A 55,405-nucleotide genomic window follows, 5' to 3' on the forward strand; every position below is an offset into this window, starting at 1 on the left:
AGCGCTTCGATCGCTTTTCAAATCCAGCCATCCGGCTGCGGCTCGCTTGGGTCCACATCCCAAGCTTGAATCACGCCAGAGCCGCCGCATCAACACATTCTCAAACGGTCTCTAAGCGCGATGCGATGTGATGGCGAACCGGTCAGACCGGAGCAGGGACAACCCAACGGACGCTCAAGGCATTATAGCCTGTTGAATGAGGTGGGACCCAGCTCGCGGACTCCATCAGGGCCAGCAGTCCTTCAACGGCTGCGCCAACAGGCCGAACAGAGAGCTGCACCCGACCCTACGTCACATCGTCGAATTACACTTGCAACGCGGGAGCCATCCACAGAGAGAGTCCGGAGTTGGGAAGCGCGAGGGGACGCTGAGTGTCCATGATTGGGTCTCGTCCACCTTCGCAGGGAAGGGCGGCAATCGACCAGAATAGGTCGTTCGCTGATCGGACCTCGAACAGCAGCTTCCGCCGGAACTTGCCATCGCTCGGCGCGGGCCCCTCTGTCAGGGACCGCCCAAATCCCCGTCGTTCTCGAGTACGGCGCGAGATCCCGATCGCGGACGTCACATAACCACCTAGCGGGCGGCATGGCTGGCGGGAATATGTCTCGTCGCTAGGTCAAGGAGGGGCTTGATTGGGTCGCGTCCGAGATCAGTGCTATCACTCAGTGTTGAAGGCGATTAACTTCCCCGGCGCGGCCGAGGTCGGCCGGAGGTAAGCGGAAGGCCGGTCAAAGAGCCCAACCAAAAGTTCTCCAATCGTCATTGCCCCCATATGATCAGCTCTCGAAGAGTCCACCTTTAGCTTAGACCCGAACCGATAATCTCTAATATGCTATATCAGTGGCTTTACGTCGATTGCCGATCGGAGAACCACGGTGACATTGGGTCAGAAGCTTCATACCATCAATGTCAAAGGTAGGACGGACCACGCCCTTTAGCTGTCATGTAGGCCGACGCCAACAGCCTTGCATATATCGATTTTTGATCAGGAAATAATACATGCCTGTCAGATTGGACAAAAAAGTTGACCCCGATTCAAATCGCGGCATTTCAACAATGTTTGATGGTCTAGACGTTTCTTCTATTCCAATAGCGGCCTATAAACTATCAAGTGTAACGTCGGCTATAGACGGAACCGCTTTCCAAATTAAAGGAATTGAACTAAAAAATGCCGCGGTAATTATATCTGGCTCGCATCGATTGCTGTACGTTCGTCCATTTTACAAGGGGTATCGACAAGCAGCGGCAACAATTTTTCCGGAAGGGGCCAATTTGCTTTCTAGTGGTCGATTGGATATTGACCATGTGCTAGGAAAGGCAATGTGCGATGAGGTTGGCTATGAATATGTGCTTGCTATCAGGATACACCGACGGGCTAATCGATCGCACGGTCATTTGGAAAAGCGGTGTAACATCAAGCCAGGCTTGGCCCCAAGCGTATGTTATGCAGATAGACGAATGACCGACAAGATAATTGGGCGCCCCGCCAAGCTAATGTATAACGACAAAACAAACATTTATGATCCATCAATTCGGGAACGTCATGGCCTTACGATAAAGCAGCGTGGCAAGTTTATTTTTGCCTTTGGTTTCCAAGATTTTAGACAATTGCCATCGTCGCTATTGAGAGTGAGTCAACCGCTTTAGATATCATAGGAGACAAACTGAAAATTGAGTTAAGAGGTTTCCAGCGATTGTTGACTCGTCGGGGAGTGCGAAGAGCACGGGACCGGCTGTACCGAAACCGCTCGGTGCGAGCATGGCAGAAGAGGTCAGAGTTACACAGGCGACTGCACCGACGCGGAGTGGGCAGTTATCGCCCGGTTGCGGGCCCCAACGACGAAGGTAGGGCGTCCGCGCCTACACCGCGCACGGGATCTGTGGAACGCGCTTCAGTGTCTTGCAAGGACTGGGTGCCAATGGGCGCAGTTGCCCCAGGACTTTCCACCGTTCACAGCGGTACAGTATCATGCTGGATCAAGTTTTCACAGGGAGCTCACGAGCCGTCCAGAGGGATCGCCCGGGGTGGGCGAACGTCCGCTCGTGGCAAGAGCTGCCCTTCGGCAAGCTACTTCGGAATGACGGCTTCGTCCCACCTTTTGTCATTCCACGGCTGCGCGTCGAGGCGTCGAGCGACATTAACGGACGTCTGAAGTTGGGAAGCGCGCAACGACGGCTGGATGTCGTGTTCTGGGTCCTCGTTTACCAGCTCGAGCACAGGTTACGGAGTATCAGCATATCGAGTGGCCCCCCTTAGCTGCCACTCCGCTACCCGCCCAGTCGCAGTCGTCCCATTCAAGCTTGCACGTTCGAGGCGTTTCGGCTGGGATCATGGCAGTTTAGCGGGAGGAAGAAAGTGGAAGCTGACGCAGATCGAATTCGAGCGCTTGCGCTAGACACTTTCATTGCTCCCGCCCGAGCTGAAGGGCTAAGTTCGGTGACGATTGTCGCTCGTGATGTGCATGACCGCCTCGGCCTCACTGCTGCGCATGCGAATGTTTGCCAGGCACTCGGCGGACGGAAATTTCAGGAGCTGGCCAGCGTGGCAGCGCCCGTGATGAAAGGTCCGGTGGCGAGCAGTACGACAACGTTCACTTATGAGCTCGGCGGTTCGGCCATGTCTGACGGCGAGCTCCTCCGTCTGTTCGATAGCTGCGAATATTTCAGGACACGGCGTGTCAACTGGACAGATGAACAAGCATCGAGCTTTTGCGCGATGGCTCGCGCAGTCCATGATCTAGGCTTCGACTGGTACCGCACTGGTATCCCGCAAATTCGCTTTGGCCGGAAGGACAGCAACGCGCATCGCGCACTAGCAACACTCGCGAGCTTTGATGCAGCCCCGGCGCGTATCCGTTTCACACATTCGTCAGGTGAGCTCGGCCTGCAAGGCGCGTTTGAGTGTAACCAAGCGGGCGAGGCAGCTTTCCTAAAATTGCTGGATGAGAAGCGTGATGCGATCTCTAATTGGCTACCTCCAATTCCACCGCGGGCAGGCCTTTGGCCTCGGTATGACGATGAGACTGATGTCGACGCGTCCGAACAGCTTAATGTGAACGGCGCCTCGACGGTAGAAAGCGGCCGGCGATATTGGATAGAGAAGACCTTAGTTTCCGGGCGAGCGGATCGGATGGACGGCGACCACGCCTTGGGTCAGGCGCTTTGGTCGCCACAAACTTCTAAGGACGGCCGGCAGATCTATGGAGCGATGGCGCAGGTTCGGGAGGGCGATATCGTGTTCCACCTCACCGACAACAAAGCGATCACGGACGTATCAGTGGTTGCGGCCGCGGCCGACGACAGCTTCACCGGGGTCGCGAATACCGAATGGGCCGACCAGCCCGGCTACCGCATTCAGTTGCGAGATCACAAGAAACTTGATCCGCCATTGCCGCGGTCAGAATTTCTATCGACTGAACCGTTCACTTCGGAGTTGAAGGAGCTCGTCGAGAGTGGGGCGAGGGGGCTCTTCTTCAATCGTAAGCTTGAGCTCAATCAAGGGACCTACCTAACCGAGGCAACGCCCAGTTTGCTGTCGATCCTCAATCGCGCGTACCAAACCTTTGTTGGCAAAAATCTGCCGTACGTTGACCATCAGCTCGTTGATGAAAGAACGAGCCAGCCGCCGCGCTATATGCTCGATGATGCGCTCGACACGCTGTTTCTGGAACGCAGTCAAGCTGAAGACATCATGCTGCTCTGGAGGGCGAAGAAGAACATCATCCTGCAGGGGCCGCCAGGCGTCGGGAAGTCGTACGCAGCGCAGCGGCTAGCGTTTGCGTTGATGGGGGTCAAAGATCGGGACCGGCTCCGGTTTGTGCAGTTCCACCAGTCATACGCGTATGAGGATTTCGTCGAGGGATTTCGGCCGACCGAGACTGGCTTTGCGCTCAAGCCAGGAAAGTTTGTCGAATTTTGCCGGCAGGCTGAGGGCGACCCCGAGCGAACCTATGTATTTGTCATTGACGAGATCAACCGCGGCAATCTGAGCAAGATTCTCGGCGAGCTTATGCTGCTGATCGAGCCCGACAAACGCGACGCCGATTGGGCCATGCCGCTCGCCTCGGGACGGGCACCATTTTATGTGCCCAGCAACGTCTATTTGCTGGGGCTGATGAATACCGCCGATCGCTCGCTGGCGGTGGTCGATTACGCCCTACGCCGGCGCTTTGGCTTCGTTGACGTACGGGCCAATCTTGCATCACCGAAATTTCGTCAGCAACTCGCCAATGCGGGCGTATCCGACGGACTGATCACGATCCTCGTCGAGAGGATAGGCGTATTGAACGCCGAGATCATTGGCGATGTCGCGAACCTGGGTCCGGGCTTCGCGATCGGGCACAGCTTCTTCTGTGCCGGTCCGAATGCTGGCGAGGAAGAAGCGAACTGGTACGTGCGCATCATTCGCACAGAAATCGCACCACTACTGCGCGAGTATTGGTTTGACGCACCCGCCAAGGCCGACCAATGGGCCGAACAGCTGCTGAAACTGCCCTGAGCGCGCGCCTGTGATACCCATTGAAAACATTTATTACCTGTTCTGCTATGCGTGGAACCGGTTTGAGGAAGCGCAGTCGATTTCGATTGGCGGAAGTAGTAGCCCCGACTTGCCGAACCTTCTCGGCCGCGTACTGTTACACGGCACCCGAATGCTGCTTCGACGCGGGCTGGATCGAAACTACCAAGACGTCTCCGACGAAATCACGACGGTTCGCGGGCGTATTGAATTGGGCGCCTCGCTACGTCTTCAAGCGCGCAGCGTTCGCCGGCTGGTCTGCGAGTTCGACGAGCTTAGCCACGACCTGCTCCACAATCAGATTATCAAGGCTTCGCTGCGGCGGCTCTCGCGCGCGCAAACGATGAATTCAGCGCTGGCCGTTGATCTCGCGCGCACGGCGCAGCGTATGCCGGAGGTGTCGGACATTTGGCTCGAGCGCACTGCCTTTGCGCGCGTCCAGCTGCACCGCAACAATGCCTACTACGATCTGCTTCTCAGGGTAGCTGAGCTCGCGTTCGACTGCTTGTTGCCCGACAATCAAGGTCGCGGCTTCGCCTTTAACGATGTCCTGCGTGACGAGCAGAAGATGGCTTACGTTTTTCAGGATTTCGTGCGTAATTTTTATCGGGCCGAGCAGTCAGACTTCGCCGTCTTGCCGCTATCCATCCAGTGGGACGGTAAGCCGACGTCAGTTACGGGTGCAGGCAGGATACCGAGCATGGTCACAGATGTTTATCTGAAGAGCGCAAAGCGGCGGCTGATCATCGACACAAAATACTATGCCAACGCGCTGCAACGCAGTCAGTACGGTGATGAAAGCTTCCAGTCAGGCAACTTGTACCAGCTGTTCGCCTATCTCAAGAATGCCGCCGCTGATCCGCTGTTTGCGGGCTGTGAGGGGATGCTGCTTTACCCATTTAACGGTACGTCACTGCGTGAAACCTACAGCATCCAAGGTCACCCAATCACGATCGCCACGATCAATTTGGCACAGCCTTGGCCGGCTATCGCGGAGGATCTGCTAGCGCTGATTGACGTCGCACCGACCTAGGAAAACAGACGTTACGGGCTTGCCCGGATGCCAACGTCGGTTTGCCGAGGTTGGCCAGGTTGGCCGGTCGCTAACCATCTGCGCCCGTCCGTCAAAGGCACTAGACAAGCGGTCGCTCGTCGTCACAGTCTCGAAATGACCGACGCACCACTTTTCCCATGCCTGTTTCGGCGATTAGATGTAGTTTGCACCGTCCGACTCAAGATTTGGGCAAATTGGGGGGGGCATCATGAGAATTCTTTTCTTCGGGCTTACGGTTGCGGCCATTGCTTTGACTGGTCCGGCGGCCGCCAAGGTCAAAATTCTCGGCAACACCTACTCGGACCGCGAGGTCTGTGGTGGCGCGATGAAGAATTGCGGCCTTAGTAATGGCGGTAATCCGGTTACGATCGTCAGCGGCTCGCCAAAGATCATTCCGCTACGTGTTGGGGGAATTCCGGATTACGATTACGTTCTCGGCAAGGTTTACCAGCGTAGCATGAGCCTTGCCGGAAATTACTGCGGCAATGTGATCGAGAACGACCTCGCGACCTACGCACAGGCCAGCAACCTGGAGTTTTATAAGGTTCTTCGCGATGATCCGATTTCGCTAATGACCAAGGTCCGCAAGGTCAGAAACCTCAACGCGAACATCGATTTCGTCGCTCTGGCATCGCTGGCCGGCGTGCCCGCCAACAAGATGTCAGGAGTTGAGGCGGCGATGAAGGCGGCCTATGCGAAATCTCGTTCACGGACGATCGATCTGAAGGGGCGTTTTATCTTCGTCGAGATCAATCAAACATTGCTGGCGCGGCTGTCCGCCGCCACAGTGCCTACTTCGCTCCAACCCTGCGCTGCCTGGCTGAATGCCAATCCAAAAAACGGGATTTATGATTCCCTCACCGGCTTTGTATTGACCCAGGCTTCCGCCAGTTCCGCTCTAACTGAGGGACTGAGCGTCGAGCTCAAGGCGAAACTTAGTTCAGTGCTCACGGATACCGAGATTGTGGCTTTGACAGCATCCATGGTCAACGAAATCGAGAAACGGGTCGAGCAAACCTTTCACCCTAACGTAACCATTCTCACGCTCGGAAGGACTACCGCCTGACGCGCGGCCGAACGCGCTCTTCTAATATAACCCCTTGGGCTCGACAGGCTAGGCCAAGGGGCGAGGTGCCGGTAGGCACAACGCTCCATTTCGGTAACGTATTCTATGCCCTAGCTGTCCGCGCCCACTACCTTGTCGAGGAGGCGCTGCCCCCGCGCGGTCGGCATCGCTCGCTCGCCCCGCCAGCCGATCGTCACTGCTAGGCCGAGACCCGTCAAGGCTCAGTGCTGCCTGCGATGCCCAAAGCGGTATAGAGCTGCGGTCACGCGCTTCGTCACCAGCGCGAGGCATTTTCCACAGGGTGCTAGCCTGCTACCTTAACGGCATGGCGCCTCCGGTTACCACCCAGAGCGATAAAGGCAGACGCCCATGAGCCGCAAGAAGCCACCCGATCGGATCGACCTGCCGCGCAAGGAGAGCGTGAAGCGCAACCTCTCGCCGGAACTGCCGAGTGCGGCAGCGCGCACGCACCTTGCCGGACGGGCCTGGTATAGGGGCTATGGCAAGCACAAACGCAATCCGTACATCTGGGACCTCGATCCCTGGCACGGCGTCAGTGCCGACCGGACCTTCTGCGAGGATGCCGGGTTCGAGCTTGCCGACAAGCCGCGGATCGCCCGACTGATCGAGCGCGGGATCGAAGCCGGATTATTCGGTGATCTCATTGACCAGGGCGACCCGACGATGCTCTGGACCATCGACGAAAATGGCTGGATCTACGAGCTGCGCCTGACGACCGCGAGCCAGGCAGAATATCACGGTTATCCAATGCGTCCGTCAAATGTGTTCGGCCAGAAGGTAATTGCGCGCTACCGTGCTTGGCTCGAGACGCTGCCGTCGTCCCGCGACAGGGCAGAACCCCAGCTCCGCCGTGCATTGCACGCCGCCAGCTCCCGCTATAGGTGAGGACCCATCATGTCGTTCGATATCCATCTCGACTTCCCGCCAAAAGGCTTGGAGAATGATGACTGCGTCGCGAACGTCCGGATCGCCGCGCATGGGCATCTGCTGACCCAGATACTCGAAATGCGGTACCATCGCTACCGTGACAGTTTCCGCGCGTCGGTCGTCAGCCTTGCCTTCTGGTTCGCCGACAATTGGTGGCGGCTGCGCTATGAGCCGCTTGGCGCCCCGTCCCTCGCCACGATCGATTGGCGCCTGCGCCACGAGATGAGCTCGGGCTCGGCTGACGAGCTGTGGCCGTCAATCATGATCTATGGCGGAGGTCCACGCGTCATGCTTGCCTCGACGCTCGGTACGCCTAGGGACGAGCCGGGGATTCGCTATCTGCCTTGGCAGCCGCTTAGTATGCTGGGTAAGGAATATGAGGACGGCGTCGATGCGCTGTTCGAGCAGGTGCTTGGGAACTGCGCGCGTTATGTCGATGCGGAAGCGTTCAAGGTTTTGATCGGACAACTTGATATCGAGCGTAAGGACGAGGCGCTTGCCGGCTGGCGGCGGCTGGAAGCCTGTCTTGGCTTCGACCCCGACAAGGCACCCGATCGCGTCGTCGAAGCGATGACCGCCTATGAGGAGCAGCTCGGCGCAGAATCGGTCGAGGAAGCGGCGATTGCCGCGCCCGGTCAGAGTGCGCCGGCGACGCTCCAAACCGTGCTCGCCGCAGCGGGCGCGTCGAACATCGAAATCGATCTATCGCTGATCGCGAAGACTGCCGCTGAGATCGATGATCCTTATGGTCAAACGCCGTGGCGGGCAGCCGAAGACGCGGCGATGGCGCTGCGCGACGCGCTAGCGCTTCCCGATATCATCAAGAATGACACGCTTGGCGGCCTTCTCCAAACCCGCTGGAGCGATCTCAAGGCCGCGACCGCGACGGCGCGCGACCTCCCCTATGCCGTCCGCGTCCCCTCGACCCACGATCGATCGCACGTAGCACTCAAGATGGTGCCGCAGGTCGATCGCCGTTTCGAGCTTGCCCGGATCATAGGCGACAGCTTGTGGACCCGCGGCGGCGGGCTTGGCGTGGTGAGCCGGGCGCGCTCGGATCGCCAGAAATATCAGCGGGCGTTTGCCCAGGCGCTGCTTTGCCCGATGCGCAGCCTCGCCAAGATGATCGATCTCGACAATCCGACCGAAGCGCAGATCGATCATGCCGCCAGGCGCCACAACGTCCGCGACAAAGTGATCGAGACAATCCTCGTCAATCGCGGCATCTTGGTACGCGATGACTATAACGACCAGCTCGAAGCCGCATGATTTGCTAGTTCGCCAAGGCTAGCAGCCGCGCGAGGACCTCGCTCAACGAAGCCGACCGAGTCCCGAGACCGACATGCACGTCTTCTTGCAGGACGTAGCCATCATTTCGCAAAGCATCACGATAGGGCGTTACAGAGCAGCGGGCCGTCCGTGCGCAGCCTGGCCAGTTTCGCGGCCGAGCGGACCCAGAAGGCGACATTCAGCGCAGCTGTCGCAACCTCGCAACCTCCAACTTCAGGCATCCGTTGATTTCGCCGAAACGCAACGTCATGCCTCGGGCGAAGCGGCAATTGCATGATAGAAATTGAGACGAAGCCGTTCGCGCGCCTGACGACGAGAGTGTGCTTTCGGTATGTTGGCCATCCGGGGAGAGTTTCCATGTTCAGCACCTCTCGGCGCCGAATCGTTCAAATGAGAGCTTCCCGTCCTCGAACTACAACACCGTCGATCTCCGCCCATTCGGACGGCGTAACTACCATCGCCGAAAGCGGCAGATTGAATTGTTCTATGAAATCCTTCGCGAGACGATCGCGCCATTTCCGGATCGTGTGCCACCCATTCTCCCCGGCAGCGGCTTTCGTCACCAACACGATATCGATGTCGCGAGGAGCCGCAATGGCATTGATAGCCGAGCCAAAAAGGAACGCTGCCTGGAGATTGGCTGTTTCCTCCGGCATCGCGGCTCGCAACCAGGCGGTCATCGCGTGAATGTGACACCTTTACGCTTCATGTAAGCGAATAAGCCGGCAAAGGGCAAAACGCTTATCCCTCGAACTCTCGCATGACCCTTGCCCTCAACGGTAGCATCGCACCAGTTCGAGCTATAGGCCACGATCGTGGCACCCAGCGCGGCAGCCTTCTCAACGACATCCGCGCTGACACGATATTCGTCCGGCTCTGGGCAATATATGCGCTCTTCCCGCCCATTTGGCAGAATGACGCTCAGGATCGGATCGCCGCTATCAGTGCGCGCATCACTCTGGGCAAGTTCGCGTCGTAGCCAACTCGTGCTCAAATCTGTTCTCCGGTAAGTTGGTAGTAAATTTCGAGTACGGCAGAGCGCTGGGCGACAATGTGACTGCGGATGTCTCCGGGGAAAAGGAAGCTTCGATACAGATCGGTTTCTACTCGTTGAAACGTTTCATACATAGCCACGTGAACTAGCAGGCGATGATAAGAGTCGAGAGAATCTGATTCTCCGAGCAGATGCGTCTTGGTGCGAAGAATTGCCTCGATGCCAATGTTATTGGCGAGGATCTTTTTCTTAGTCTGCTTCCATACTAAGCCAGCTGCATTACGAAAAACTTCGTCCTCGGGAAAGCTCGGCGGCCCTGTCTTTTCAAAGATCTCCTTGTTAATGTCCATGAGGGCTAGCAGGGGATTATAAAAGTCGTTCAACGAAGCTGCATAGCGTTCGATTTGGCGCTGGCGCAGTAGTGCGTTAAAGGATCGAGATGATTGGAGATAGACGACACCAACCGTGATGCCGTTTGTGATGATCAGGGCGAGTGCCGCGCCGGCTACCGGCCAAATGCCCTGTTCGTACCAAGCCTTATGTTCCTTCGGAGCAAGGATGAGAGCGTCGTTTGCTCGGATTGTAATGACGTGATCTGTTTTCGACACAGCCGCAATGGCCGCAAAAGGCGCAATGGCTGCCAAGATTGCCGTCGCAATGGAAACGATGAATCGTAAGCGCAGAATTCTGTCAAAGCGGCATGTGATCATGGAGCCTTGATAGAGCGACTCTAAAGATTGCGCCCTCTATTTTCAGCAGATGGCTGTGCCATCCAGCGTATTCTGGTCCTGAAAGAAATTGGCTTAATTGTGGCAATTGGCGCCTACTGTCGGTACTGGACATTCGGTCGCTCGTTAAGGAGGGCTCGGGGGTGGCTTCGCGGCAACTCACCTCTTCGTAACGTGGTCGGTTTCTCACCGGCGAAGCTACCTGCCAGATGGGCCGAGGCAACGTTCAGTTTGAGCGCACTGCCGCCGACCGTCGGCCCGGCGATTCCTTTCACGGCTTACCGGAAAAGAATGTCATGGTAGCCAGTCTTGGCCGCTCGCAGGGAAGGCGTGGCAATCACCTGTCGGCCCGCAAGGACGTCGTAGCGATCCAGATGCGGGTGACCGTAGCTGTTCCCAGCGCCATAGGAGAAGACGACTTCGCAAGGTCCCCCCGGCGTCACCGGCCAGTGACGCAGCATCGACCGCGTGCCATGCGTCCAATGGTATTTCGAGCCGTGATGGAAGGCGACAAGCCCGGTCAGCGTCATCCCTGCGCGATACAGGTTCTGGAATAACGGCACCTGCTCGAACGGCGCGTCTCCTGGAAGCAAAATCACCTGCCCGCGGTCACCCGAACGCCGCAGCAAAGCGACGGCCACGCCCGTCTTGTTGCAGTTCTCGTGGACGGAGGGCGACGGCGATGACGGTGCAATCTTCTGCCAGAGCACGGCGTCGCCGTTCGCTGCGAGAAATTCGAATACGGTGCCGACCATCGCCTCGGGAATGCAACGCACCTTATCGAGATCGGCCGCGAAGCGCACCGCGCGGGGTGACGTCACCTGCCGGGGCACAAGCCAATCCGAGGATTTCGCGGCATCTCCCTTCGGACCGCTCGACCAATGGTCTTCGTCCCAGTGCGTCACCATGACGAGCGCGCCCTTGGGTACGGGTAACATCCGGTCGACTTCGACGCTGCTCTTGCCCTCGAAGGGATTGCCTTGCCTTCCGCCATAGTCGAGCTGCAGGATGGTCCGGCCGGTAGCATCGATGATCGCAATCGCATCGCCCTGCCCGACATCGTAGATGCGGGCACCGCTGATCTCCTTTGCTCGCGCAACGGCGGGCGGTGCCTTGATATTGGCGACATCGGCACCGCCGATGCGCGCGCGTTTGAGTGCCGCAGTCACCGGCTGATCTTCACATATTGCCGGTCGTCGCGGTTGGTGGAGGTGCGGCCGGAATATGTTGCGCGGAGCCGATCGCGCTCCGGCTCGGCAAGCTCCTCCTCGTTCGCCTCCCGCTCTTCGGACCAAACGACGGCGACGCTGGCATCCTCGGGCCCGTCGCTATCGTCGGGAGGCGGCGCGCCCGAGGAACCCTCAGGACCCTCGTCAAAATCCGCGTCGGGGACATGCGCCAGGGAGAAGATGTCGCGCAGCGGCTCTTCCTCTTGCGGCGACAACGCCCGAAGGCCGAAGAGCTGGCCAGACTCGAAACCGGGTTCAGCCGGGCGCCCCGCATCGGGCTCCCCCATGAATATCGGCTCCCGTGCACCCTCGGCTTCGCCTGGTGTCACTTCGAGTTGAAACCAATGGTGGAGCCGCATTGTCCGTTCGCGACGGTTCCGCGCGACCGGATCGTCGCCTGCCCAGAACAGGTCGACGATGGGGATAGGAAAGCGCTTGAAGGCGTCGCGGAGCGCGGCGCGCCGCTGCTGGCGCGCGCCGTCCGACAGAAGCCCGTCACTGGCGAGCCCAACGATTTCCTTCATCTCGTCAAACAAGGATGCGCGGATGCCGCTGAAGCGCGCCCGCACGAACTTGCGCCCGAGGATCGCGGGGCGAGGCACTAGCGTGCCGAGCCCGGGCGCCTCGACCGCCGTGTCCGGATACATCGTTGCCATCTCCTCGAGATAGGCCAGGTAGGTGATAGCCTCAGGCGGCGCTCGGGTTGGCATGACATACCTGATACCAGGACGGGGAGACGGTGCGCCAGTGGTTCTAGATCCCGGTGTTCGTGCCGTGGAAAATCATATCGCACGCGGCGTCATGTCCATCGGTCTCGTCATCAGAACCGTCTGGCAAATCGAAAATCCCTTCTGGCGATCTTCAAATTTATGAAGTTCCAAGTACTGCGCGTTCGCGGCCAGGCGTGTCTCGTGCCAGGCGTCGCCCGAAGGCGAAACCGGGCAACCTACTGAACTCCGTATATCCGCCGGTATCCGTCCTGCTGGTACGGCGACGTGAACTCGTGGCATTTTCGCTCAAATGGCACAAGTAGCCTTTGCGTAATATCGCCCGCATTGGTGCCCTTCTGCAAGGCCATAGACCTTCACCCTTCGACGCGGCAATCTGTGGCCGCCAATTGTATCAGAAATGATGGACGCGTTGGATCGATTATCAAAGTGGCGTATCCGTAGATTCGATACGGTGACGGCCGCTGGCCCTAAAACGACCGCTCACCAGCCTGCTTATTTTGATCAGTCTTGATTTTATGGGTGTGGTCGGACCGGGTGCGTTGGGAAACCTGGGTGGATAGCGGCGGGTCCGCTTACAGGCGGCGATGGACATAAGCAGACCTCCGTTCATATGGAGGAGCAATAGGCTTTAACGCTTTAACGCCTACGGGCGGTGGAAAACGGATTGGCGGCTTGCAGGTACTTGCTGCGCGCTTCTTGCACGTTCATGGGCTAGGAGATGTCCAACTTCCAGCTTGGCGAAAGATATCTATCCGCTTTAAGGCGCCGATCTGCTCTTCGTTTATCAGGTTGTGCGATCTGACTGACCAACTCAGCCGCGGACCTTGGTGTCGAGTGCGCCTACAGTTAACTATGCGACCTGTAAGATTGCAGAGTATGGCGCCTTATATATTCCAAGTGTCAGCGTTTGATGGTGGTAGCAGAACGTCTCGAATTCGAAGCTGTGAGCATCGCCGTTGTCGTCTACCAAGATGACTTCGGCCGCTCCGAGGGTGCCGCCGCGCTGGCTTCCACAATAGCGAACGATCTCACCGAACACCTCAGTCTCGACTGTCGTCGAGAAATGCTCTGCAAAAAGTGCTGATTGAACAAAATGCTTGCATGGATTCTGCGGATCGAAGTCGGCTTGACGCTTGGACCGATGCGGATGGCCTGTGATGAGTCCGACCATCGGCGCATCCTCGCCCCAATACTCAATGCAACGCCAAAACGTCGTTGCTCTCGTGTTGCCATAGCGCTTGCAAAGCGCCTCCAGGCTTTTGAATGACGGCAACAGGGAACGACACTCTACGCGGAAACGATCACGCAAAAAGATCAGACGGCCGGCAGCGTAATTTGCTTCGGCCTCTAGTTCGTCATGACACACGGGAAGCAGGGAAAATTCGTTATCCCCCAGCATCGCTCCTTCGTGCCATGGGATCAGGCTGTGTCCGATCTCGTGAGCTTCGTTCCACCGGTGCTTGAGTTTGGGTTGATCCTCGTCGAGCAGAATGCGTCGACGGTCAGGCAAGTAGAGTGCGCGGAGGTCGAACTTGCGAACTGCTCTCAGCAGCAGCATTGGGTTGGCGATCACCTGCTTTCCAGCAACGCGGAGTTTGGCGATGGTTTCCTGAAGAACACCCTCGTCGCGTCCCGAGAAATAGCTGAAGTCGAGTTTGAGCGATTCCCGGACGACAAGAAGGGTAAGCGGCGGCTCGGGGTTGCCGAGCCGTTCGATAACGCGTGCCACTCTGGCATCGACGTCAGCCGCGATTCGCGGCTTCAAGATTACGTTTTTCGGCATGACGGCCCCCGTGCTCAGTCGCTTCGCTCGCTAAGAACCGCGATGAGGCCATCGAGCGCTTCCTGTTCATCCCTTGAAAGGCGCTCGATCGACTCCGACCGCGCCGCATACCGAACAGCCTCATCAAGATAGCGTACGTCCTTTGGCCGCGTGAGGCCTGACAATCCCATAAGCTTTTGCTGGGAGACGCCGAAGACCATCGCTAGCTGGTAGACGGTTCGGGTGTTCGGAACGTGATGCGGATCGCGCTCGATGCTCAAGACCTCGCCGACCTCAAGATCGATTTTTTGCGCGAGCGCCTCGATCGTTAGGCCACTTCTGCGTCGCGCGAGGCTGACAAATCGACCGAGCGCGAGGCGCGACTCATCGCCTGGGTCTTGCAACGCCGGTTGCGTCCCATCCGAGCCCTGCTCGTCGAACGTGGGGTCAAGCGCCAGCGTTCCCGCGCCGACTTCAAAGTCGATCTCCTGCTCCGCCATTGCGATGCACCACTCCGGTGTAAACTCAACTTCCATGACGTTTGCCGATCTTCAGAAAGCGTGTCGCGATCTCTGGTGTCATCTCAAAATAACGCAAACGCTCGTAGTTCGGGTCGGCGCCAAGATCGACCATGCCACATACGTTTGCGTAGAAGTCGTTGGATTGCGGCAGCGAATGAAGTCCGATGCGGCCCTTGAAGCCCTGCTGGATACTACATTGAACTGCCGTTCCGATAAGGATAGTTCCCGATCCCGCAAAACGCGGCGTGCCGCCGGTCAACGTCTTACGGTTCCAGGGTGCCGCTTCGAGAAAGTCAACGTAGGCGAGATGCCTGCCCTCCTCGCCAGCAGCTTTCGCACGGCGCGCATAGTCCAGGATCATCATCGCTTGGGTCATGCCTGCGTGCACGATAGCGAACGAGGCGCTGCCGAGCCTTTGCGTCAGCGCCGCCTGCTTTGCCCGCCAGTCCCACTTGCGGCTCTGCGGCCAGAGCTGCCGATGAACGCCCGCTTGCCGGAGTAGGTTGATCTGCTTCTGCAACTCAGGTTGCCATACTGCTTCCCAATCGGCGAGATTAGTCTCGGTGATCGGGCTCCACAGCTCGGCGTCGACCGGCTTTCGCAGGCTTCCGTCAATCAGCTTTATTGGCGAAATCCGCTTTGGACCCGACGGGGTCATAGCATCATGATCTCCGCCTTATGCTTTTTCGCCTCGTCCTCGAAAAACAGGGTGTCGCCGCGCTCGAGGCGCTCTTCGACGCGTTGATAAAGCCGCAGCGCCTGCCGAAGCAGCCCTGTCTTGCTGAGGTCCTTCTTGGCGCTGAGCGCCTCTAGTGCTTCCATCTCCTCGTCCGAGAGATTCAGCGTCATCGTCCGCTTGGTCATCATCATAACTCCTGCCCGCGTACTAGCCAGCTCTGTACCCGTGTCAACCAAAATCATTTAAGAAGCAGCCCTTGCATAGCCACCAAGCAGCCATTAAATGGCTATTATCGCGATCAGGCGTGCAGAAGGATGACGACATGACTACCAGTTCTCTTCGGGCAGAGCCGACCGCCGCCCAGTCACCGAGCGGACCCTACGAGATCGAGATCGCCGAAGCCGATCTCGCCTTTCGAAAGATCAGACTACGCAGTGCCAACCCGACAGGACGCGAAATCCTTGCCAGCGGAGGTTTCGAAGCTGGTGGAGATGTTGCGCTTTTTGCGATCCTGACAGACGGAAACTTCGAGGATATCCGTCTCGACGAGGCTTTCGAAATTCATCGAGCTGGTGTGGAACGCTTCGTTGCGTTTCAGTCCGACCGCAGCTTCCGGCTCATGATTTCCGGCGCACAAATTGACTGGGGCAAGCCGACGATCAGCGGGAAGGTCCTTGCCCAGCTTGCGGTAGCAAGCGGGACGCAGGGCGTCTTCTTGGCGATCGCGGACGGCGACGACCGCATAGTCAATCCTAGCGAGCTCGTCGATTTGACCAAGGCGGGCGTCGAGCGGTTCTACGTCGCCGACGTTGACGTGACGACGCTTATCAAGGTCAACGGACGCGGGCGCTCGGTGCCCGGCATCGAAGTGACCTTCGAGCAGATCGTCCAGATCGCCTTCCCGAACGACACGACTCCAAACGCGGTGTTCTCGATGACGTATCGCCATGCCGCGTCCCAGCCTCACGCCGGTGACCTTGCGGTCGGCGGCGTGGTTCATGTCAAGGAAGGGACTGTCTTCAATGTCACGCGCACTGTTCAGTCGTAATCCGGACCTTCAGCGTCTTCGTGACGACGGATATTTCGTCGAAATCCGCGGGGGCCTGTTAGTCATGAGGGAGGTCCCTTACGTCGATGCGAGCCGAGCCCTGCGGCGCGGGACGCTCTTGTCCTCGCTAACGCTGGCAGGTGACCGAACGCAGACGCCCGATAATCATGTCGCCTACTTCGATGGTGAATTTCCCTGCCAAGCCGATGGGACCGCCATCACCCAGATCGCGCACGGCTCGGGTCAATTCGACTTCGGCAACGGAGCGACCGCTCGCCACTCGTTCTCAAGCAAACCCGAGGGCGGTTACATCGACTATTATCACAAGATGACTACGTACTTGGCCATCCTGTCCGGGCCAGCCGCCGTGGTGGAACCCGGCTCGACCGCAAGGGTGTTTCGCACCCCTGAGGACGAAGAAAAGAGCGTGTTTCGCTTTACTGAGACAGCTTCGGACCGGGTCGGCATAGGAGGCTTGTCCGACCTTCTCGCCGTCGAGGTGGTAGCGATCATTGGGCTCGGCGGAACTGGCTCCTACATCCTTGATCTGGTTGCAAAGACACCTGCTCGTGAGATTCACCTGTTTGACGGGGATGTGTTCTTGCAGCACAACGCTTTTCGTGCGCCGGGTACGCCGACAATCGAGGTCCTGCGCGATGCTCCGAAAAAAGTTGATTACTTCGCGCAGATGTATGCTCCCATGCGAACTGGCATTGTGCCGCACGACAGCTTTCTCGACGCTGCCAATGTCAGTGCGCTGGACTGTGTCAGTTTCGCCTTCGTGTCGATGGATGCGAGTCCCGCCAAGCGGGCGGTGATTGAGCGACTCGAGCGCAACGGCGTCAGCTTCATCGATGTCGGCATGGGGTTGGAACTCGACGAAGGGTCGTTGGGTGGCATCTTGCGAGTGACCGCGAGCACTCCGGAGCATCGCGATCATGTACGTCGCCACGTCGCGCTTGCGGATGCCGCGGCCGGTGACATCTACGCATCCAACATCCAGGTTGCCGACCTGAACGCGCTCAATGCCGTCTTGGCCGTCATCAAGTGGAAGAAGCTGCGCGGGTTCTACCGTGACCTCGAGGGCGAGCATCACATGACCTACACGACCGACGGTAACCTGCTTCTCAGCAGCGAGGGCTGATCATGCGCATCGATCGGCTGCAGCCGTCCTTCGTCGAGGATGTTCCCGAGACGCTCGATCCGGGAATGCTCTATATCAGCATCCCATATGCGACCATGGTGCACTCGTGCTGCTGCGGTTGCGGCGAGGAGGTGGTGACGCCGCTCACGCCTACGGACTGGCGGCTTACTTACGATGGAGAAGACGTGTCGCTAGCTCCCTCGATCGGAAGTTGGACGCTGCCTTGCCGGTCACACTACATTGTGCAGCGCGGGAAAGTGCAATGGGCCAAAGCGTGGTCGGATGAGCAGATTGCGGGAGCGCGGGCACGCGACCGAAAGGCAAAAGCACGATACTACAACAACGGCGAAGTCCCCGTCTCTGCTGTGCCGGCACCTCCGCCCGCGACTGTCGCTTTGCCGCCCGTCGCGACCGTGAGCTGCTCCACATCCCTCTTGTCGAGGATCATCCGACTTTTTCGCTGATTTGAGGGTGAGGGATTTGGTTGTCGGCCGAGGGCGGGACTAAACATGCTCAGCCTTCGCTCCCCTTAGCGCAACAGACAGCACCAGCACGGACGGGCAGGGAGGGGTGGGCTGAGAGTGACAAGCGATCGGTCCAGGTAAGGAAGCACCTGAACATGGGGTAATCGCGGGAGCGAAGCCCAAGCGTTCGAGATGGATGCTGGTGGCTGTTCCCCGATATGATGGAGGTACGGGCTCACGACTGGAAGCCGGGCCCAAGCATCTGATGGAGAACAGCCATGGACGAGTATATCGGGCTCGACGTTTCCTTAAAAGAGACTGCAGTATCTATTCGGCGTGACGGCAAGCGTGTCTGGCGCGGCAAGTGCCCCTCGGATCCACATCTCCTTGCGGTGTTGATCCGCAAGCATGCGCCGGCTGCCAAGCGGGTGGTGTTCGAGACTGGCCCGCTCTCGGTTTGGTTCTTCCATGCGCTCGCCGCGGAAGGGATGCCGGCGATCTGCATCGACGCACGCCATGCCAAGGCGGCTCTTGATATGGCCGCGAACAAGACCGACGCCAACGATGCCGACGGACTGGCCCATCTTGCTGAGGTCGGGTTCTACAAGGAAGTGCGGGTCAAGAGCTTCGACAGCATGCTTACGCGCACGCTGGTGGCGGCACGGACCCGGCTGGTGCGGATCGGCACGGAACTGTCGAATCAGATCCGGGGCCTGATGAAGACGTTCGGTTTGGTCGTTCCCGCTGTCATGGGCGGCAAGTTCGAGCATCATGTTCATGCGTTGCTCGCCGACCATATAGATCTGGGCCAGATCATCCGTCCGCTGCTCGAAGCCTGGCACACCGTTCGCCTCCGCGCCGCAGAGCTTGGACGCAAGCTTCTGGCGGATGCGCGGCGCAGCGCGGCCTGCCAGCTGTTGATGTCGATCCCGGGTGTCGGTGTGGTGACCGCAACGTCGTTCGTTAGCGCGATCGAGGAGCCCACCAATTTCAAGCATTCGAGGTCAGTGGGAGCGTTCGTCGGGCTGACGACGCGGCGCTATCAGTCTGGCGAGATCGACTATGACGGGCATATCTCCAGGCGCGGCGACAGCCACCTGCGCGGCCTGCTCTATGAAGCGGCAACAGTCCTCCTCACGCGCAGTCGATCCGAATGCGATCTGCGAATGTGGGGGCTGCGATTGCGAGAACGGCTTGGCTTTAAACGTGCCGCGGTCGCGGTCGCCCGCAAGCTCGCCGTCATCATGCACAGCATGCTGATCACCGGTGAGCCGTTCAGGGAGAAAACCGCAGCAGCTTGATTCCCGAGCTCGTCCGCGTCGCAAGGCGCCACGAGACGTCCTGCCGGGACGTAGGCTGATCCATTCCGCGCCGTTCGTTGCACCCCATGCCTTCATGGCAATGAAGTGCGCCCTGAACCTTGGAAGGGTCGCCCGCGTAGCCCCACCATGCGGCGGCAGATGTCGACCGCGAAGACGACCATGCTCCCGGCAACGGCATCTCAGAAACCTCTTGCAACCAACGCGATTAGACGACGAACGGCCGTTTTCGAAAAGCGACCCAACGCAGCTGAACGTCTAGTTTTGGGTCATTAAGTTCCCGGGTGGCCGCAACCTTCATCAGCAGCCACCCGGGACCAGTTGATTAGCGAGTAACGATTTTAGGCATCGCGAAGCGCGATAGCCGTATCCGCGGCATGAATTCGCACCAGAAGTGCTCCACCCATTCAATCTGCTCCGCGCGGTCCCCTCGCTGTGTAGTCAGTTCCAGTCGCCGGTGAACTTCGCTCAATGCTGCACGCCGCATTTCGACGCCCGCGCCGCTGGAGAAGCAAAGGCGATCCTGCTGCATCTGGCTGAGCAGCTGGTACATACGCAAATATCGCACATAGCGATCGCCCGCCTCTGACTCGTGGAGGTTGGTGTGACCGGTTTCGGGGTTGTGGTACACGGTCTTCGTTCGCACTGGCGGGCGGTACGGATAGACAACAACCCGCTCTAGATCGGCCTGTGTTGCACGCACTCGCTGCACCAGTACCGGCACGCAGCCCGACACCCCCGCCGTCAGCCGAGCATTATAGCTGGCCGCTATGCGTTGAGCCTGGGCGAAGATGCCGTGGCCCCACACGGTGGCATGAACGTGGGGGCTGATGACCTTACCGCCGAGCGGGTGAACGCGGTTGGCAAACACGGCTAGCTCAGCACCGGCGACCCAATCGGGTGAAATGGCGTACAGGATTTCACGGGCCTCGTCGGTCATAGCCTTGATCAACAGGGTGGTATTTTCGTCTGAAGTTTCGAACGCATCGTTGATTATGGTGACGTGTAGAAAATGCAGATCTTGAGACCTTTTCGCGATATCAAAAACCTGGCTCGACAAATCCAGCGCAAAGGGCAGACGCTCAACGTTGTTGCTGGCCAGGAATGCGGTGAGGCCAGGATCCCTGCCGTCCATGACATTAATAGCTTCGGTATCGTCTGCTGTGAGCACAACACTTTTCAACGCCATATCCCTTTTACGTCTGAAAATACGCGCTTCATTTATGAATATTTCACGAACCCCGAGGGGGCGGTTGATTTGGGAAAACTTTGACATGGGGATTACCTTGGATTGGTACCCCAGCGCTATCGGCACACCCCATCAACCCGTGTATGAGCCTAATGCCCATTGGGTGGTGCATACTACAATATTGCCGGGGTGTTATGGCAGGATTTGCTTCTGTGCAGCCGCAATTGTGTGACACTACAGTAAGTGCGCCCCGGTCTTTTATGACCAGGGCTACACCTGCTAAATGATCACAAATGGTGGTTTGGTGCGCCCGTGCGCGTGCGCATCGGTCCAGAAAAGGTCGACCAAATCATCACGATTGACCGAGTTTTCAGCTTTCTTTGCGGCTCGCGCCCGGCTTGCCGGCTTCGTCACGGCAATGCGCAAAATGACGTCCCCGTCGCCCGCGCCAAAAAAAGCTCTGCCAGCCGGGAGCAGGGCTTCGAGCTGAAATTGGCACAAGTGGCGAGCCGCGACACTACTTCGCCACGTAGGATGTTTCATATTCTTGGCCAGATCTGCACATGCCCGGCGAACGATGGCGGGCGCGTCCATGAATTGCCGGACCATCGTGGCAACGTCCTCAGGACGCGACGCCTCCGTCCACGTCGGACGTAGCTCGGGCCGCGGACCGAGTGGCTGAGCGCTCGATCTGCCAATAGGACCTTGGGCGCTCCCCGGGCGATGGTTGGCATCATGGCGGGGCAAGACCAAGGTGACCAACACTGGCCAGATGGCGAACGCATCTTCGTCGGCGCTCGCCAACGCGCATGCTACCACGATCCTACTAATGGAATGCGGGCGCAGTATCTTGAGCTTCGCGAAGTGCTTGCTCAGTGCCTTGGTGTCCAACCGACCTGTAGAAGAACCGCTTTCGGTGGCTGCATCGGTCCGGAATTCAAGACCAATGTTCCCGACGCCGATATTTTCGCTCCGACTGATCTGATCAGTGATCGCGTTCTCGATGTCTGCCAACACACGTACGTCCGCAAGCGAGGCGAACGTCGTGCGAGACTGCCCCTCTCCTCGAAGATTGCGATATACGCTATGCAGGTTGGGGCTTGGCAGCAAAACCTCATCGAGCAGCTTGAGCGACGCGGGCGGCGAAATGCCGGATGCGAGCGGACGCGTTGTTTGCGAAACCATTAGCAAACCTCCCCGTCATGTGCGCCACCGAGCAACGCATCGATGCTCGCGAGAGATACGAACCGCTTCCGTCCCACGGTGAAGCTAGTAAGCATACCTCCGGCGAACCATTTGTAAGCCGTAGAGCGAGAGATACCGCAAAGGGCGCAACATTCCTTTACAGTCACGGTGCGCCGCGACGGTAGGCTGACGCCAATCTTCTTTTCCAACATAAGTACGTTCCTGCATAAACCTGATCGTGATTGACCAGGGCTATGCGGTGGGCTCCTCAGGAGGCACCCGCACGGATCAACGCCGGACGGGTTTAGGCTTTTTTGGAAACAACTCGGGATATCGCATCGAACAACAACGCATCTGCATCAATCTCGACGCCATCGAGATCAAAATATTGATGCAAATTAATGGGGCTGTCTGTTTGCACGAATATATCGTACAGGATCTTGGTATCATAGCGTATTCTACGCTCCTCCAAGCTGTTGTCATCCCTACCGCTAATGGACGCGGTGATGGCGCCAACAAAATCCTTATACTTCGGAAACGAACTTTGGTTTAATTTACCGGTCTTCGACCAAGCGATAACTGTAATAGCAAATTTCAACCATCCATCGCTCTTTCGAGATCTACCAACGGGAACATCTATAGACTTAAAATAGAATTTCTTGCTGAGGAAGTTGCGAAAATCCTTTTCATTTATCTGGATATTGGTAATAACTTCCCAGAAGCCAGGAGATTCGGGGGATAATCCGATGAGATAATCCGAGCCTGATACGCCCCAAGCCAAGTCAAACTCAATATGCGAATAACGAGGGTTCTTAACTCTAGATCTAACGCTAAAGGGGGTGCCTGGCCGACTAAGGCTTTTTCGCACAACAAAATCTGTGTCGTCCATCGACTGTTCGATAAGTTGGCTCTCTCCGCTAAATCCGACATAACCATCGCGTATAGCGTGCACAACAATTTGCTCGGGATCGGCGCCTTCCGGTGCGCCATTGCTGACGACTGCAAGAGCGTCGGGATAGCTTAGCCATCGGCTCTTTGCGACGGTCATTGTTGATACTCCAAATGCGACCCGCCCCCCCGTGCTCGACGAATCAATACACATTTGCTTATCAAACCGAGGCATCCTCCCGCAATTCGACCGCTTGTGCGCGCATGTTTGCGGTAATACGGCATCGTATTATTCGACGAATATTTGATAAGCGATACCGGGCATCGCTTAAGTCATTGAAAAGTGGTGCACCCGACTGGATTCGAACCAGTGGCCTCTGCCTTCGGAGGGCAGCGCTCTATCCAGCTGAGCTACGGGTGCCGATGCAATTGAAGCGCGTAGCAAAGCCGTGCGCCGCGCGCCAGTCGTTTAACGCCGTGCCTTCTTCGCCAGCGTCACCGGCTGGAACTGGCCAAGCCCGCAGCTGGCGCCGCGGCGGGCGCCGGGCGACTGCAATACGGTGATGATGTCGGTCGAACATAATTGGCTGAGCGACGTCTGGTAGGCGAAGCTTTCCTCGAAGCCGAGCCCCGGGCAGCTGTTGGGCAGCGTATTGCGATAGACTTTCCGGCCGTTCATCTCGAAATCGATGACATTATCATTGCGGACATGGCTCTGCCGGATGCTGCGCAGCGGGATGCAGCTGACCGGCTTGCCCGCCGGCGTGGCGGTGGGCAGGTCGCGGCGATCGCGCGCGGCGCCGGGCGCGGCGGCGGCGATGACCAACAGGGCGAGCAGGGTCTTATACATCCTTGGTCTCCTGATTCGCGGCGCTCTTCGGCGCCGCTGTCTTGGGCTTGAACGCACAGAGATCGCGGACGATGCATCGCCAGCATTCCGGCGTACGCGCCTTGCAGACATAGCGGCCGTGCAGGATCAGCCAGTGATGCGCATGGACGCGGAACGGTTGCGGCGTGACCTTGTCGAGCACCAATTCGACCGCCAGCGGCGTCTTGCCACGCGCCAGGCCGGTGCGGTTGCCGACGCGGAAGATGTGTGTGTCGACCGCGAACGTTTCCTGCGCGAAGGCGACGTTGAGTACCACGTTGGCGGTCTTGCGGCCGACGCCGGGGAGGCGTTCGAGCGCGGCGCGATCGCCTGGGACGACCCCGCCGAATTCGTCGACCAGCAGGTGCGACAGCGCGATCACGTTCTTGGCCTTGGTGTTGAAAAGGCCGATCGTCTTGATGTGCTGCTTGAGGCCATCCTCGCCCAATGCGATCATCTTCTCCGGCGTATCGACCGTGGCGAACAAGGCGCGGGTGGCCTTGTTGACGCCGATATCGGTCGATTGCGCGGACAGCGCGACGGCGACGACCAATTGGAACGGATTGCCGTAAGCAAGCTCGGTTTCGGGATGGGGATCGTGTTCGGCCAGGCGGCGGTAGAATTCGAAGATATCCGCCTTCTTCACAGGCCGAGCACTTCCCCCATCGTGTAGCGGCCGGCCGGCTTGCCGACCAGCCACAGGGCTGCGGTGATCGCGCCCTTGGCGAAGATCGCCCGATCCTCGGCGCGGTGGCCGATCTCGATCCGCTCGCCAGTGCCGGCGAACACCACTTGATGATCGCCGGCGACCGAGCCGCCGCGCAGGCTCGCGAAACCGATCGTGCCTTCGCTTCGTGCGCCGGTCAGCCCGGCGCGGTCGGACACGCGGCTTTCGGCCAAGGTCGTCTGGCGCCCCGCCGCCGCCGCGTCGCCGAGCAGCAGTGCGGTGCCGGAGGGGGCATCGACCTTGTGGCGGTGGTGCATCTCGACGATCTCGATATCCCAGTCGGCGCCAAGCGCAGCGGCGGCCTCGCGCACCAGCTTGGCGAGCAAGGTAACGCCCAGCGAGACGTTGCCGGTCTGCAGCACGGCGATATCGGTGGCGGCGGCATCGATCAGCGCATGGTGCGTGGGGGCAAGGCCGGTGGTGCCGATGACGATCGGCGTGCCGGTCAGCCGCGCGGCCGCCAGCGTCGTTTCCAGCGCGGAGGGAGCGGAGAAATCGACCAGCACATCGGCTTCATGGGCAAGCCGGGCAGGATCGCCGCCGGCATCGATCCCGCCGACCAGGGTGGCGCCCATATCGGGAATGACCGCGGCGAGCGCCTGCCCCATCCGTCCGGCGCTGCCGATGATGCCGATTTTGGTCATAAGAGATGCGGTCCGAACTGCTAAGGTTAGTCTAAGGTCAGGCCTGGCACGGTGCCCGCCCGGCCGGCCTCGGGGGTCAGCGCGGGCTGGTCGCCAGGTCCGATCGTGCTGCCATAAAAGGCGTCTCGTCGCACAGTGTTTTTACGCCGCCGCCAGCGGGCGATCGCCTGTCGGTTCGTCGCGCGGCACGATTTCGACCAGGGCATCGCCGGCCTGCAGCGCCATGGCCTCATGCTCCCAGAAACCGTGGCACGCGCCGTTGCGATAGAGCCGGACGCCGAGACCCGTGGTCAGCGCGGACAGCGGCTTGCCGATTTCGTCGGGCGCGACCAGGCGCTCGTGCAGCGAGACACGACCGTCCGCCGCCGCGAGATCGGCCATATAATCGGCGATGTGCGGCCCGTGGGTCGAGCCGGCGAGCAGCAAGCCGGCAAAGCTGGCCGGGTTGATCACCGTATCGGCGCCGGCCTGGCGCGCCAGCGGCTCGTTATCCGCCGATCGGATGATCACGCTGATCGGCACGTGCGGCGCGACGCGGCACGCGGTAAGCACGATCAGGATCGAGGTATCGTCGCGCCCGGCGGTGACGATCACCGCCTTGGCGCGGGCCAGCCGCACCGCCTCGAGCGTCGCATTGCGCGTGGCATCGGCCTGGATCACGGTGACGCCGCAATCCTTGGCCAGTTCGAGCGCGGCCTGGCTGTCGTCGATCACCACGATCGAGCCGGGCGCGGCGCCGCGGCGGATCAGCTCGTTGACCGCCTCCGTGCCGCTGGTGCCATAGCCGATCACGACGATATGGCCGGTAAGTTTCTCTTGGATCGCCGTCATGCGCCATTTCTCCCACACCCGCTTGAGCAGGAAATCATAGGCCGTGCCAAGGAAGATCAGCCACACGAACAGCCGGATCGGCGTGACCAGGAAGCTGTCGATCAACCGCGCCTGCGTGCTCACCGGTACGATATCGCCATACCCTACCGAGGTGATGGTGATGATGGTGAAATAGACCACGTCGGGAAAGGTGATGGACCCGTCGCTATTGTCGCGCAGGCCGGCACGATCGAACCAGAAGATGGCCAGCGCCACGCCGATCAGGGCAAAGGCCAGGCCGACGCGTAGCAGCAGCGACAGCCAGGGCGGCGTGCTGCTCTTGCGGTGCAGCGTCAGGCTATGGTCGGGACGAGGGCGGCGGCGGCGAAACATGGGCGGGGTGTAGCGGGAATGCGCGGCGTGCGTCACCCAGGATGTGGTTGGCGATTATACCGCTGGCTCGACCATATGCTTTCCCGTTCTCCCGCGAAAGCGGGAGCCCAGGGCCAAGCGACGGCACTTGTGGCTCTGGGCCCCCGCTTTCGCGGGGGAACATGTAGGGATATTTTGCGGGGAACAGCGAAGAGATACCTAAGGGCATAGGTACCCAGCCCGTCCGGGGCGAGAGGCGCCTAGAGCGCCGCCCGCAGCACGGCACGGACGCCGTTATGCCCGGAATCATATTCGACGATCGACTGCAGGCTCTGCGCCATCGCGCGGATCAGCTTGGTGCCAAGGCCGGTGCCGCGCGGCACTGCGCCGGGCACCATGCCGATGCCGTCATCCTCCACCGCGAGCACGAAATGCCCGTCGCCATCCTGGTTGAGCGCCACGCGCACTTCGCCGCCGCGCGCGGGATAGGCATATTTGCAGGCGTTGCTGACCAGTTCGGTGACGATCACGCCGAGCGACACGGCGCGATCGGTATTGAGGCGGATCGGCTCGGCGCTGAGCGACAGGGTGCGCGGGGCATCGGGCGTCGACCAGGTCTCGCCGAGTTCGGCGACCAACGCGCCGAGATATTCCTGCATGTCGACATTCTCGACCTGGTTCGACGTGTAGAGCCGGCGATGGACCTGCGCGATCGCGGCGATGCGGCGCTGCGTATCGGCCAGTGCATCGCGTGCCGCGCCGTCGGCGAGCACGCCGGCCTGCATGCCGACCATCGCCGAGACCAATTGCAGGCTGTTGGCGACCCGGTGATTCACTTCGCTGAGCAAGGCGGCGAGCCGCGCATTGCTGGCGCGCAACTGCTCCTCCGCCGCGGCCTTGTCGCGTTCGAGCACGGCGCGCGCGATCACCTGTTCGAACGCGCTGGCCAGCAGATCGAAGAAGTCCTCCCCGACTGTCTTGACGACATAATCGGCGGCGCCGGCCTTGAGCGCGGCGACCGCGATACGGCCTTCCTCGGATCCGGTAACGTAGACGACCGGTGGGATCGCGGGCAGCGTGCGCAGTTGCGCGAGCGTCTCCAACCCATCCATTCCCGGCATGTAATGGTCGACCGCGATCAGATCGAACGGTTCGGCCGCGGCCAGCGCGCAGCCCTGCACACCGCCCTCGGCCAGCGTTACCGCATAGCCACGTCGGGCGAGCGACTTCGCCGCCAACCGGCGCAGCCCCGCATCGTCGTCGATATACAGAACGCGCGGCTGGTTCACCCCTGGCCCTCGAGATCGGGCACCTGGATGACCGAGAGGAACAGGCCGAGCTGGCGGATCGCCTGGGCGAAGCTTTCGTAATTGACCGGCTTGGTGATGTAGACGTTGCAGCCCAGATCGTAGCAGCGCTGGATCTCGACCTTGTCGTCGGTGGTGGTGAGCACGACGACCGGCGTACGCTTGAGCGAGGGCTCGCTCTTGATCTTGGCCAGGATATCCGTGCCGCTCATGTCGGGCAGGTTGAGATCGAGCAGCACCAAGGCGGGACCGTTGAGCGCCGGGCCGTCGCTGTGATGGAACAGATAATCCAGCGCGCTGGTGCCGTCTGTGAAATGGGTGATCTCGTTCATGATCCCGGCGCGACGGATATTCTTCTCGATCAGACGGGCATGGCCTTCGTCATCCTCGATCATCACGATACTGACGGAACGATGGTCGGTCATGGCTTACCCTCTAGTTCGTGAAGCGTTACCGGCAGGTTTAGCCGAAACGTCGCGCCCTTGCCCAGTTCCGAGCTGACGTCGATGACGCCGCCCAGCCGATAGGCCAATGCGCGGACATGCGCGAGCCCGATCCCTTCGCCGGGCTGATCCTGATTACCCGCGCGGCGGAACAGATCGAACACGCGGGTGTGATCGGCCGGCCCGATGCCGCGCCCGTTATCCTCGATTTCGAAGCTGACGCGGGCTCCGGTGCGCTGCCCGCGCACGACGATCAACCCGGGCCGGCCGGGCTGGAGATATTTGACCGCGTTTTCGATCAGATTGGAGAAGATCTGTTCGATCGCCAGCCGATCGGTGACCAGATCGGGCAATGTGCCCTCGATGCTGAGCGTCGCGCCTTTATCGTCGATCAGATGCTGCAGCGAGCGGCCGATCGTATCGACCAGCAGATCCATATCGACCGAGCTTGGCGCCAGCACGCGGCGCCCCTCGCGCGACAATTTGAGGATCGCGTTGATCAGCCGGTCCATCTTCTGGGTCGAGGTGCGGATGAAGCCGATCGCCTCGGGCAGATCCTCGCGCGCGGCCAGCCGGGCCTCGTCGGAAACGATTTGCGGCGCGTCGCGCTCGGCTCGGTCGATCAGCTCGCTGATCGCCGCGGTCGCGGTGTCCAGTTCGGCGGTGAAGCCCATCACGTTGACCAGCGGGCTGCGCAGATCGTGGCTGACGATATAGGCGAAGCGCTGGATCTCGTCATTGGCGCGGCTGAGATCGGCGGTACGCGCATCGACCTGTTCTTCCAGGCTGTCGGCGAAATCGCGCAGCGCATCGCGCGACGCGCCCAGATCGCGCGTATAGCGCAGGATCGTGGCCAGCGAGGCGAGCGCGGCCATCGCGACGAACACGCCGGCCAGCGCCAGCGTGATATAGAACAAGCGGATATTTTCCTGCTGTTCGGCATCGCGCGTGACCAGCAGCTGCTTCTCGCGATCGCGCATTGCCGCGGCGATGGCGCGCAGCTTCATCATCCGCCGAGGCAGCGATTCGGTGGCGAATTCCGCCAGCGCCTGATCGACGCGGCCCGACCGCGCCAGGGCCAGCGTCATGTCACGCCGCGCCTTGAGGTCGGCAAATCTCGCCTTGAACTCGGCAATCGCGAGCTGTTGAGTCGGATTGTCGATGGTCAGTTGTTGCAGTCGATCGAAGGCCGGTGCGATCTTGGTCGACACGTCTTGATAGGTATCGAGATAGGGTTGCTGCCGCGTCAGCAGATAGCCGCGCCGGCTGGTTTCACCGCGTTCGATCAGCACGCTCACTTCGCCGATCGCCAGTTCCACCTGATAGGTGTGATTGACCCAACGGGTGTGATCCTGATTGCGCGAGGTAAGCCAGGCGGCGCCGACGCCGGCGGCGATCAGCGCAAGGAAGCCCAGCACCATGCAGACGATCAGGAATTGTCGGGCAAGACTCTCGCGCACGCCGAAGCGGCTTACTAATGTTGGCACCATTGCCGGCCTGTTACGCATCGGCAACGACAAATGCCAGCGGGGCGATGTTGAGCGACATCAATCGTCCCAGGACAGGCTGCCTTGCGGGCTTTGCCGCCCGACCAGCCCACCGCCGCGGCGCCGCGCCAGTTCGGTCTCGGCGGTGTAGCGCACATCGATATCGCGATCGCCGAGGAATTTGGTCAGGCTATCATCGTCTATCTCCTGCCACGCCTTGCCGCGGTCCGGGCCGAAGCGCACGCGGGGCAAGAGGCCGGGAATGTTCGACCATTCGATCAACTGCTTGAGGCTCGATTCGTTGAGCATGTCGCGCAGGTGGAAGGCAGTGACATAGGCATCGGGGAAAGCGCGATGTGCGGGCAGGCCGCGGTCATGCTGGATGCCGTGCGGTTTGCGCCAATAGCGCAGCACCTGGTTGGAGAAGCTGGGCGAATCCGGCCACAGGCGGAGCGCGCATTTCCACGTGCAGATCCAGTCGGCGCCGCGGGTCAACGCTGGCGTGCAATATTGCTGTTCGAAATCGGCGCGGTGCGCGGCCAGCGCGATGCGGCGCGGATAGGGATCGAGCACGGGCCGCGCGACGTCCTGCCAGAACGGCGCGTCGGCGACCTGTTCGTCGAGGATATGGTGGATCGCCTGGGTGATCGGCGGGATCGGCCGGCCGGGATTGACGTAACGCTGCCCGCCTTCGCCGTGCAACTCCCAGCGCCCGTCCGGCCCGAGCGCCACATCCTGCCAGCCGATCTCGCACACGCCGTGCGCGGGCGGCGCTTGGCCCGTCGTTTCGAGATCGACGACGCGGATGATCGAGGGTTGCGGTGGAGGCATTGCCTTAAGTGGCGGTTTCGCTTGCCAAATGCCAGCCCCTCATCGGCGCCCTCAACCCCGCTTGGTCGGCACCCCGGCGATGATGTCGAAGCGGATGCGCACCCAGGCGCCGATCACCGGCCGGCCGCCGATGCGCGGCGGCAGCACGCGGAACTGCCATGCCGCCTGGCGCATCGCACGCGCAATGCCCGAACCCAGCGGCGATTCCCCGAGCGAGCGGCAATTCTCCACGCGGTTGCCCGGGATCGTGCGGCACGCGACGAGGCCATAGCCTTCGCGCTGGTTCACGCCCTGCATGTAGAAGGCCATTTCCGCGCGGGTTGGCTCGCGTTCCCATTCGGCATCGTACATACGCTCGCCGCCCGGGCCTTCGCCGGGGCCGTAGACCGATCCGCTATCCTTGCCCTTGGCCGCACCGCTCTCGCCGCCGCCGCGCTGCGGCAGATTGGAGATGTCCGCTGCCTGGAACAGTTCGCGCCCGCCGATCAGCACCGGGGTGGGCGGGGCAGGGGGGACGGGTGGCGCCTTGGCCGGTTGCGGTACCGGCGCGCGGCCCGGCGCGCCGCTCGAACTGGCGGTCTTCTTCTTCTCGACTTCGACCGCCTTGGGGCCGGGGGTCGGCACCGGCTTGGGCACGTCGAACATCGAGAAGGATTTGGGTTCGCTCTTGTCCTCGGGGACAAATTTCGGCGCCATCGTGAGCATCACGATCAGGACGAGCAGATGCGCGACGACGGCCAAGACGAGCGCGATCGTGCGGCGCCGCTTCGACGAGGATTGATAGGACGCCGCGGGCATGACTTGCGCCTAGACCGCCGGCTTGTGCGCTGCAACGAGAAGTGCTGACACAATGTGTCGCAAAGCGATCCTTCCCCAGCGGCGGCCGGGGAAGGGGAATCAGCTCAATGCGCCGCCTGTTCGCCGCGCACCAGGCCACTGGCTGCGAGTTGCTCGTCGATCATCGCCAGCAGCCGATCGAGCGCCGCCTGGTCCTTGGCCTCGGCGCGGGCGACCAGCACATCCTGCGTGTTCGAGGCGCGCAGCAGCCACCAGCCGTCGGGCGTGTTGACGCGCGCACCGTCAGTGCGGTTGACGTCGGCGCCGGAGGCTTCGAGCCGCTCGAGCACTTCGTCGATCACCGCGAACTTGCGGCTCTCATCGACCTGGAAGCGCATTTCCGGCGTGTTGACCAGCGCCGGCATCTCGCCGCGCAATTCGGTCATCGACTTGCCGATCATGTGCACCGCGCGGATCAGCCGCACCGCAGCGTACTGCGCGTCGTCGAAGCCGTAATATTCGTGCGCGAAGAAGATGTGGCCGCTCATCTCGCCCGCAAGCGGCGCGTGCGTTTCCTTCATCTTGGTCTTGATCAGCGAGTGGCCGGTTTTCCACATCAGCGGCTCGCCGCCGAGTTCGGCGATACGGTCGTAGAGCATCTGCGACGCCTTGACGTCGGCGATGATCGTCGCGCCGGGCAGTTCCTTCAGTACCGGTACCGCCAGAATGGACAGAAGCTGATCGCCCCAGATCACCCGGCCCTGGCCGTCGATCGCGCCGATCCGGTCGCCATCGCCATCGAAAGCCAGTCCGAAATCGAGCTGCTTCTCGGCGACGAGACGCTTGAGATCGGCGAGGTTCTTTTCCTCGGTAGGATCGGGATGATGGTTGGGAAAATCGCCGTCGACATCGGTGAACAGCAGATGATGCTCACCCGGCAGGAGCTTGACGAGCTTCTCGATCACCGGGCCGGACGCGCCGTTGCCGGCATCCCAGCCGATCTTGAAGGTACCACCGGCATAGCCGGCAAGCAGGCGGCCGACATAATCGTCCTCGATATCGGCGCTGCTGACCGTGCCTTCGCCCTCTTCCCAGTCGCCGGCTTCGGCCAGCCGCGCCAGATCCTGGATGTCGTCGCCGAAAAACGGCAGGTGCTGCAATACCATCTTGAAGCCGTTATACTCGGCGGGATTGTGGCTGCCGGTTATCTGGATGCCGCCATCCACTTCTAGGATCGCTTCGGCATAATAGAGCATCGGCGTCGGCCCCATGCCGATCCGCACCACATCGACGCCGCCGGCGGTAAGCCCCGCGACCAACGCCGCTTCGAGATCCTTGGACGAATGCCGCCCGTCATAGCCGACCGCCACGCGCGTGCCGCCGACACGGCGCACGCGCGTGGCGAAGCCGCGGCCGATCGCGGTGGCGTCGGCCGTGCCCAGGGTTTTGCCGACGATGCCGCGGATGTCGTATTCACGCAGGGACGTGGGATCGAAACGGTGCGTCATCGGGGCTCCTAAGGTTTGGTCTGATGGCTTAATCGGCGAGCGGGCTATTGGTTCACTGACGGCGTGGACGCACTACCGCTTGAGCAACGTATCCCGTGCGGCGTTGATCCGGCGGGTGAGATCGGCGGAGCCGCCCTTGTCGGGATGCACCGCGCTGACCAGCCGGCGATGCGCCGCGCGCACTTCCTCCGCATCGGCGGTGGCGCCGACGCCCAGGATCGAGCGCGCCTCGGTCTCGTTCAGCCGCTCGGTCTTGGTCGTGCGGCGCAGCAACAGCCAGCCGGCCAACAGGATCAACGCGACAAGGAGGATTTTCGACATCAGGCGGCGAACAGCGGCAGGTTGGCGTTGTGCTGCGTCGGTTCGGGCAACGCCAGCGCGGCCATCATCTCGCGCAGCTCTTGCCGTGCGGCGACATGGCTCAGCCCCATCCCGCCGAATTCGCCGGCGTCGAGCATGGTCAGCCCCTTGGGGAACAGCTCGCGGTAAATCACCCGCTCGCCCAGGCCCGGAATGATGCGGAAGCCGACCCGCTTGGACAGCTGATCGAGCGCTTCGGACACGCGGCGCATGTTGCGCGCCTCGATATGCTGAACGCGGTTTCTGAGCACGACCCAGTCGATCGTCGAACCATCGGTCTTGGCGCGGGTCTTGCGCGCGTCCCAGATCAGTTCGGCATAGAAGCTCGGCCGTGTCACCTTGTAGGTATCGGGATCGACCTGGCCGATCAGGTCGAAATCGACGAAACTGTCGTTCATCGGGGTGACCAACGTGTCGCCGCGCTCGGCGGCGAGCCGCGCGAAGCGGTCGTCGCGGCCCGGCGTGTCGATCACCAGGAAGTCGGCACCCTCGGACAGCGAGGCGAACACGTCCTCGAAGCGCTCGAGCGTCTCGCCGTCATGCGTAGCGTGGCGCGGGATCGGCAGTTCGCGCCCGGTGCGCTTCTGCGTCTCGGCGCGATTGTCGAGGTAGCGCCCCATAGTGCGCTGGCGATGATCGAGATCGAACGCTGCGACGCGGGCGCCGCGGGCCTGCAGCGCGATCGCCACGTGCACCGCAGTGGTCGATTTGCCCGTGCCGCCCTTTTCGTTGGCGAAGACGATGATGTGTGGCTTTTGCGCAACCGTAGACACGTCGCAAACATTCCTCTGGTTGCTTGGTTGAGATGCCCCCCATAGAAGGCCCGACCGATCCTTTACCGAAGGCCATCCCCGCGTGCAAACCATCCGTCAGCTCGAACTGCTCCGCAGCGGGATCGCCGATCTCCGCCGCGACGGCAGTCGCATCGCGCTGGTCCCCACGATGGGCGCGCTGCACGCCGGGCATATCGCGTTGATCGAGGCGGCCAAGCGCCCAGGCACGCGCGTGGTGGCGTCGATCTTCGTCAATCCCAAGCAATTCGGCCCGAACGAGGATCTCAGCCGCTATCCGCGCAAGGAGCTGGCCGACACCAGGATGCTGAGCGAGGCGGGCTGCGACCTGCTGTGGATGCCGCCGGTGGAGATCATGTACCCGGCCGGCTTCGCCACCAACGTCTCGGTCGCCGGCGTCAGCGACGGGCTCGACGGCGAGTCGCGCCCGGGCCATTTCGACGGCGTCGCGACGGTGGTGACCAAATTGTTCAACCAGGTCCGCCCCGACGTCGCCTATTTCGGCGAAAAAGATTTCCAGCAGCTCGCCGTGATCCGCCGCATGGTCGCCGATCTCGACATGGGAATCGAGATTACCGGCGTGCCGACGCAGCGCGAGGATGACGGGCTGGCGCTGTCCTCACGCAACATCTATCTCGACGAGAGCGAGCGGGCCAAGGCGGTCGCCCTGCCGCGCGCGCTGGGCGTCGCGGCCCGCGCGATCCACAAGGGCGACGATGTCGACAGCGCCCTGGCCGCCGCCCGCGAGTCGCTGCTCGCCGCCGGTTTCACCATCGACTATGTCGAACTGGTCGATGCCGAGACGCTGGCGGCGCCCGATGCAACCCGCCCCCGCCGCCTGGTCGCAGCCGCCCGGCTCGGCCTGACGCGACTGATCGACAATCTCGCGGTCGGGCCCGTCGAACAAGGCTAATCGCCGTTAACCATTTATTGATCCCGCCTTGTCATGGTCGGATCAACAAGAATGGTTAACAGGGGTTAAGGGCATGGGCAGCAGCCTGAAAAGCACACAGTTCCTGATCGACAGCCGCATGGCGGATGCCGCGCGGGGCAATATCGACGCTTATTACGATCTCGGCATGGCCTATTCGAGCGGCGCATCCGGGGTGCATATCGACCTGATCGAAGCGCACAAATGGTTCAACCTCGCCGCCGTCGCCGGCAGCGAAGAGGCCCAAGCGTGCCGGTCCGAAATTGCCGAGGATATGAGCGCGCGCGAGATTGCGGCGGCGCAGGCTGCGGCGCGGGCGTGGATGCGCGGCACGGAACGGCGCGCGGCGTAATCTTATTCCTCCCCCAACGGGGGAGGGGGACCATTTGCTTCTTCAGCAAATGGTGGAGGGGTAGGCAAGCCGAGGCACCTCTCGTGGCTACCCCTCCACCACCCGGCTGAAGAAGCCGGGTGGTCCCCCTCCCCCTTTGGGGGGAGGAATGAGAGCTACCACCTATTCCGCTGCCACCGCCTTCTTTACCGCCGGCTTCTTGGCCGCCACTTTCTTCGCCGGCGCTGCGCCATCGGCCGCTTTAGGCGCGGCCTTCTTCACCGCCGCCTTCTTGGCCGGGGCCTTCTTCTTTTTCTTCGCCGGCGCCGCCGCAGCGCGCGCGTCGATCAGTTGGACCGCTTCTTCCAGCGTCAGCGCATCCTTCTCGATCGATTTGGGCAGGGTCGCATTGGTCTCGCCATCGGTGACATAGGCGCCGTAGCGCCCTTCCATCAGCTTGATCTCCGCTTCGCTGCCGGGATGATTGCCCAGCACCTTGAGCGGCGCCTGCGCGCCCCGCTGCGGCCGCCCGCCACCGGCCGCCGCTTCGGCCAATTTGACCACGGCAGCATTCATGCCCGTCTCGAACACATCCGCAGTCGAGGTCAGCCGGGCATATTTGCCGGCATGCGCAAGATAGGGCCCGTAGCGCCCGATCGACGCGGTGATCGGCTCGCCGCTTTCGGGATGCGTGCCGACGGTGCGCGGCAGCGCCAGCAGCTTGAGCGCCCATTCCAGATCGAGCTCGCCGGGCAGATCCTTGGGGATCGAGGCGCGCTTGGCCTCCTTACCCTCGCCGAGCTGGATATACGGCCCGAACCGCCCCGATTTGCGCTCGACCGGCAAGCCGGTCTCGGGATCGTTGCCCAACGTCTCCGGCCCGCTATCGGCGCCGTCCTCGCCGCCCGGCTGGCCGAAGCGCCTTGTATATTTGCATTCGGGATAGTTGGAGCATGCGACGAACGCGCCGAACTTGCCGCCGCGCAGCGCCAACCGGCCCTCGCCGCAATTCGGGCAGAGCCGCGCATCGCCGCCATCGGCCTGCGCCGGGAACAGATACGGCTCGAGAAAGATGTCGAGCTCGGCCGTCACTTCCGACGGCTTCTGCTCCATCACTTCGGTGGTGCGCGGTTTGAAATCCTGCCAGAACGCCGCCAGCACGGCCTGCCACTCGGCGCGCCCGCCTGACACTTCGTCAAGCTCGTCCTCGAGCCCGGCGGTAAAGTCATAGCCGACATATTTCTCGAAGAAGCGCTCAAGAAACGCGGTCACCAGCCGGCCGCTCTCCTCGGCGAAGAAGCGGTTCTTCTCCACGCGGACATAGGCGCGGTCCTTCAGCGTCTTGATGATCGAGGCATAGGTCGACGGCCGGCCGATGCCGAGCTCTTCCATGCGCTTGACCAGGCTGGCCTCGGAAAAACGCGGCGGCGGCTGGGTGAAATGCTGCTCGGCATGAACCGCCTTCTTGGCCGGCGCGTCGCCCTCGCGCAGCCGCGGCAGGCGCTTGGCATCCTCGTCCTGGCTGTCGTCGCTGCCCTCTTCGTACAATGCCAGATAGCCCGGGAACAACACCACCTGGCCGGTCGCGCGCAAGCCCGTATGCCCGCTGCCATCGAGCAGCTCGACCGTGGTCCGCTCCATCCGTGCGCTGGCCATCTGGCTGGCCAAAGCGCGCTTCCAGATCAGGTCGTACAGCCGCGCGAAATCGCCGGCGCCGACCTTGTCCTTGCCGAAATCGGTCGGGCGGATCGCCTCATGCGCTTCCTGCGCATTCTTGGCCTTGGTGGTGTAGACGCGTGGCTTGTCCGGCACGTAGCTCGCGTCGTAGCGATTGGCGACGGCAAGCCGCGCGGCGGAGATGGCGCTCGAATCCATCTGCACGCCGTCGGTGCGCATATAGGTGATCGAGCCGTCCTCGTAGAGCCCCTGCGCGATGCGCATCGTGTGATCGGCCGAGAAACCGAGTTTCCGCGAGGCCTCTTGCTGCAGGGTCGAGGTGGTGAAAGGCGGCGGCGGGTTGCGCGAGGCGGGCTTGGTCTCGACCGTCTGAACGCTGAACCGGCCTTCCTCGACGGCGGCCTTGGCGCGCAACGCCGTGCCTTCCTCGCCGATCGACAGGCGGTCGAGCTTCTTGCCCTCGAACGTCACCAGGCGCGCCTGGAACGGCGTGCCGTCCTGCTCGAGATCGGCGATCACCGACCAATATTCCTGCGCGCGGAAGGCCTCGATCTCGCGCTCGCGGCTGACGATCAGGCGCAGCGACACCGATTGCACGCGGCCCGCCGATTTGGCGCCGGGCAGCTTGCGCCACAGCACCGGCGAGAGCGTGAAGCCGACGAGATAATCGAGCGCGCGGCGCGCCCGATAAGCGTCGATCAGATCGTCGTCCAATTCGCGCGGATGCTTCATCGCCTCGGTCACCGTCGCCTTGGTGATGGCGTTGAAGGTGACGCGCTGGACGTCCTTGGGCAGCGCCTTCCGCGCGCGCAGCACTTCCTGCACATGCCAGCTGATCGCCTCGCCCTCGCGATCCGGATCGGTCGCCAGGATCAGGCGATCGGCGGTCTTGGCGAGATCGGTGATCGCCTTCAGCTGCTTCGATTTATCGGCGTAATTTTCCCATTCCATCGCGAAGCCTGCGTCGGGATTGACCGAACCGTCCTTGGGCGGCAGGTCGCGGACATGGCCGTAGGAGGCCAGCACGCGGTAATCCGAACCGAGATATTTCTCGATGGTCTTGGCCTTGGCGGGCGATTCGACGATGACAAGCTGCATGGGGAGAAAACGTCCTTCACGTGTACGCGCGAGGATGGAGAGCGGAATCGGGCCGCGTCAAGCGCCGGTCGATCCGTCCTCCCGCTCCCGGCGCGGGTCGGCGCTCGCTAGTCTGCTCGCAGCCCAGGGTAAAGCGTGCTCGCGCCGCCGAGCGCGACGCGCCCGCCGGCATGCCGCTCCAACCGCCCGGCCAGTTCCAGTTCGAGCAGCACGGTCTGCACGATCGCCGGGGCCAGGCCGGATTGGCGGATCAGCTCGTCCACCGCGACCGGCACCGGGCCGAGCAGCGACAGCAGGTCGCGCCGCTCTCCGTCGCTGGCGTCTTCGGGCCGGGCGCCGTCAAACCCCACGCCGGGCGCGCGCACCATGCGCGTGTCGATCGGGCGGATCGTTTCCAGCACGTCGGCGGCCGATTGGATCAGGGTCGCGCCCTCGCGGATCAGCCCGTTACAGCCTTGCGCACGCGGGTCGAGCGGCGATCCCGGCACCGCCATCACCTCGCGCCCCGCTTCGCCGGCCAGCCGCGCGGTGATCAGCGAGCCGGATCGCGGCGCTGCCTCCACCACCACCGTGCCCACCGCCAGCCCGGCGATGATGCGGTTGCGATAGGGAAAGTGGCGCGCGCGCGGCTCGATGCCCGGCGGTTGTTCGGCGATCAGCAGCCCTTCGCTGGCGATGCGTTCCTGCAGCTCGGCATTCTCCGGCGGATAGGCCACGTCCAGCCCACCGGCGATCACCCCGATCGTGCCGCCCGCCAAGGCCCCGACATGCGCCGCGGTATCCACGCCGCGGGCTAGGCCGGAGACCACGGCAATGCCGTCCTCGGCCAGCTGATAGGCCAGTTGCCGTGCGAACCGACATGCCGCGGCGGAGGCGTTGCGTGCTCCGACCATGGCCACGGCGGTGCGCTGCAGCAACGCCGCCTGCCCGCGCAGCGTCAATGCCGGCGGCGCATCGTCGAGTTCGGCCAGCAACGGTGGATAAGCGGGATCGTCGATGAACAGGTGGCGCCCGCCCAATCTGGCCACCTTGGCCAGTTCGCGCTCGGCCAGCCCGGCGTCCGCCACCTGCGGCGCCCGCCCGCCGCCGCGCTGCGCGAGCCCCGGCAGCGCCTCGATCGCGGCCGCGGCGTCGCCGAAGCGCCGGATCAATTGACGATAGGTGATCGGGCCGATCTGCGCCGTACGGATCAACCGCAAGCGCGCGATCGGGCCCGCCTCAGCCATGCTTGCGCCCGAGCCGTGGTTCGGTGCCGGCGAACAACCGCTCGATATTCTCGCGATGCTTCCACAGCACGAGCAGGCCCAAAGCGAGCAGCAGGAAGACCATGTCGAACCGGGCAAAATAGGCCGCGCTGACCGGCGCGCTGATCGCCGCCGCGATGCCCGCCACGGAGGAGATGCGCAACGTCGCCAGCAACCCCAGCCAGACCACCGCATAGACCAGCGCGCACGGCCAGTGCAGCGCCAGCAGGATGCCCATCAGGGTCGCCACGCCCTTGCCGCCGTGAAACTTGAGCCACACGGGATAGAGATGGCCGACGAACGCCGCCGCTGCAGCGAACATTGCGGTGCCGGGGAACAGCCACGCGCTGAGCAGCACCGCCGCCCAGCCCTTGGCGCCATCGAGCAGCAAGGTCGCCGCCGCTAGCCCCTTGCGCCCGGTGCGCAGCACGTTGGTCGCGCCGATATTGCCCGAACCGATCGTGCGCAGATCGCCCGCGCCGCCCAGCCGGGTGAGAATCACCCCGAACGGGATCGAGCCGAGCAGATAGCCCAGCACGATGGCCGCAACGGGCGCGATCCAAAGTGTTTCGGTGTGCAAGTTCATCCCCATGGCCCCGTTATGTTCGCCTATAGCCGACAGCGGCGTGCAGTGCCAACGATCTGTCGCTCTGGCCCTCTCCCGCGAGCGGGAGAGGGTTTCGCTTGGCACTTTCGCTCCACTCTCTACATAGCCCGGCAATGGACACCCGCCCGATCCTGTTCTTCGATTCCGGCGTCGGCGGCCTCTCCGTGCTTGGCGCGACTCGGGCGCTGCTGCCGACCGCGCCGTTCGTCTACGCCGCCGATTCCGCCGGTTTCCCCTACGGCACCAAGAGCGAAGCCGAGATCGCCGTTCGTGTCCCTGCCTTGCTCGGCCGGCTCGCCGAACGCTATCGCCCGCGGCTGATCGTGATCGCCTGCAACACTGCCTCGACCATCGCTTTGGCCGATGTTCGTGCGGCGCTCGATCTGCCGGTGGTCGGCACCGTGCCCGCGATCAAGCCGGCCGGGGAAATCAGCCGCAGCCGGGTGATCGGCGTGCTCGGCACCGACGCGACGGTGCGCCAGCCTTATGTCGACGATCTCGCCGCCCGCTTCGCCGGCGATTGCCTGGTGCTGCGGCATGGCTCGGCCGAACTGGTGCGGCTGGCCGAGGCCAAATTGCACGGCCATGCCACCGATCCGGCGCGTTACGCCGCGATCCTGGACGGGCTGTTCGGGCAAGCGGGCGGCGAGCGGATCGACACGATCGTCAACGCCTGCACGCATTTCCCGCTGGTCGCCGACGAGCTCGCTGCCGCGGCGCCGGCCGGCGTGCGGTTCGTCGATGGCAGTGCCGGCATCGCGCGCCGAGTCGCGTATTTGACGACGGATCAGACATGGCCGGGCGAAGCGGGGCAGGGCATTGCCGTGTTTACCCGCAGCGATGCCGATAGCGCTGCGCTGACGCCCGCACTGGCGCGATTCGGCATCGATCGGCTCGAGTCGCTTTAGGCCGGTTCCGGTTCGCGGCTCAGTTCGGCATAGCGCCGGGCCAATTCCTGATGCGCGATGCGCGCCGCGGGATCGGTCACACGGGCTAACAGCGCCCGTTCCTGCGCCTCGCGGCGGGCGAAATAGCTGGTCCCGGTAGCGTCGTTCCTCGGACGGTTGGTCACTGGATTTTCCCTGGCTGCAAAGCGGGACCGCGAACCCTCTCTCGGTCGTGGACCTGCTTTGACAGCGATCGTCCACGATGGACTCGGCATAGCAGATCCGCCCCGATTCGGCACTTGATTTGGGACAAGTATGGTTCCTTGGAATCGCTGGGAAATCGCTGGAAATCTTGCCGCTGGCGGGTTAGGGCGCTGGCCATGAACGCGGACCTCAAGGCCGTGCGCGGAGTCGACTATTCGCGCATTTTCACCCAGGCGATCGATCGCCTGCATGTCGAGGGCCGCTATCGCGTGTTCATCGATATCCTGCGCAACAAGGGCGCGTTCCCCAACGCGCGCTGTTTTGCTGGGCATAACGGCCCCAAGCCGATCACCGTATGGTGCTCGAACGACTATCTCGCCATGGGGCAACATCCCGATGTGATCGCGGCGATGGAAGAGGCGCTGCACGATGTCGGCGCCGGTTCGGGCGGCACCCGCAACATCGGTGGAAACACCCACTATCACGTTGATCTCGAAGCCGAACTTGCCGATCTCCACGGCAAGGAAGGGGCCTTGTTGTTCACCAGCGGCTACGTCTCCAATGAGGCAACGTTGGCAACTTTGGCCAAGGTCCTGCCCGGCTGCATCATCTTCTCCGATGAACTCAACCACGCCTCGATGATTGCGGGCATCCGCAATTCCGGCTGCGAGAAGCACGTCTTCCGCCACAACGACGTCGCGCATCTCGAGGAACTGCTCGCCGCCGCCGATCCCGCCGCGCCGAAGCTGATCGCCTTCGAAAGCGTCTATTCGATGGACGGGGACGTCGCGCCGATCGCGGCGATCTGCGATCTCGCCGATCAGTATAATGCGCTGACCTATCTCGACGAAGTCCATGCCGTCGGCATGTACGGCACGCGCGGCGGCGGCATTTCCGAGCGCGACGGTGTCGCCGAGCGGCTGACGATCATCGAAGGCACGCTGGGCAAGGCGATCGGCGTGATGGGCGGCTATATCAGCGCCGACCAGACGATCATCGACGTGATCCGCAGCTATGCGCCGGGCTTTATCTTCACCACCAGCCTGTCGCCAGTGCTGGTCGCCGGCGCGCTGGCCAGCATCCGCCACCTCAAGGCCTCGAGCGAAGAACGTGACGGGCAGCAGGCGGCGGCGGCGATGCTGAAGAGCATGTTTGCCGAGGCCGGGCTGCCGGTGATGGATTCGACCACGCATATCGTGCCGCTGATGGTCGGCGATCCCGTCAAGGCGAAGAAGATCAGCGATGTCCTGCTTGCCGAATACGGTGTGTACGTCCAGCCGATCAATTACCCGACCGTGCCACGCGGCACGGAGCGGCTGCGCTTCACGCCCGGCCCCGCGCATACCGAAGCGATGATGCGCGAGCTGACCGGCGCGCTGGTCGAAATCTGGAGCCGGCTGGAACTGCGCCGGGCCGCCTGATGCCCAAGCGCAACGCTGCCGATTGGACGCTCGCGCAAGGCAAAGCGGGCGGCAACAACACGATCATTCGCGCGCTGGCTCGCGTGCCGCTGGTCGAGCAGCGCCAGGCGCGCCCGGTGCTGGTGACGATCACCTGGGCCTATGACGGCGAAGCGACCGCCGGCATGCCGTCGCGTGCCATCTATGATCGCATGGAGGGCTTCGAGGAGGTGCTGTTCGGCGCGCTCGACGAAGAGGATTGGGCGACCGAAGCGGCGGCGATCACCGGCAACGACGCGCGGCAATGGCGCTTCTACGCCGCCGATGCGGAGGATTTCGAAGCGCGCTTCAGCGCGGCCTTCACCGGCCATGCACTGTATCCGATCGAACTGGAAGCAGTGCCGGATCCCGACTGGCAGGGCCTGCGTGAAGTGCAGCCCAAAGCCTGACGGACGGCGATCGGCGCGTCGTCAGACGATGACGATGATCTGATTTGTACCGGGCACGGCAAGCGGATCGCCGAACCGCACGGTGTGCGCGGCGGCGTACTGACCGCCGATGGGATCGGCGAAGACGTGCACCACCGACCGGTCGCCATCGACCACCCAATAATTGGGTATGTCAGCGGCGGCATAATCGTTGCGTTTTGGCCCGAGATCGCGAACGATCGAGCTTTCCGCAATTTCGATCGCCAGGACGATTTCCTCGGCGCGCAACAAGCGGTTGGTGTCGGGAAGCGCCAGCACGATGCCGACATCGAACCCGCGGACGGTATCGCGGCCCAAATCGATCCCGGTATCGCTGAACACTTGTAAGGTCGTCTCAGCGACGGCGGCCCATAACAGTGCCGACAATCGCGACTGCCGCCAGCCATGGCTGCTCATTGGGCGATTCATGCGCTGGAGCTCCCCCTCCACAAGTTCCACGTTCATGTCGTCAAAGGCACCAGCCTCATACATGCGAAGGAACTCCGCGGTGGTAAACCGCGCGCCGGCCTGCTGCGCCATGTCCAAACTCGCGACCCTGCTCATAGTGTACGGATTATCATGCGATTTGCTGCGTCGCGAGAAGAATTCAGTCCGCGAAGCGACCCGCGCGGTAGAGTAGGGTGATCGCCACACGACGGTTGCGCGGGTCGGACGGGTTGGCGGCGATCATCGGCTCGCGATCGGCGACGCCTTCGATCCGTTCGAAGCGCTTTTCGGGGATGCCGCCATGGAATAGCCGGCGGCGCGTCGCCTCGGCGCGGCTCGACGACAGGATCCAATTGTTCATCGCCAGCGGATCGCCATATGGCAGGCTGTCGGTATGGCCGCGGATCATGATCGGGTTGTCGGTGCCGGCGATCGATTCGGCGATCAGCCCGATCAGCGTCGAGGCTTGCGGATCAAGCTGCGTGGTGCCGAGCGCGAACATCGAATAATCGGCATCGTCGAGCAGGTCGATGCGCATGCCGTCGCGCGTGCGCATGAAGCGGACGTGCTTGCCGAGCTTGGCGAGCTTGGCACTGGCCTTGATCTCGCCCTCGATGCGGCGGCGCATCTTCTCGAAATTCCGTTGGTCTTCGGCGCCCAACCGCGCCTTGTTCTTGAGCGACCCCTTTTGCCCGGTGCCGACCGACGTCCCCCCGGTGGAATCGGCCGGGATGGTCATCGATCGGGTGCCGGTCTGCGCCGCTTTGTGCGCGTAATTGTCCTTGTCGATGATCGACGAGCCGCCGAACAGACCGTCCGAGCCGGCGCTGTTCTGCTTGAAATCGACCAGGGTGGGCGCGAAATAATCGGCCAGCGCCTTGCGCTGCTTCTCGTTGGTCGCGCCGAGCAGCCACATCAGCAGGAAGAACGCCATCATCGCGGTGACGAAATCGGCATAGGCGACTTTCCACGCGCCGCCGTGATGCCTGCCATGTGCCTCGATATAGATCTTCTTGTAGATGATCTTGGGCGGCTGATTGCTGCCATGCGGCGCGCGGGCGGCCATCAGACGGTCCGAGAGATGGTTTCACGCGAAGGCGCGAAGACGCGAAGGGAAGGGTTCGCGCAGAGGCGCGGCGGACGCGGAGAGTTGGCTCCCAATCGCGCCAGCGATCCTCCAAAACCATTGGTTAGCATAGAGTGCGCTATCGCGCGGCAAAACGCCGTTGCGTCCTCCGCGCCTCTGCGCGAAAAAAGCTTCTTCGTGCCTTCGCGCCTTCGCGTGAAATCCTCCACGCTCACCGTCCGCGCAACCCGTCGAACACTTCGGCAAAACCCGGCTGGTTCGAGTGCGCGATGCCGGAACGCGCGGCTTCGATCACCAAAGGCTGCGGGTGGCCGTGCAGCGAAGCGATGATGATCTGCTTGACGACGTGGTATATCGCGGCATCGGCATCGATCACCTGCTTCAAACGATTGGCGAGCGGCGCGACGATGCCATAGGCGAGTAGCACGCCCATGAACGTGCCGACCAAGGCCGAGCCGATCATCGCGCCGAGGATCGCCGGGGGCTTGTCGATCGAGCCCATCGTCTTGACCACGCCGAGCACGGCGGCGACGATGCCGAGCGCCGGTAGCGCGTCGGCAAGCGAGGCCAGCGTGCCGTGCGGGCTTTCCACTTCGTGATGGTGCGTCTTGATCATGTTATCCATCACGTCCTCGACGGCATGGACGTCGAGCGTGCCGGAGGAGACGACGACCAGGCGCAGCGTATCGGCGATCAGATTGACCAAGGTGTGATCGGCGAGAAGCCGGGGATATTCGGCGAAGATGGCGGAGGAAGCGGGATCCTCGACATGCGGCTCGACCGCGATCGGTCCTTCGGTGCGCAGCATCTTCATCAGCTTGGAGACGAGGAAGATCGTGTCGAGATAATCCTGTTTTTTGTATTTCGGGCCCTTGAACACCTTGCTCAGGCCCGAGCCCAGGGCCTTTAGCTCCTTGCCCGAATTGCCGATGATCAGCGCGCCCACCGCGGCGCCGCCGATGATCAGCATTTCGTGCGGAATCGCTTCCATCACCGGGCCGAGCGCACCGCCGGTGATGGCGAATCCGCCGAAGATCATCACGAGCAGGACGACGAGGCCGATGACCGGAAACATGGTGTGTGGAAATTCCCCTTGGGCCCGCGGGCCGTGATGTGCAGCGTTAACCGGACTTCGTAGCGAAGCGGTTAACCAGTGGCGTCAGCTGAGATAATCGAACAGCGATAGCGAACTGAGCTTCGAGAAACTCGCCTGCGCCGCCTGCAGGACGGTCATCGTCTTTTGCAGTTCGGTGATCGCGGCGGTGATGTCGGTATCTTCCAGTCCGGAGCGATCGGTCTCGCGCGTGATCGCGACGTCGCTCAGCCGATCGCTTTCCAGATCGAGCCGCGCGGCGCGCGCGCCGACCGATCCACGCGCCGAGGCGACTTGGCTCAACACCGTCTTCAGGCTGTCGCCGGCCGTGGCGGCGGCGGCGGTCGCATCGGTATCGCTGGTCAGCGCGGCGGCGAGTTTGGTGATGATGGCGAACATGTCGCTGGTGCCCGAGGCGGTCGTGACGCCACCGAACAGGCGCGCGGCACTGTCATTGGTCTGCACCGTGACGCCGTCGCCGACCGGAATGCCGGCGCTCTCGCCCGTGCCGGCGAAGGTCACGCTGCCGTCGCTCGCTTGGGTCACTGCGCTGTCGCCGGTGGCCGCGCCGAACAGGGGCTGGCCGCGCACGTCCGTGGTGTTGGCCAGGCCGACCAGATCCTGCACGATGCTGGTCAATTGCGCGCCGATCACCTTGCGGTTTTCGGCCGACAGCGTGTCGTTATTGGCCTGTACTGCCAGCTCGGCGGCACGCTGCAACTGGGTCTCGATCGAGGCCAGGGTGGAGTCGGATTGCGCGAGGATCGACGTGGCGAGGTCGATGTTCGAGGAGAAGGCGGTATCGTTGGCGCCGGCGCGCTTGAGCGTGGCGAGTTTCTGATACGCCACGACATCGTCGGATGGCGCGGTCAATTTGGTGCCGGTGGCGATCTGCGTCTGCAACTTGTCGGCGCGCGCCGACAGGGCCTGCATCATGGCGGTCGAACGATCGTAGAGTTGGCTGGTGCTGATCTGCATTGCTATCACCGGATATCGAGGATCGACTGCATCGTTTCGCGCGCCACCTGGATGATGCGCGCCGATGCCTGATAGGCTTGCTGGAAGCGCAGCAGATCGACCGCTTCGGAATCGAGATTGACGCCCGTCGCACTGTCCAACGCGGTCACGGCATTGTCGCGGATCGCGCTCTGCGCATTGACCACCGCCTGTTTTGCGGACAGGGCGGAAGCGTTGGTGGTGACCAGCGCGGTGACGTTGGCTTCGGCCCGGCCGGTCGTGCGCAGCGTTTCGAGCTTGGCGAGATTGCTATTGTCGCGCGTGCCGCCGCCCGGCGCGGCCGCGGCCAATCCGCGCGGATCGCTAAGCACCATGGTGACGTCGCTCGGCGTCGCGCCGCTGGCGAACATCGCTGCGCCGGCGGTGCCGTCGAGCGTTTCACCGCCCGCTTGCACGGCGTTGACGCCGTCGACAAAGGCGGTGGCGATGGTGTTCAGTTGCGCGCGTGCGGTGGCGACGCGTTGCGCGCCGTCGGCGATGCCGGCGAGCACGCCGCCGCCTGGGGTCAGCGTGCTGCTGGTGCCGGCGCGCTCGACGGCGAACGACACCGCGCCTTCGGCGTTGCGGGCATAGCTGACATGGCCGGCTTCACCGCCGGCGACGAATACCGGCCCGGCGCTGCCGCCGAGCCGCACGGTGGCGCGGCCGATCGCGTCGGTGGTGACGGCAACGTCGCTGATCGCGCTCATCTGTTCGAGCACTTGATCGCGCTGGTCGGCGAGCTGCGCCGCACCCGACGTGCCCGGCTGCACACGGCCAAGCGAGTCGTTGATCTTGGCCAAGGATGCACCGAGCCCGTCGAGGCTGGACGCCGCTTCCTCGGCCGTCGCGTCAAGCTCGGCCGAGACGGCGTCGAGCTGCTGGCCGGTGCCGGTAAAAGCCTGCGCCACTGCAGTAGCGGATTCGAGCAGCGCCTGGCGCGGCGTGGTTGCCGTGGGATCGGCGGCGACGGCCTTGGCGGCGTTGAAGAAGCTAGTCAGCCGGTCGCTCAGCTGGTTGCCGGTGAGCGCGCTCTGGATCGCGCCCAACGACCCGATCGCGGTTTGCGAGCGCGCCAGATCGGCGCCCGCCGCGCGCACGTCGGCGGCGCGGAACGCATCGGCCGAGCGGACGATGCCGCTGACCAACACGCCGCTGCCCGACCCCGTGTTGCGCTGCGTCATGCTGCTGCTGCCGGTCGCGCCGAGCTCGTTCAACTGCACCGCGCGGCGCGCATAGCCGGTGGTCGCGGCGTTGGCGATGTTTTCGGACACGGTGGTCAGCGCGCTCTGATACGCGCGCACCCCGCTGGCGCCAATGCCGAGCAGGTCGCTCATGGCGCGGTTGCTACAGGCTGGGGGGTCTCAGCTGTGGGCGCGGTAGCGGCAGCGGCCTGCTCGGCGGTCGCCTGCGCCTTGGACAGGAAATCGACCATCGCCTTGCCGATGCCGAGCGGCGCCGTTTCGGCCATCGACTGGGCGACCTTTTGGTCCTGCATCTCGCGGAACGTGTCGAGGCCCTTGCTCTCGAACAACTCGCTCGCGAGATGCGTCTGGCGCATCGATTTGAGCATCATGCCAACAAACACGGATTCGAACTGCTTGCCGGCCTTTTCGAGATTGGCGCGACTGCCCAGCCGGCTCGTATCGGTGCTGATGCCGCTGGTCGGTACGGCCGAGGCCGCGGAGATGGGGAGGATATCGCTCACAGGATGATCAGCTCGGCGCGCAGCGCGCCGGCCTCTTTCAGCGCCTCGAGGATCGCAACCAGATCGGCCGGCGAAGCGCCGATCGCGTTGACCGCCTTGACGATGTCGGACAGTTTGGGCCCCGGCGCGATCAGGAACATCTGGCGCTTTTCCTCCTCGACCGCGACGCCCGAGCGTTGCTCGACCGTTGTCTGGCCCTGGCTGAACGGCGCCGGCTGGCTGACCCGCTGCTGCTCGTCGATGCGCACGGTGAGTTTGCCGTGGGTGACGGCAGCGGCGCCGACGCGCACCGCGGAATTGATCACCACCGTGCCGGTTCGCGCATTGACGATCACCTTGGCCGAAGGCTCGGCCGAGACGACGTCGAGATTTTCGATATTGCTCATCAGCGTCGCCCGGACATCGCCGCCGATCGGCGCGCGGACCGAGACGGAGACAGCGTCGATCGCCTGCGCGGTACCGAAGCCGAAGCGGTTGTTGATCACCGTGGCGACGTTCTGCGCGGTGGTGAAATCGGCGCGGGCGAGGTTGAAGGTCAATGCCGGGGTGTTTTCGAACCCGGTCTGCACCGCGCGTTCGACCGTCGCGCCTTCGGGGATGCGCCCGGCGGAGGGCACGTTGACGACGATGGTCGAGCCGTCCTTGCCCTCGGCGCCCAAGCCACCGACCGCGAGATTGCCCTGCGCCATGGCGTAGATCTGGCCGTCGGCGCCGAGCATCGGCGTGAGAATCAGGCTGCCGCCGCGCAGGGACTTGGCCTTGCCGATCGAGGCGACGGTGATGTCGAGCTTCTGCCCCGGCTTGGCAAAGGCGGGCAGATCGGCGGTGATCAGCACCACCGCCGCGTTCTTCATGCCGGGATTGGCGCCGGGCGGCAGCTGCAAGCCGAAGCGCGAGGCGACGGCCTTCAGCGATTGCACGGTATATTCGAGATTGTCGTCGCCGGTGCCGGGCAGGCCGACGACGATGCCGTAGCCGGTCAGCTGGTTGGAGCGGATACCCTGGAAGCCGCCGAGATCCTTGATGCGATCGGCATTGGCCGGCTGCATCACGAATAGCGTGGCGAGGAAGGCAATCAACGCGCGGATCATCAGCTGTTTCATCAGAACGGGCTCACCACGGAGAAGAAGCGGCTGAGCCAGCCCTGGCGGCTGGCGCGGGCGACATCGCCCTTGCCGGTATAGGCGATCTGCGCGTCGGCGACCCGGGTCGAGAGAACACGGTTGTTGGCGTCGATATCGGCGACGCGGATCAGGCCCTTGATCTGGACGAATTCGTCGCCGCGGTTGAGCGTCACGCGCTTTTGACCCTGGACCAGCATCGTGCCGTTGGGGAACACTTTCGCCACCGTCACGCTGACCTCGCCCGACAAGGTGTTGGACTGATCGGCGGTGCCGGTGCCGGTGAAATTGCGCTTGCCGCTGACCGTCGCATCGGTGGCGCTGAACAGTTTCGAGGCCAGGCCAGTGGTCGGCGGAGTGATGCCAAAGCCGCCGCCCGAATCGAGCTTCGACCCGGCCGATTTGGAGGCCGCGGTGCGCTCGACCAGCACGATGGTCAGCGGATCGCCGACGCGGCGCGCGCGCGAGCCTTCGTACAAGGCGGCATAGCCGTCACCCACCTGGAAGATCGATCCCGTCGCCACCGCCGGCGTCGGCGGCAGCTCGGCGGGCAGCGCGGCGGAGAAATCTTCGCGCGGCTTTTTCTTGCCGAACACGCCGGCATCCGCGCTGATCGGCGCGAAGCCGATTGCGAGAATGAGCGCGGTAAGGAGGTGATTCGTCTTCATGGCATTAACCATCAGATATTCTGGTTAACATATTTGAGCATATCGTCGGTCGCCGAGATCATTTTCGAATTTACCTCATAGGCGCGCTGCGTCTCGATCATGTCGACCAGCTCCTCGACGACATTGACGTTGCTCGCTTCGAGCATGCCCTGGCGGATGTTGCCGCGGCCATCGAGACCGGCGACGCCAAGGTTGGCGGCGCCACTGGCGGCGGTTTCGGTAAGGTAATTGTCGCCCTGCGCGAGCAGCCCGGCCGAATTGGGGAAGCTGGCGATCTGGATCTGGCCCAATTCGCTCGGCTCGGTCTGGCCGGCGATGGTTGCGCTGACCGTGCCGTCGGTGCCGACGGTGATCGCGGTGGCGCCTTCCGGCACGGTGATGCCGGGCATCACCTGATAGCCTTCCGAGGTGACCAGCAGCCCTTCGGGCGAGCGCGAGAAATTGCCTGCGCGGGTATAACCGAGCGTGCTGCCGGGCAGCTGGACCTGGAAATAGCCGTCGCCGTCGAGCGCGAGATCGAGCGCGTTGCCGGTGGTCTGCATCGACCCCTGCGTGTCGATCCGCGCGGTGCCCTGGATGCGCACGCCGGTGCCCAGATTGAGCCCGGTGGCATATTTGGTTTCCGACGTGCTCGGCGCGCCCGGCGCCTGCACCGTCTGGTAGGCGAGCGTCTCGAACGCGGCGCGATCGCGCTTGTAGCCCGTCGTGTTGACGTTCGCGAGGTTGTTCGAGATCACGCGCATCCGCATGTCCTGCGCGTCGAGCCCGGTGCGGGCGATGTGCATTGCGGCACTGCTCATGGCATTACTCCCTTTGAATCGATGATCACGACGGCATGCGCATCAGGGATGCGCCGCTCTCGTCCATGGTCTTGGCTTCTTTCAGCAAATTGGCCTGCACTTCATAGGCGCGCTGGTTCTCGATCATGTCGACCAGCGACTGCGTCATGTTGACGTTCGAGCCTTCCAGCGCACCGCCCGACACCTTGGCGTCGAGATCCTCGGGCAGCACGCCGCCGCCCTTCACGTGGAGCAGATTGTCGAGCCCCTTGACCGTCACCGACCCGGTCGTGCTGACCAGCTTCAACTTGTCGATCACTTGCGGGTTGGCGGCGTCGCCCCCGATCGGCACGATGCTGATCGTGCCGTCCGAGGCGATGGTCAGCGACTGGGCGGGTGGGACGGTGATGGGGCCCCCCGACCCCATCACCGGGAAACCGTCGCCGGTTTCTAACACGCCGCTGGGCGCAACCTGCAGGTCGCCGCGGCGCGTATAGGCTTCGCTGCCATCGGGCGCCTGGACGGTGAGCCAGGCGCCGCCGGTCATGGCGACATCGAGCGGCCGGCCGGTCTGCAGGATCGCGCCTTCGTGGCGATCCGCGTCGATCACTTCCTCGGACGAGGCAGTGCGGCTGTTGAAGCCGGAGCCCTTCACTTCGAGCCGATCGAACACCACGCGATCGGCGCGGAAGCCGATCGTCGACGCGTTGGCCATATTGTTGGCAATCGCCGCCTGCGACGCCATGTGCGCCTTGAGCCCCGAGGCCGCGGTATAGACCAATTTGTCCATTCAGATGCTCCCGCCCGCGTCGATCAGCTGCGGATGTTGAAGATCGTCTGCGAAATCTGGCTGGCGGTATCCAAGGCCTTGGCATTGGCCTGGAAATTGCGCTGCGCGGCGATCAGGCCGACCAGTTCCTCGGTGATATCGACGTTGGAGCGTTCGATCGTGCCGGACATCAGATTGCCCAGCCCGTTCTCGCCCGCCGCACCGGCGATCGGCTCGCCCGACACACCGGTCGACGACCAATAGGAATTGCCCAGCTGTCGCAGCCCCGAGGGATTGGAGAAATTGGCCAAGGCGACCTTGCCCAAGGGCTGCGTGTCGCCGTTCGAGAAGCTCGCCGTGACCAGCCCGTCCGCACCGACCGAGACGCCCTGCAATTGGCCGACCGCCTTGCCATCCTGGCTGCGCGAGGCGACGTTGAACGGCGCTGCGAGCTGCGTCGTCGCGGTGCCGAAATCGAGCGAAATCTGCTGCGCGGTGGTCGATCCGGCGGGGGTGAATTCATCGAAGCTGGTAGCCGCGGTCGGCGCGGTCAGTTTGCCGCTGGCGTCGAAGGTCAGCGTGGTGCCGGCGGTGCCGCCGCTGGTCAGTTCCTGATCGCCCACGAAGCTGTGCACGCTCCACGTGCTGGTCGCAGGCGTGCCGACATCGGCGGTCTCGCGCTTGAAATATTGCGTCATGGTCATCGGGTTGCCGGTCGCGTCATAGACCGTGGTCTGGGTCGACTGGTTGTAGCTGGTAGGATCGAAGCGATCGAACGTCGTGGTGGCCGGCACCGCGGCGTTGGACGACACGTTGACCGACAATTTGACGCTGCTGGTCGGCGTGGCCGTGCCGCTGGTTTCGGGCAGCTTGAGCGAAATGGTCGAATCGAGCCCGGTGGCGACCACCGCGCCCGAGCCGTCGACCGGATAGACCTGCAGGTGCGCGCCATTGGCATCGACCACATTGTGATCGGCATCGACCGAAAAGCTGCCGTTGCGCGTGAAATTGACCGTCGCGCTGCCGCTATCGGGCTTGACCGCGAAAAAGCCGTCACCGGACACCGCCAGATCGAGCGAATTGGTCGACTGGATCAGGCTGCCCTGGCCAAATTCCTGACGATTGGCCTGCAGCAGCACGCCCGAACCGACCATCTTGGTGGGGCTCAGATTGACGCTGGAGGCGATCACGTCGGCAAATTCGGTGCGGCTCTTCTTGAAGCCGTTGGTCGAGACGTTGGCCAGATTGTGCGAAATGGTCGACATTTCCGACTGGGCCGCCTGCAGGCCGCTGAGTGACGTGTAGAAGGACATAAGGTTACTCCTCAGGAAATCTGGTTCAGCCGACTTCGCGAACGGCGGTGACGGGGATCGTGCCGATGCCCGGCACGGTGAGCTGCGCCGCGCCGGTGGCGGGGATGGCGACCGAAGCGACCGGCGCCCAGACCAAAGTCCGGCTGGTCACCGCGCTATTGTCCTTCGAGGCGCTGGCGGTGACGGTGAACGGACCAGCGCCGGCATCCACCCCGGCATCGTTCTTGCCGTCCCAATCGAACTGCACCGTGCCCTTGCTCTGCGCGCCGAGATCGACATTCTTGAGCACTTGGCCGTCGGCCGACGAAATCGTCACCTTGAGGCTGGTGGTATCGCCGTCGATCTCGATCGCGCCGGCAATGCCGCCGGTGGTGCGGCCATAAGCCGTACTGCCTTCGGTCAGCACGTTATGGCCGACATAGGCCAAGGCATCGGCAGTGCTGGTAGCACCGAGCTTGTCGGCGATGCCGCTCAGCGTGGCGTTCATCTCGGTGATGCCGGAGAGCTGCGAGAAGCTCGCCATCTGCGCGACCATCTGCGTGTTGTCGACCGGATCGAACGGATCCTGGTTCTTGAGCTGCGCGGTCATCAGGGTGAGAAAATCGGACTGGCCAAGCGATTCCGACGCGGCCGCCGTGGTCGTCGTCGGTGTCGTCGTGGTGCGCGTGATGCCGAGATTGCTCAGCGTGGTATCGAAACTGCTCATGGTTTAGCGGCCCATCTTGAGGGTATCGAGGATCAGCGACTTGGCGGTCTGCATGACCTCGACATTGTTCTGGTAGCTGCGCGCGGTTTCCATCATGTCGACCAGCTCGCGCGTCTCATCGACCGCGGATTCCCACACATTGCCGTCCTTGTCGGCCATCGGGTGCGACGGATCGTAGCGCTTGGTCGGCGCGCTGCCGGCGGTGACGACGCTTTCCACGTTGACCGTGGCGAGGCCGGTGGCCTTGTCATATTCGGTGCGAAATACGGGCTTCATCGTGCGATAGGCCTGCGCCTCGCTCGACGCGATCCCGCCGGCATTGGCGAGGTTGGACGCCGTGGTGTTCATGCGCACGAGCTGCGCCGACATCGCCTTTCCGGCGACCTGGAAGATGGTCAGCGGGTTGGACATTATTCCCCCCTAAGCGCACGCGTGAGCGTGTTGATGCGGCCGTTAAGAAACGACAACGTGGTCTGATACTGGACCGCGTTTTCGGCGAAGGCGGTCTGTTCGCTGGACAGTTCGACCGTGTTGCCGTCGAGCGAGGGCGACATCGGGTTGCGATATCTAACTGCCCCACCGAGGTCCTGCGCGGCGGAGAGCCCCCCCGGACCCTCCGCCGCCTGGAGCGCGACCTGGAAATCCAGGTCCTTCGCCTTGAAACCGGGCGTGGAGGCGTTCGCGATGTTAGACGCGAGCAGCCCCATGCGCTGCGAACGCACTTCGAGGGCTGCTCCATGAACGCCGAAAAGACTGTTGTCGCTCACCGTATCGGTCTCCGCACCTGTTGTGCGACGGAAGCTAAGCAATGGCCGTGCCAAATGCTGATACGGGGGCAGTTGTCGGTAGGGCGGCAGGGCGAGCGGCAAGGCTTTGCCGGCTGGCGGCAAGGATTGCCGGCGAGGCGGAATACCAACCACTACCGTCATCCCAGCGAAAGCTGGGATCTCCAGGAGGCAGGCAGTCTGCCAGCCCACAGAGATCCCAGCTTTCGCTGGGATGACGCGTGGGGAGGGGCAATGAACGCTCCCCGTGCGCTTTACCATCAACTGGCCCGCCTTTTGCAACGCGCGCCCCGATGACAGCCACCCTCACCCTCGCCCAACTGGGCCCGTTCCTCGATCCCACCGCCGCCGCGATCGTCGTCGGCGGGACGGCGCTCGCCGTCGCGCTGCGCACGCCATTGCGCGATCTCGCCGGTGCGCTTGCCGCGCTCCGCGCGCTGCCGCGCCGCCGCTTCGATGCGGCGCCGCTGATCGAGCAGATCGCCGCGCTCGGGCGGATCGCCAGGCGTAATGGCGTGATGGCGCTCGACCGTTCGGTGATCGCGGATGGCGATGTCGCCGCCGCGATCGCCGCGATCGTCGATGCGCAGGCGCCCGACGCTGTCGCTACGCTGATCCAGCACAACCGCCGCCAGCGTATCGAGCGCCAGCTCTCCGCGGTCGAGGTGTGGAGCGGTGCCGCGGACGTCGCGCCGGCCATGGGCATGATCGGCACGCTGATCGGGCTTGTCGCGATGTTCACGCGGATGACCGATCCGGGCGCGATCGGCGCGGCGATGGCGGTGGCGTTGCTGGCGACGTTATATGGCGCCATCCTTGCCAATCTCGTCTGCGCGCCGATTGCCGCGCGGCTCAAGCGCCAGGCGCGGGGCGAAGCAGTAGAGCGCGCCCGGCTGGAGGCCCCGTTGGTCGCGCTGGCGGAGCGCGAACGGCCGCGGGTCGCCGAACTGGTGCATGCGGCATGACGCTGGATCATACGGCGGTAGAGGGATTTTCCGACGCGGCGCCGGGCCGTCCGGCCTGGCTGATGACGCTGGCCGATCTGGCGTTGCTGCTGGTCGGCTTCTTCGTGTTCGTGCAAGCGACGCAGCTCGACAAACCGGCCTTGGCCAAGGGCATTCGCGATGGGTTCGGCGCCCAGGCCAGGGGCGAGGAGCCGATGGCGGTCGGCGCGGCGGCGATGCTCAATTTCGCGCCCAGCTCCGCTATCTTGCCGTCGTCGCCGGCGGGGCTGATCGCCTGGGCACGCGAGGCGGCGCGCGATCCGCGCGTGACGTTGAAGATCAGCGGTGGCGCGGATGGCTCACCCAGCGACGTCGACAGGGCGACCGGCAGCGGTGCGGTGCTGGCCGCCGATCGCGCGCGCGCCGTCGCGGCGGCGCTGGCTGGCGCGCGGGTCATCGCGCC

At 62.7% G+C, this 55,405-nt stretch carries 60 protein-coding genes, 1 tRNA gene and 1 pseudogene (1 of these 62 cut by a window edge); 19 read left to right on the forward strand and 43 right to left on the reverse strand.

Going from position 1 to position 55,405, the window contains the following annotated elements; all coding sequences use genetic code 11:
• Positions 1 to 999 precede the first annotated feature (999 nt).
• The 7 genes and pseudogenes from U1739_RS08625 (at position 1,000) to U1739_RS08650 (ending at position 8,853) form a co-directional block, all read left to right on the forward strand.
• A complete protein-coding gene (locus tag U1739_RS08625; RefSeq protein ID WP_332706633.1) occupies positions 1,000 to 1,647 on the forward strand; it encodes a hypothetical protein in 648 nt (215 codons plus the stop codon).
• Between the two features lie 159 nt (positions 1,648 to 1,806).
• Positions 1,807 to 2,082: pseudogene (locus U1739_RS21155) on the forward strand (transposase); the annotation flags it as partial.
• A gap of 355 nt (positions 2,083 to 2,437) precedes the next feature.
• On the forward strand, positions 2,438 to 4,498 hold the full coding sequence (locus U1739_RS08630) for an AAA family ATPase (RefSeq protein WP_332706636.1): 2,061 nt from the start codon (positions 2,438 to 2,440) through the stop codon (positions 4,496 to 4,498).
• 10 nt (positions 4,499 to 4,508) lie between these two features.
• Positions 4,509 to 5,549, forward strand: coding sequence for a 5-methylcytosine restriction system specificity protein McrC (locus U1739_RS08635; protein ID WP_332706639.1), 1,041 nt, complete (start codon positions 4,509 to 4,511; stop codon positions 5,547 to 5,549).
• A gap of 229 nt (positions 5,550 to 5,778) precedes the next feature.
• Positions 5,779 to 6,636 carry a hypothetical protein gene (locus U1739_RS08640; RefSeq protein ID WP_332706642.1) on the forward strand — a complete coding sequence of 286 codons (858 nt, stop codon included), beginning with the start codon at positions 5,779 to 5,781 and terminating at the stop codon, positions 6,634 to 6,636.
• A gap of 369 nt (positions 6,637 to 7,005) precedes the next feature.
• Complete coding sequence (locus U1739_RS08645) at positions 7,006 to 7,542, forward strand: hypothetical protein (RefSeq protein WP_332706645.1); 537 nt, start codon at positions 7,006 to 7,008, stop codon at positions 7,540 to 7,542.
• A 9-nt stretch (positions 7,543 to 7,551) separates the two neighbouring features.
• Positions 7,552 to 8,853: a hypothetical protein gene (locus tag U1739_RS08650; protein ID WP_332706648.1), complete on the forward strand. Its 1,302-nt coding sequence runs from the start codon at positions 7,552 to 7,554 to the stop codon at positions 8,851 to 8,853.
• A gap of 407 nt (positions 8,854 to 9,260) precedes the next feature.
• Here U1739_RS08650 and U1739_RS08655 read toward each other — a convergent pair whose 3' ends face one another.
• Positions 9,261 to 9,554 carry a hypothetical protein gene (locus U1739_RS08655; RefSeq protein ID WP_332706651.1) on the reverse strand — a complete coding sequence of 98 codons (294 nt, stop codon included), beginning with the start codon at positions 9,552 to 9,554 and terminating at the stop codon, positions 9,261 to 9,263.
• 80 nt (positions 9,555 to 9,634) lie between these two features.
• Between U1739_RS08655 and U1739_RS08660 the strand changes: the two genes are divergently transcribed.
• Entirely contained in the window at positions 9,635 to 9,853 is a 219-nt protein-coding gene (locus tag U1739_RS08660) for a hypothetical protein (RefSeq protein WP_332706654.1), read from the forward strand.
• A gap of 11 nt (positions 9,854 to 9,864) precedes the next feature.
• Here U1739_RS08660 and U1739_RS08665 read toward each other — a convergent pair whose 3' ends face one another.
• The 7 genes from U1739_RS08665 to U1739_RS08695 all read right to left on the reverse strand — a co-directional run bounded on the left by U1739_RS08665 (position 9,865) and on the right by U1739_RS08695 (position 15,703).
• Positions 9,865 to 10,578, reverse strand: a complete 714-nt coding sequence (locus U1739_RS08665) for a hypothetical protein (RefSeq protein ID WP_332706657.1) — start codon at positions 10,576 to 10,578, stop codon at positions 9,865 to 9,867.
• 296 nt (positions 10,579 to 10,874) lie between these two features.
• Positions 10,875 to 11,765 (reverse strand): ComEC/Rec2 family competence protein, encoded by an 891-nt coding sequence (locus U1739_RS08670; protein WP_332706660.1) that lies wholly within the window; start codon positions 11,763 to 11,765, stop codon positions 10,875 to 10,877.
• On the reverse strand, positions 11,762 to 12,472 hold the full coding sequence (locus tag U1739_RS08675) for a hypothetical protein (RefSeq protein ID WP_332706663.1): 711 nt from the start codon (positions 12,470 to 12,472) through the stop codon (positions 11,762 to 11,764). The genes U1739_RS08670 and U1739_RS08675 overlap by 4 nt, the downstream gene beginning before the upstream one ends.
• A 934-nt stretch (positions 12,473 to 13,406) precedes the next feature.
• Positions 13,407 to 14,339 (reverse strand): ImmA/IrrE family metallo-endopeptidase, encoded by a 933-nt coding sequence (locus tag U1739_RS08680; protein WP_332706666.1) that lies wholly within the window; start codon positions 14,337 to 14,339, stop codon positions 13,407 to 13,409.
• Between the two features lie 14 nt (positions 14,340 to 14,353).
• Positions 14,354 to 14,854 (reverse strand): helix-turn-helix domain-containing protein, encoded by a 501-nt coding sequence (locus U1739_RS08685; protein ID WP_332706669.1) that lies wholly within the window; start codon positions 14,852 to 14,854, stop codon positions 14,354 to 14,356.
• Positions 14,844 to 15,497, reverse strand: coding sequence for a GNAT family N-acetyltransferase (locus U1739_RS08690; RefSeq protein ID WP_332706673.1), 654 nt, complete (start codon positions 15,495 to 15,497; stop codon positions 14,844 to 14,846). The genes U1739_RS08685 and U1739_RS08690 overlap by 11 nt, the downstream gene beginning before the upstream one ends.
• Positions 15,494 to 15,703, reverse strand: a complete 210-nt coding sequence (locus U1739_RS08695) for a ribbon-helix-helix protein, CopG family (protein WP_332706676.1) — start codon at positions 15,701 to 15,703, stop codon at positions 15,494 to 15,496. The genes U1739_RS08690 and U1739_RS08695 overlap by 4 nt, the downstream gene beginning before the upstream one ends.
• Positions 15,704 to 15,840: 137 nt before the next feature.
• On the opposite strand from U1739_RS08695, the gene U1739_RS08700 reads away from it, so the two are divergent.
• The 4 genes from U1739_RS08700 to U1739_RS08715 all read left to right on the forward strand — a co-directional run bounded on the left by U1739_RS08700 (position 15,841) and on the right by U1739_RS08715 (position 19,475).
• A complete protein-coding gene (locus U1739_RS08700) occupies positions 15,841 to 16,566 on the forward strand; it encodes a multiubiquitin domain-containing protein (RefSeq protein ID WP_332706679.1) in 726 nt (241 codons plus the stop codon).
• The gene (locus U1739_RS08705; RefSeq protein WP_332706682.1) at positions 16,541 to 17,710 is read left to right on the forward strand and encodes a ThiF family adenylyltransferase; all 1,170 of its coding nucleotides are present in this window, start codon (positions 16,541 to 16,543) and stop codon (positions 17,708 to 17,710) included. The genes U1739_RS08700 and U1739_RS08705 overlap by 26 nt, the downstream gene beginning before the upstream one ends.
• A 2-nt stretch (positions 17,711 to 17,712) precedes the next feature.
• Positions 17,713 to 18,174 (forward strand): ubiquitination-like system serine protease family protein, encoded by a 462-nt coding sequence (locus U1739_RS08710; protein WP_503647078.1) that lies wholly within the window; start codon positions 17,713 to 17,715, stop codon positions 18,172 to 18,174.
• A 278-nt stretch (positions 18,175 to 18,452) separates the two neighbouring features.
• On the forward strand, positions 18,453 to 19,475 hold the full coding sequence (locus U1739_RS08715; protein ID WP_332706685.1) for an IS110 family RNA-guided transposase: 1,023 nt from the start codon (positions 18,453 to 18,455) through the stop codon (positions 19,473 to 19,475).
• Positions 19,476 to 19,818: 343 nt separating this feature from the next.
• Here U1739_RS08715 and U1739_RS08720 read toward each other — a convergent pair whose 3' ends face one another.
• From U1739_RS08720 to U1739_RS08795, 17 genes are all read right to left on the reverse strand, one after another.
• On the reverse strand, positions 19,819 to 20,769 hold the full coding sequence (locus U1739_RS08720; RefSeq protein WP_332706688.1) for a hypothetical protein: 951 nt from the start codon (positions 20,767 to 20,769) through the stop codon (positions 19,819 to 19,821).
• Between the two features lie 192 nt (positions 20,770 to 20,961).
• Positions 20,962 to 21,867, reverse strand: a complete 906-nt coding sequence (locus U1739_RS08725) for a hypothetical protein (protein ID WP_332706691.1) — start codon at positions 21,865 to 21,867, stop codon at positions 20,962 to 20,964.
• Positions 21,867 to 22,079, reverse strand: a complete 213-nt coding sequence (locus U1739_RS21160; RefSeq protein WP_443025524.1) for a helix-turn-helix domain-containing protein — start codon at positions 22,077 to 22,079, stop codon at positions 21,867 to 21,869. Before U1739_RS21160 ends, U1739_RS08725 begins: the two co-directional genes overlap by 1 nt.
• Positions 22,080 to 22,171: 92 nt before the next feature.
• Positions 22,172 to 22,915 (reverse strand): hypothetical protein, encoded by a 744-nt coding sequence (locus tag U1739_RS08730; protein WP_332706694.1) that lies wholly within the window; start codon positions 22,913 to 22,915, stop codon positions 22,172 to 22,174.
• 184 nt (positions 22,916 to 23,099) lie between these two features.
• Positions 23,100 to 23,176, reverse strand: a tRNA-Arg gene (locus U1739_RS08735).
• Between the two features lie 48 nt (positions 23,177 to 23,224).
• Positions 23,225 to 23,605: a hypothetical protein gene (locus U1739_RS08740; RefSeq protein ID WP_332706697.1), complete on the reverse strand. Its 381-nt coding sequence runs from the start codon at positions 23,603 to 23,605 to the stop codon at positions 23,225 to 23,227.
• On the reverse strand, positions 23,598 to 24,269 hold the full coding sequence (gene nth, locus U1739_RS08745) for an endonuclease III (protein ID WP_332706700.1): 672 nt from the start codon (positions 24,267 to 24,269) through the stop codon (positions 23,598 to 23,600). Before nth ends, U1739_RS08740 begins: the two co-directional genes overlap by 8 nt.
• Entirely contained in the window at positions 24,266 to 24,994 is a 729-nt protein-coding gene (gene dapB, locus U1739_RS08750; RefSeq protein ID WP_332706703.1) for a 4-hydroxy-tetrahydrodipicolinate reductase, read from the reverse strand. Before dapB ends, nth begins: the two co-directional genes overlap by 4 nt.
• A gap of 141 nt (positions 24,995 to 25,135) precedes the next feature.
• Positions 25,136 to 26,197, reverse strand: a complete 1,062-nt coding sequence (locus U1739_RS08755) for a potassium channel family protein (protein WP_332706706.1) — start codon at positions 26,195 to 26,197, stop codon at positions 25,136 to 25,138.
• Between the two features lie 239 nt (positions 26,198 to 26,436).
• The gene (locus U1739_RS08760; protein ID WP_332706709.1) at positions 26,437 to 27,465 is read right to left on the reverse strand and encodes a sensor histidine kinase; all 1,029 of its coding nucleotides are present in this window, start codon (positions 27,463 to 27,465) and stop codon (positions 26,437 to 26,439) included.
• The gene (locus U1739_RS08765; RefSeq protein ID WP_332706711.1) at positions 27,462 to 27,908 is read right to left on the reverse strand and encodes a response regulator; all 447 of its coding nucleotides are present in this window, start codon (positions 27,906 to 27,908) and stop codon (positions 27,462 to 27,464) included. The genes U1739_RS08760 and U1739_RS08765 overlap by 4 nt, the downstream gene beginning before the upstream one ends.
• Positions 27,905 to 29,416, reverse strand: a complete 1,512-nt coding sequence (locus tag U1739_RS08770; protein WP_332706714.1) for a sensor histidine kinase — start codon at positions 29,414 to 29,416, stop codon at positions 27,905 to 27,907. Before U1739_RS08770 ends, U1739_RS08765 begins: the two co-directional genes overlap by 4 nt.
• Positions 29,417 to 29,473: 57 nt before the next feature.
• The gene (locus tag U1739_RS08775) at positions 29,474 to 30,244 is read right to left on the reverse strand and encodes a 3'-5' exonuclease (protein WP_332706717.1); all 771 of its coding nucleotides are present in this window, start codon (positions 30,242 to 30,244) and stop codon (positions 29,474 to 29,476) included.
• 51 nt (positions 30,245 to 30,295) lie between these two features.
• Entirely contained in the window at positions 30,296 to 31,042 is a 747-nt protein-coding gene (locus tag U1739_RS08780; protein WP_332706720.1) for a hypothetical protein, read from the reverse strand.
• Between the two features lie 104 nt (positions 31,043 to 31,146).
• Complete coding sequence (pgmG, locus tag U1739_RS08785; protein WP_332706723.1) at positions 31,147 to 32,529, reverse strand: phosphoglucomutase/phosphomannomutase PgmG; 1,383 nt, start codon at positions 32,527 to 32,529, stop codon at positions 31,147 to 31,149.
• A gap of 72 nt (positions 32,530 to 32,601) precedes the next feature.
• Positions 32,602 to 32,850 (reverse strand): DnaJ domain-containing protein, encoded by a 249-nt coding sequence (locus U1739_RS08790; protein WP_332706727.1) that lies wholly within the window; start codon positions 32,848 to 32,850, stop codon positions 32,602 to 32,604.
• Positions 32,850 to 33,662 carry a division plane positioning ATPase MipZ gene (locus tag U1739_RS08795; protein WP_332706730.1) on the reverse strand — a complete coding sequence of 271 codons (813 nt, stop codon included), beginning with the start codon at positions 33,660 to 33,662 and terminating at the stop codon, positions 32,850 to 32,852. Before U1739_RS08795 ends, U1739_RS08790 begins: the two co-directional genes overlap by 1 nt.
• Before the next feature lie 82 nt (positions 33,663 to 33,744).
• Between U1739_RS08795 and panC the strand changes: the two genes are divergently transcribed.
• Complete coding sequence (panC, locus tag U1739_RS08800) at positions 33,745 to 34,593, forward strand: pantoate--beta-alanine ligase (protein WP_332706733.1); 849 nt, start codon at positions 33,745 to 33,747, stop codon at positions 34,591 to 34,593.
• 73 nt (positions 34,594 to 34,666) lie between these two features.
• Positions 34,667 to 34,963, forward strand: coding sequence for a hypothetical protein (locus U1739_RS08805; protein WP_332706736.1), 297 nt, complete (start codon positions 34,667 to 34,669; stop codon positions 34,961 to 34,963).
• A gap of 162 nt (positions 34,964 to 35,125) precedes the next feature.
• On the opposite strand, the gene topA is transcribed toward U1739_RS08805, so the two are convergent.
• The 3 genes from topA to plsY all read right to left on the reverse strand — a co-directional run bounded on the left by topA (position 35,126) and on the right by plsY (position 39,553).
• Positions 35,126 to 37,717: a type I DNA topoisomerase gene (gene topA, locus U1739_RS08810; RefSeq protein ID WP_332706739.1), complete on the reverse strand. Its 2,592-nt coding sequence runs from the start codon at positions 37,715 to 37,717 to the stop codon at positions 35,126 to 35,128.
• A gap of 107 nt (positions 37,718 to 37,824) precedes the next feature.
• Positions 37,825 to 38,943 (reverse strand): DNA-processing protein DprA, encoded by a 1,119-nt coding sequence (dprA, locus tag U1739_RS08815; RefSeq protein WP_332706742.1) that lies wholly within the window; start codon positions 38,941 to 38,943, stop codon positions 37,825 to 37,827.
• Entirely contained in the window at positions 38,936 to 39,553 is a 618-nt protein-coding gene (plsY, locus tag U1739_RS08820) for a glycerol-3-phosphate 1-O-acyltransferase PlsY (RefSeq protein ID WP_443025525.1), read from the reverse strand. Before plsY ends, dprA begins: the two co-directional genes overlap by 8 nt.
• A gap of 128 nt (positions 39,554 to 39,681) precedes the next feature.
• On the opposite strand from plsY, the gene murI reads away from it, so the two are divergent.
• Positions 39,682 to 40,476: a glutamate racemase gene (gene murI / locus U1739_RS08825; protein WP_332706748.1), complete on the forward strand. Its 795-nt coding sequence runs from the start codon at positions 39,682 to 39,684 to the stop codon at positions 40,474 to 40,476.
• On the opposite strand, the gene U1739_RS08830 is transcribed toward murI, so the two are convergent.
• Positions 40,473 to 40,640 carry a hypothetical protein gene (locus U1739_RS08830; RefSeq protein WP_332706751.1) on the reverse strand — a complete coding sequence of 56 codons (168 nt, stop codon included), beginning with the start codon at positions 40,638 to 40,640 and terminating at the stop codon, positions 40,473 to 40,475. The genes murI and U1739_RS08830 overlap by 4 nt on opposite strands.
• 195 nt (positions 40,641 to 40,835) lie before the next feature.
• On the opposite strand from U1739_RS08830, the gene hemA reads away from it, so the two are divergent.
• Positions 40,836 to 42,080 (forward strand): 5-aminolevulinate synthase, encoded by a 1,245-nt coding sequence (gene hemA / locus U1739_RS08835; RefSeq protein ID WP_332706754.1) that lies wholly within the window; start codon positions 40,836 to 40,838, stop codon positions 42,078 to 42,080.
• Complete coding sequence (locus tag U1739_RS08840) at positions 42,080 to 42,508, forward strand: DUF695 domain-containing protein (RefSeq protein WP_332706757.1); 429 nt, start codon at positions 42,080 to 42,082, stop codon at positions 42,506 to 42,508. Before hemA ends, U1739_RS08840 begins: the two co-directional genes overlap by 1 nt.
• Before the next feature lie 21 nt (positions 42,509 to 42,529).
• Here U1739_RS08840 and U1739_RS08845 read toward each other — a convergent pair whose 3' ends face one another.
• From U1739_RS08845 to flgB, 14 genes are all read right to left on the reverse strand, one after another.
• The gene (locus U1739_RS08845; RefSeq protein ID WP_332706759.1) at positions 42,530 to 43,066 is read right to left on the reverse strand and encodes a Uma2 family endonuclease; all 537 of its coding nucleotides are present in this window, start codon (positions 43,064 to 43,066) and stop codon (positions 42,530 to 42,532) included.
• Between the two features lie 67 nt (positions 43,067 to 43,133).
• Complete coding sequence (locus tag U1739_RS08850) at positions 43,134 to 44,039, reverse strand: flagellar motor protein MotB (RefSeq protein WP_332706762.1); 906 nt, start codon at positions 44,037 to 44,039, stop codon at positions 43,134 to 43,136.
• Positions 44,040 to 44,271: 232 nt separating this feature from the next.
• Positions 44,272 to 45,135, reverse strand: a complete 864-nt coding sequence (gene motA / locus U1739_RS08855; RefSeq protein WP_332706765.1) for a flagellar motor stator protein MotA — start codon at positions 45,133 to 45,135, stop codon at positions 44,272 to 44,274.
• An 84-nt stretch (positions 45,136 to 45,219) separates the two neighbouring features.
• Positions 45,220 to 46,131, reverse strand: coding sequence for a flagellar hook-associated protein FlgL (gene flgL, locus U1739_RS08860; RefSeq protein WP_332706768.1), 912 nt, complete (start codon positions 46,129 to 46,131; stop codon positions 45,220 to 45,222).
• Positions 46,132 to 46,136: 5 nt separating this feature from the next.
• Positions 46,137 to 47,486 carry a flagellar hook-associated protein FlgK gene (flgK, locus tag U1739_RS08865; RefSeq protein ID WP_332706771.1) on the reverse strand — a complete coding sequence of 450 codons (1,350 nt, stop codon included), beginning with the start codon at positions 47,484 to 47,486 and terminating at the stop codon, positions 46,137 to 46,139.
• Entirely contained in the window at positions 47,483 to 47,857 is a 375-nt protein-coding gene (locus U1739_RS08870) for a rod-binding protein (RefSeq protein ID WP_332706774.1), read from the reverse strand. Before U1739_RS08870 ends, flgK begins: the two co-directional genes overlap by 4 nt.
• Positions 47,854 to 48,960, reverse strand: coding sequence for a flagellar basal body P-ring protein FlgI (locus tag U1739_RS08875; protein WP_332706779.1), 1,107 nt, complete (start codon positions 48,958 to 48,960; stop codon positions 47,854 to 47,856). The genes U1739_RS08870 and U1739_RS08875 overlap by 4 nt, the downstream gene beginning before the upstream one ends.
• Positions 48,960 to 49,646, reverse strand: a complete 687-nt coding sequence (locus U1739_RS08880) for a flagellar basal body L-ring protein FlgH (protein WP_332706781.1) — start codon at positions 49,644 to 49,646, stop codon at positions 48,960 to 48,962. Before U1739_RS08880 ends, U1739_RS08875 begins: the two co-directional genes overlap by 1 nt.
• An 11-nt stretch (positions 49,647 to 49,657) precedes the next feature.
• Entirely contained in the window at positions 49,658 to 50,446 is a 789-nt protein-coding gene (gene flgG / locus U1739_RS08885) for a flagellar basal-body rod protein FlgG (RefSeq protein ID WP_332706783.1), read from the reverse strand.
• 25 nt (positions 50,447 to 50,471) lie between these two features.
• Positions 50,472 to 51,215, reverse strand: a complete 744-nt coding sequence (locus U1739_RS08890; RefSeq protein WP_332706785.1) for a flagellar basal body rod protein FlgF — start codon at positions 51,213 to 51,215, stop codon at positions 50,472 to 50,474.
• A 23-nt stretch (positions 51,216 to 51,238) separates the two neighbouring features.
• Positions 51,239 to 52,507 carry a flagellar hook protein FlgE gene (locus U1739_RS08895; protein ID WP_332706788.1) on the reverse strand — a complete coding sequence of 423 codons (1,269 nt, stop codon included), beginning with the start codon at positions 52,505 to 52,507 and terminating at the stop codon, positions 51,239 to 51,241.
• A gap of 25 nt (positions 52,508 to 52,532) precedes the next feature.
• The gene (locus U1739_RS08900; RefSeq protein WP_332706791.1) at positions 52,533 to 53,213 is read right to left on the reverse strand and encodes a flagellar hook assembly protein FlgD; all 681 of its coding nucleotides are present in this window, start codon (positions 53,211 to 53,213) and stop codon (positions 52,533 to 52,535) included.
• Positions 53,214 to 53,216: 3 nt separating this feature from the next.
• Positions 53,217 to 53,624: a flagellar basal body rod protein FlgC gene (gene flgC / locus U1739_RS08905; RefSeq protein WP_332706794.1), complete on the reverse strand. Its 408-nt coding sequence runs from the start codon at positions 53,622 to 53,624 to the stop codon at positions 53,217 to 53,219.
• Complete coding sequence (flgB, locus tag U1739_RS08910; RefSeq protein WP_332706797.1) at positions 53,624 to 53,980, reverse strand: flagellar basal body rod protein FlgB; 357 nt, start codon at positions 53,978 to 53,980, stop codon at positions 53,624 to 53,626. Before flgB ends, flgC begins: the two co-directional genes overlap by 1 nt.
• Positions 53,981 to 54,291: 311 nt before the next feature.
• Here flgB and U1739_RS08915 point away from each other — a divergent pair, with 311 nt between their 5' ends.
• Complete coding sequence (locus U1739_RS08915) at positions 54,292 to 54,963, forward strand: motility protein A (RefSeq protein ID WP_332706800.1); 672 nt, start codon at positions 54,292 to 54,294, stop codon at positions 54,961 to 54,963.
• Positions 54,960 to 55,405 carry the 5' portion of a flagellar motor protein MotB gene (locus tag U1739_RS08920; protein ID WP_332706803.1) on the forward strand. The gene runs 121 nt beyond the window's last position, so the window shows 446 of its 567 coding nt (coding positions 1–446); it begins with the start codon at positions 54,960 to 54,962; its stop codon lies beyond the right edge, outside the window. The genes U1739_RS08915 and U1739_RS08920 overlap by 4 nt, the downstream gene beginning before the upstream one ends.

Origin of the sequence: Parasphingomonas puruogangriensis, assembly GCF_036663635.1 — a bacterium.
Lineage (GTDB): Bacteria > Pseudomonadota > Alphaproteobacteria > Sphingomonadales > Sphingomonadaceae > Sphingomonas.

Excerpts from the sequence above, each read along its gene's own strand:
- U1739_RS08625 (WP_332706633.1), top strand. The coding sequence starts at position 1,000 with ATGCCTGTCAGATTGGACAAAAAAGTTGACCCCGATTCAAATCGCGGC.
- U1739_RS08640 (WP_332706642.1), top strand. The coding sequence starts at position 5,779 with ATGAGAATTCTTTTCTTCGGGCTTACGGTTGCGGCCATTGCTTTGACT.
- U1739_RS08645 (WP_332706645.1), top strand. The coding sequence starts at position 7,006 with ATGAGCCGCAAGAAGCCACCCGATCGGATCGACCTGCCGCGCAAGGAG.
- U1739_RS08650 (WP_332706648.1), top strand. The coding sequence starts at position 7,552 with ATGTCGTTCGATATCCATCTCGACTTCCCGCCAAAAGGCTTGGAGAAT.
- U1739_RS08655 (WP_332706651.1), bottom strand. The coding sequence starts at position 9,554 with ATGACCGCCTGGTTGCGAGCCGCGATGCCGGAGGAAACAGCCAATCTC.
- U1739_RS08660 (WP_332706654.1), top strand. The coding sequence starts at position 9,635 with ATGACCCTTGCCCTCAACGGTAGCATCGCACCAGTTCGAGCTATAGGC.
- U1739_RS08665 (WP_332706657.1), bottom strand. The coding sequence starts at position 10,578 with ATGATCACATGCCGCTTTGACAGAATTCTGCGCTTACGATTCATCGTT.
- U1739_RS08675 (WP_332706663.1), bottom strand. The coding sequence starts at position 12,472 with ATGTATCCGGACACGGCGGTCGAGGCGCCCGGGCTCGGCACGCTAGTG.
- U1739_RS08680 (WP_332706666.1), bottom strand. The coding sequence starts at position 14,339 with ATGCCGAAAAACGTAATCTTGAAGCCGCGAATCGCGGCTGACGTCGAT.
- U1739_RS08685 (WP_332706669.1), bottom strand. The coding sequence starts at position 14,854 with ATGGAAGTTGAGTTTACACCGGAGTGGTGCATCGCAATGGCGGAGCAG.
- U1739_RS08690 (WP_332706673.1), bottom strand. The coding sequence starts at position 15,497 with ATGACCCCGTCGGGTCCAAAGCGGATTTCGCCAATAAAGCTGATTGAC.
- U1739_RS08695 (WP_332706676.1), bottom strand. The coding sequence starts at position 15,703 with ATGACCAAGCGGACGATGACGCTGAATCTCTCGGACGAGGAGATGGAA.
- U1739_RS08700 (WP_332706679.1), top strand. The coding sequence starts at position 15,841 with ATGACTACCAGTTCTCTTCGGGCAGAGCCGACCGCCGCCCAGTCACCG.
- U1739_RS08705 (WP_332706682.1), top strand. The coding sequence starts at position 16,541 with ATGTCACGCGCACTGTTCAGTCGTAATCCGGACCTTCAGCGTCTTCGT.
- U1739_RS08710 (WP_503647078.1), top strand. The coding sequence starts at position 17,713 with ATGCGCATCGATCGGCTGCAGCCGTCCTTCGTCGAGGATGTTCCCGAG.
- U1739_RS08715 (WP_332706685.1), top strand. The coding sequence starts at position 18,453 with ATGGACGAGTATATCGGGCTCGACGTTTCCTTAAAAGAGACTGCAGTA.
- U1739_RS08720 (WP_332706688.1), bottom strand. The coding sequence starts at position 20,769 with ATGTCAAAGTTTTCCCAAATCAACCGCCCCCTCGGGGTTCGTGAAATA.
- U1739_RS08725 (WP_332706691.1), bottom strand. The coding sequence starts at position 21,867 with ATGGTTTCGCAAACAACGCGTCCGCTCGCATCCGGCATTTCGCCGCCC.
- U1739_RS21160 (WP_443025524.1), bottom strand. The coding sequence starts at position 22,079 with ATGTTGGAAAAGAAGATTGGCGTCAGCCTACCGTCGCGGCGCACCGTG.
- U1739_RS08730 (WP_332706694.1), bottom strand. The coding sequence starts at position 22,915 with ATGACCGTCGCAAAGAGCCGATGGCTAAGCTATCCCGACGCTCTTGCA.
- U1739_RS08740 (WP_332706697.1), bottom strand. The coding sequence starts at position 23,605 with ATGTATAAGACCCTGCTCGCCCTGTTGGTCATCGCCGCCGCCGCGCCC.
- dapB (WP_332706703.1), bottom strand. The coding sequence starts at position 24,994 with ATGACCAAAATCGGCATCATCGGCAGCGCCGGACGGATGGGGCAGGCG.
- U1739_RS08755 (WP_332706706.1), bottom strand. The coding sequence starts at position 26,197 with ATGTTTCGCCGCCGCCGCCCTCGTCCCGACCATAGCCTGACGCTGCAC.
- U1739_RS08765 (WP_332706711.1), bottom strand. The coding sequence starts at position 27,908 with ATGACCGACCATCGTTCCGTCAGTATCGTGATGATCGAGGATGACGAA.
- U1739_RS08770 (WP_332706714.1), bottom strand. The coding sequence starts at position 29,416 with ATGGTGCCAACATTAGTAAGCCGCTTCGGCGTGCGCGAGAGTCTTGCC.
- U1739_RS08775 (WP_332706717.1), bottom strand. The coding sequence starts at position 30,244 with ATGCCTCCACCGCAACCCTCGATCATCCGCGTCGTCGATCTCGAAACG.
- U1739_RS08780 (WP_332706720.1), bottom strand. The coding sequence starts at position 31,042 with ATGCCCGCGGCGTCCTATCAATCCTCGTCGAAGCGGCGCCGCACGATC.
- pgmG (WP_332706723.1), bottom strand. The coding sequence starts at position 32,529 with ATGACGCACCGTTTCGATCCCACGTCCCTGCGTGAATACGACATCCGC.
- U1739_RS08790 (WP_332706727.1), bottom strand. The coding sequence starts at position 32,850 with ATGTCGAAAATCCTCCTTGTCGCGTTGATCCTGTTGGCCGGCTGGCTG.
- U1739_RS08805 (WP_332706736.1), top strand. The coding sequence starts at position 34,667 with ATGGGCAGCAGCCTGAAAAGCACACAGTTCCTGATCGACAGCCGCATG.
- topA (WP_332706739.1), bottom strand. The coding sequence starts at position 37,717 with ATGCAGCTTGTCATCGTCGAATCGCCCGCCAAGGCCAAGACCATCGAG.
- dprA (WP_332706742.1), bottom strand. The coding sequence starts at position 38,943 with ATGGCTGAGGCGGGCCCGATCGCGCGCTTGCGGTTGATCCGTACGGCG.
- plsY (WP_443025525.1), bottom strand. The coding sequence starts at position 39,553 with ATGGGGATGAACTTGCACACCGAAACACTTTGGATCGCGCCCGTTGCG.
- murI (WP_332706748.1), top strand. The coding sequence starts at position 39,682 with ATGGACACCCGCCCGATCCTGTTCTTCGATTCCGGCGTCGGCGGCCTC.
- hemA (WP_332706754.1), top strand. The coding sequence starts at position 40,836 with ATGAACGCGGACCTCAAGGCCGTGCGCGGAGTCGACTATTCGCGCATT.
- U1739_RS08840 (WP_332706757.1), top strand. The coding sequence starts at position 42,080 with ATGCCCAAGCGCAACGCTGCCGATTGGACGCTCGCGCAAGGCAAAGCG.
- U1739_RS08845 (WP_332706759.1), bottom strand. The coding sequence starts at position 43,066 with ATGGCGCAGCAGGCCGGCGCGCGGTTTACCACCGCGGAGTTCCTTCGC.
- U1739_RS08850 (WP_332706762.1), bottom strand. The coding sequence starts at position 44,039 with ATGGCCGCCCGCGCGCCGCATGGCAGCAATCAGCCGCCCAAGATCATC.
- motA (WP_332706765.1), bottom strand. The coding sequence starts at position 45,135 with ATGTTTCCGGTCATCGGCCTCGTCGTCCTGCTCGTGATGATCTTCGGC.
- flgL (WP_332706768.1), bottom strand. The coding sequence starts at position 46,131 with ATGCAGATCAGCACCAGCCAACTCTACGATCGTTCGACCGCCATGATG.
- flgK (WP_332706771.1), bottom strand. The coding sequence starts at position 47,486 with ATGAGCGACCTGCTCGGCATTGGCGCCAGCGGGGTGCGCGCGTATCAG.
- U1739_RS08875 (WP_332706779.1), bottom strand. The coding sequence starts at position 48,960 with ATGAAACAGCTGATGATCCGCGCGTTGATTGCCTTCCTCGCCACGCTA.
- U1739_RS08880 (WP_332706781.1), bottom strand. The coding sequence starts at position 49,646 with ATGAAGACGAATCACCTCCTTACCGCGCTCATTCTCGCAATCGGCTTC.
- flgG (WP_332706783.1), bottom strand. The coding sequence starts at position 50,446 with ATGAGCAGTGCCGCAATGCACATCGCCCGCACCGGGCTCGACGCGCAG.
- U1739_RS08890 (WP_332706785.1), bottom strand. The coding sequence starts at position 51,215 with ATGGACAAATTGGTCTATACCGCGGCCTCGGGGCTCAAGGCGCACATG.
- U1739_RS08895 (WP_332706788.1), bottom strand. The coding sequence starts at position 52,507 with ATGTCCTTCTACACGTCACTCAGCGGCCTGCAGGCGGCCCAGTCGGAA.
- U1739_RS08900 (WP_332706791.1), bottom strand. The coding sequence starts at position 53,213 with ATGAGCAGTTTCGATACCACGCTGAGCAATCTCGGCATCACGCGCACC.
- flgC (WP_332706794.1), bottom strand. The coding sequence starts at position 53,624 with ATGTCCAACCCGCTGACCATCTTCCAGGTCGCCGGAAAGGCGATGTCG.
- U1739_RS08915 (WP_332706800.1), top strand. The coding sequence starts at position 54,292 with ATGACAGCCACCCTCACCCTCGCCCAACTGGGCCCGTTCCTCGATCCC.